Annotated in this window: 49 protein-coding genes and 1 riboswitch (2 of these 50 only partly in view); of the genes, 26 read left to right on the top strand and 23 right to left on the bottom strand. The window is 43.2% G+C overall.

What is annotated here, in order from left to right; genetic code table 11:
• Together mutS and B9A91_RS18175 are read left to right on the top strand one after the other, a co-directional pair.
• A protein-coding gene (mutS, locus tag B9A91_RS18170; protein WP_084240449.1) for a DNA mismatch repair protein MutS crosses the window boundary here: on the top strand, positions 1 to 907 show its final stretch. 1703 nt of this gene lie to the left of the window's left edge; the window shows 907 of its 2610 coding nt (coding positions 1704-2610); its start codon lies off the left edge, out of view; it ends in the stop codon at positions 905 to 907.
• Position 908: 1 nt separating this feature from the next.
• Positions 909 to 1427 (top strand): C40 family peptidase, encoded by a 519-nt coding sequence (locus B9A91_RS18175; protein ID WP_084240450.1) that lies wholly within the window; start codon positions 909 to 911, stop codon positions 1425 to 1427.
• Here B9A91_RS18175 and B9A91_RS18180 read toward each other — a convergent pair.
• Positions 1416 to 3326, bottom strand: a complete 1911-nt coding sequence (locus B9A91_RS18180; protein ID WP_084240451.1) for a DUF3857 domain-containing protein — start codon at positions 3324 to 3326, stop codon at positions 1416 to 1418. The two genes, B9A91_RS18175 and B9A91_RS18180, sit on opposite strands and share 12 nt — an antisense overlap.
• A complete protein-coding gene (locus B9A91_RS18185; RefSeq protein ID WP_084240452.1) occupies positions 3323 to 5293 on the bottom strand; it encodes a DUF3857 domain-containing protein in 1971 nt (656 codons plus the stop codon). Before B9A91_RS18185 ends, B9A91_RS18180 begins: the two co-directional genes overlap by 4 nt.
• Positions 5294 to 5453: 160 nt before the next feature.
• Between B9A91_RS18185 and B9A91_RS18190 the strand changes: the two genes are divergently transcribed.
• Together B9A91_RS18190 and B9A91_RS18195 are read left to right on the top strand one after the other, a co-directional pair.
• Complete coding sequence (locus tag B9A91_RS18190) at positions 5454 to 6404, top strand: 3'-5' exonuclease (RefSeq protein ID WP_084240453.1); 951 nt, start codon at positions 5454 to 5456, stop codon at positions 6402 to 6404.
• 11 nt (positions 6405 to 6415) lie between these two features.
• The gene (locus tag B9A91_RS18195; RefSeq protein ID WP_084240454.1) at positions 6416 to 8275 is read left to right on the top strand and encodes a M1 family metallopeptidase; all 1860 of its coding nucleotides are present in this window, start codon (positions 6416 to 6418) and stop codon (positions 8273 to 8275) included.
• Between the two features lie 13 nt (positions 8276 to 8288).
• Here B9A91_RS18195 and queG read toward each other — a convergent pair whose 3' ends face one another.
• Positions 8289 to 9227: a tRNA epoxyqueuosine(34) reductase QueG gene (gene queG, locus B9A91_RS18200; RefSeq protein ID WP_084240455.1), complete on the bottom strand. Its 939-nt coding sequence runs from the start codon at positions 9225 to 9227 to the stop codon at positions 8289 to 8291.
• A gap of 79 nt (positions 9228 to 9306) precedes the next feature.
• On the opposite strand from queG, the gene B9A91_RS18205 reads away from it, so the two are divergent.
• Positions 9307 to 9525, top strand: a complete 219-nt coding sequence (locus tag B9A91_RS18205; RefSeq protein WP_084240456.1) for a hypothetical protein — start codon at positions 9307 to 9309, stop codon at positions 9523 to 9525.
• Between the two features lie 12 nt (positions 9526 to 9537).
• On the opposite strand, the gene B9A91_RS18210 is transcribed toward B9A91_RS18205, so the two are convergent.
• The 4 genes from B9A91_RS18210 to pdxH are packed head-to-tail and all read right to left on the bottom strand — an operon-like array spanning position 9538 to position 13723.
• Positions 9538 to 11046, bottom strand: a complete 1509-nt coding sequence (locus tag B9A91_RS18210; protein WP_084240457.1) for a carbon-nitrogen hydrolase family protein — start codon at positions 11044 to 11046, stop codon at positions 9538 to 9540.
• A 51-nt stretch (positions 11047 to 11097) separates the two neighbouring features.
• Complete coding sequence (gene ruvB, locus B9A91_RS18215) at positions 11098 to 12120, bottom strand: Holliday junction branch migration DNA helicase RuvB (protein WP_084240458.1); 1023 nt, start codon at positions 12118 to 12120, stop codon at positions 11098 to 11100.
• A gap of 35 nt (positions 12121 to 12155) precedes the next feature.
• On the bottom strand, positions 12156 to 13046 hold the full coding sequence (locus B9A91_RS18220; protein WP_084240459.1) for a 3-hydroxyacyl-CoA dehydrogenase family protein: 891 nt from the start codon (positions 13044 to 13046) through the stop codon (positions 12156 to 12158).
• Positions 13047 to 13072: 26 nt separating this feature from the next.
• Complete coding sequence (gene pdxH, locus B9A91_RS18225) at positions 13073 to 13723, bottom strand: pyridoxamine 5'-phosphate oxidase (RefSeq protein ID WP_084240460.1); 651 nt, start codon at positions 13721 to 13723, stop codon at positions 13073 to 13075.
• A gap of 49 nt (positions 13724 to 13772) precedes the next feature.
• On the opposite strand from pdxH, the gene B9A91_RS18230 reads away from it, so the two are divergent.
• A complete protein-coding gene (locus tag B9A91_RS18230) occupies positions 13773 to 14336 on the top strand; it encodes a YqgE/AlgH family protein (RefSeq protein ID WP_084240461.1) in 564 nt (187 codons plus the stop codon).
• Between the two features lies 1 nt (position 14337).
• Here the strand turns inward: B9A91_RS18230 and purE are convergent, their stop codons facing one another.
• Together purE and B9A91_RS18240 are read right to left on the bottom strand one after the other, a co-directional pair.
• Positions 14338 to 14847 (bottom strand): 5-(carboxyamino)imidazole ribonucleotide mutase, encoded by a 510-nt coding sequence (purE, locus tag B9A91_RS18235; RefSeq protein ID WP_084240462.1) that lies wholly within the window; start codon positions 14845 to 14847, stop codon positions 14338 to 14340.
• A 55-nt stretch (positions 14848 to 14902) separates the two neighbouring features.
• On the bottom strand, positions 14903 to 16042 hold the full coding sequence (locus tag B9A91_RS18240; protein WP_084240463.1) for a 5-(carboxyamino)imidazole ribonucleotide synthase: 1140 nt from the start codon (positions 16040 to 16042) through the stop codon (positions 14903 to 14905).
• A gap of 16 nt (positions 16043 to 16058) precedes the next feature.
• Between B9A91_RS18240 and B9A91_RS18245 the strand changes: the two genes are divergently transcribed.
• Both B9A91_RS18245 and B9A91_RS18250 read left to right on the top strand, forming a co-directional pair.
• Positions 16059 to 17288, top strand: coding sequence for a BaiN/RdsA family NAD(P)/FAD-dependent oxidoreductase (locus tag B9A91_RS18245; protein WP_235012598.1), 1230 nt, complete (start codon positions 16059 to 16061; stop codon positions 17286 to 17288).
• Positions 17289 to 17628: 340 nt separating this feature from the next.
• Positions 17629 to 18876 (top strand): serpin family protein, encoded by a 1248-nt coding sequence (locus tag B9A91_RS18250; RefSeq protein ID WP_084240464.1) that lies wholly within the window; start codon positions 17629 to 17631, stop codon positions 18874 to 18876.
• 14 nt (positions 18877 to 18890) lie between these two features.
• Here the strand turns inward: B9A91_RS18250 and B9A91_RS18255 are convergent, their stop codons facing one another.
• Positions 18891 to 22163 (bottom strand): amidohydrolase family protein, encoded by a 3273-nt coding sequence (locus B9A91_RS18255; RefSeq protein ID WP_084240465.1) that lies wholly within the window; start codon positions 22161 to 22163, stop codon positions 18891 to 18893.
• A gap of 75 nt (positions 22164 to 22238) precedes the next feature.
• Here B9A91_RS18255 and B9A91_RS18260 point away from each other — a divergent pair, with 75 nt between their 5' ends.
• The 8 genes from B9A91_RS18260 (at position 22239) to rplT (ending at position 30105) form a co-directional block, all read left to right on the top strand.
• Positions 22239 to 24131: a RecQ family ATP-dependent DNA helicase gene (locus B9A91_RS18260; protein ID WP_084240466.1), complete on the top strand. Its 1893-nt coding sequence runs from the start codon at positions 22239 to 22241 to the stop codon at positions 24129 to 24131.
• Between the two features lie 4 nt (positions 24132 to 24135).
• Complete coding sequence (locus B9A91_RS18265; protein WP_084240768.1) at positions 24136 to 24846, top strand: head GIN domain-containing protein; 711 nt, start codon at positions 24136 to 24138, stop codon at positions 24844 to 24846.
• Complete coding sequence (locus tag B9A91_RS18270) at positions 24843 to 26135, top strand: MFS transporter (RefSeq protein WP_084240467.1); 1293 nt, start codon at positions 24843 to 24845, stop codon at positions 26133 to 26135. The genes B9A91_RS18265 and B9A91_RS18270 overlap by 4 nt, the downstream gene beginning before the upstream one ends.
• Positions 26132 to 26869: a (Fe-S)-binding protein gene (locus tag B9A91_RS18275; RefSeq protein WP_084240468.1), complete on the top strand. Its 738-nt coding sequence runs from the start codon at positions 26132 to 26134 to the stop codon at positions 26867 to 26869. The genes B9A91_RS18270 and B9A91_RS18275 overlap by 4 nt, the downstream gene beginning before the upstream one ends.
• Positions 26870 to 26949: 80 nt before the next feature.
• Positions 26950 to 28875 (top strand): threonine--tRNA ligase, encoded by a 1926-nt coding sequence (thrS, locus tag B9A91_RS18280; RefSeq protein ID WP_084240469.1) that lies wholly within the window; start codon positions 26950 to 26952, stop codon positions 28873 to 28875.
• Between the two features lie 13 nt (positions 28876 to 28888).
• Complete coding sequence (gene infC / locus B9A91_RS18285) at positions 28889 to 29458, top strand: translation initiation factor IF-3 (RefSeq protein WP_084240470.1); 570 nt, start codon at positions 28889 to 28891, stop codon at positions 29456 to 29458.
• Positions 29459 to 29485: 27 nt separating this feature from the next.
• On the top strand, positions 29486 to 29686 hold the full coding sequence (gene rpmI, locus B9A91_RS18290) for a 50S ribosomal protein L35 (RefSeq protein ID WP_084240471.1): 201 nt from the start codon (positions 29486 to 29488) through the stop codon (positions 29684 to 29686).
• Positions 29687 to 29760: 74 nt separating this feature from the next.
• A complete protein-coding gene (rplT, locus tag B9A91_RS18295; protein WP_015807731.1) occupies positions 29761 to 30105 on the top strand; it encodes a 50S ribosomal protein L20 in 345 nt (114 codons plus the stop codon).
• A 67-nt stretch (positions 30106 to 30172) separates the two neighbouring features.
• Here the strand turns inward: rplT and bioD are convergent, their stop codons facing one another.
• Genes bioD through B9A91_RS18310 form a run of 3 tightly spaced genes read right to left on the bottom strand, consistent with a single transcriptional unit; the run spans position 30173 to position 32687 of the window.
• Positions 30173 to 30784: a dethiobiotin synthase gene (bioD, locus tag B9A91_RS18300; RefSeq protein WP_084240472.1), complete on the bottom strand. Its 612-nt coding sequence runs from the start codon at positions 30782 to 30784 to the stop codon at positions 30173 to 30175.
• A complete protein-coding gene (locus tag B9A91_RS18305) occupies positions 30781 to 31911 on the bottom strand; it encodes an aminotransferase class I/II-fold pyridoxal phosphate-dependent enzyme (RefSeq protein ID WP_084240473.1) in 1131 nt (376 codons plus the stop codon). The genes bioD and B9A91_RS18305 overlap by 4 nt, the downstream gene beginning before the upstream one ends.
• On the bottom strand, positions 31911 to 32687 hold the full coding sequence (locus tag B9A91_RS18310) for an XRE family transcriptional regulator (RefSeq protein ID WP_084240474.1): 777 nt from the start codon (positions 32685 to 32687) through the stop codon (positions 31911 to 31913). The genes B9A91_RS18305 and B9A91_RS18310 overlap by 1 nt, the downstream gene beginning before the upstream one ends.
• Positions 32688 to 32817: 130 nt before the next feature.
• Here B9A91_RS18310 and B9A91_RS18315 point away from each other — a divergent pair, with 130 nt between their 5' ends.
• The gene (locus B9A91_RS18315; RefSeq protein WP_084240475.1) at positions 32818 to 33168 is read left to right on the top strand and encodes a GIY-YIG nuclease family protein; all 351 of its coding nucleotides are present in this window, start codon (positions 32818 to 32820) and stop codon (positions 33166 to 33168) included.
• A 157-nt stretch (positions 33169 to 33325) separates the two neighbouring features.
• Here B9A91_RS18315 and B9A91_RS18320 read toward each other — a convergent pair whose 3' ends face one another.
• Together B9A91_RS18320 and B9A91_RS18325 are read right to left on the bottom strand one after the other, a co-directional pair.
• Positions 33326 to 36508 carry a basic secretory protein-like protein gene (locus tag B9A91_RS18320; protein WP_084240476.1) on the bottom strand — a complete coding sequence of 1061 codons (3183 nt, stop codon included), beginning with the start codon at positions 36506 to 36508 and terminating at the stop codon, positions 33326 to 33328.
• Positions 36509 to 36583: 75 nt separating this feature from the next.
• The gene (locus tag B9A91_RS18325; RefSeq protein WP_084240477.1) at positions 36584 to 39031 is read right to left on the bottom strand and encodes a penicillin-binding protein 1A; all 2448 of its coding nucleotides are present in this window, start codon (positions 39029 to 39031) and stop codon (positions 36584 to 36586) included.
• 168 nt (positions 39032 to 39199) lie between these two features.
• On the opposite strand from B9A91_RS18325, the gene B9A91_RS18330 reads away from it, so the two are divergent.
• The gene (locus tag B9A91_RS18330) at positions 39200 to 40081 is read left to right on the top strand and encodes a polyphosphate kinase 2 family protein (RefSeq protein ID WP_084240478.1); all 882 of its coding nucleotides are present in this window, start codon (positions 39200 to 39202) and stop codon (positions 40079 to 40081) included.
• Between the two features lie 4 nt (positions 40082 to 40085).
• On the opposite strand, the gene B9A91_RS18335 is transcribed toward B9A91_RS18330, so the two are convergent.
• Positions 40086 to 41267 carry a serine hydrolase gene (locus tag B9A91_RS18335; protein WP_084240769.1) on the bottom strand — a complete coding sequence of 394 codons (1182 nt, stop codon included), beginning with the start codon at positions 41265 to 41267 and terminating at the stop codon, positions 40086 to 40088.
• Positions 41268 to 41430: 163 nt separating this feature from the next.
• Positions 41431 to 41628, top strand: a riboswitch (cobalamin riboswitch).
• A gap of 97 nt (positions 41629 to 41725) precedes the next feature.
• On the opposite strand from B9A91_RS18335, the gene B9A91_RS18340 reads away from it, so the two are divergent.
• The 6 genes from B9A91_RS18340 to B9A91_RS18365 all read left to right on the top strand — a co-directional run bounded on the left by B9A91_RS18340 (position 41726) and on the right by B9A91_RS18365 (position 48842).
• Entirely contained in the window at positions 41726 to 43789 is a 2064-nt protein-coding gene (locus tag B9A91_RS18340) for a TonB-dependent receptor (protein ID WP_084240479.1), read from the top strand.
• Positions 43790 to 43794: 5 nt separating this feature from the next.
• Positions 43795 to 44919, top strand: a complete 1125-nt coding sequence (locus B9A91_RS18345) for a YncE family protein (protein WP_084240480.1) — start codon at positions 43795 to 43797, stop codon at positions 44917 to 44919.
• Between the two features lie 18 nt (positions 44920 to 44937).
• Positions 44938 to 45921 carry a PKD domain-containing protein gene (locus tag B9A91_RS18350; RefSeq protein WP_084240481.1) on the top strand — a complete coding sequence of 328 codons (984 nt, stop codon included), beginning with the start codon at positions 44938 to 44940 and terminating at the stop codon, positions 45919 to 45921.
• 69 nt (positions 45922 to 45990) lie between these two features.
• Positions 45991 to 47094 carry a YncE family protein gene (locus B9A91_RS18355; RefSeq protein WP_084240482.1) on the top strand — a complete coding sequence of 368 codons (1104 nt, stop codon included), beginning with the start codon at positions 45991 to 45993 and terminating at the stop codon, positions 47092 to 47094.
• A gap of 21 nt (positions 47095 to 47115) precedes the next feature.
• On the top strand, positions 47116 to 48213 hold the full coding sequence (locus B9A91_RS18360; protein ID WP_084240483.1) for a cell surface protein: 1098 nt from the start codon (positions 47116 to 47118) through the stop codon (positions 48211 to 48213).
• A 59-nt stretch (positions 48214 to 48272) separates the two neighbouring features.
• Positions 48273 to 48842: a DUF6580 family putative transport protein gene (locus B9A91_RS18365; RefSeq protein ID WP_317043342.1), complete on the top strand. Its 570-nt coding sequence runs from the start codon at positions 48273 to 48275 to the stop codon at positions 48840 to 48842.
• 64 nt (positions 48843 to 48906) lie between these two features.
• On the opposite strand, the gene B9A91_RS18370 is transcribed toward B9A91_RS18365, so the two are convergent.
• The 6 genes from B9A91_RS18370 to B9A91_RS18395 are packed head-to-tail and all read right to left on the bottom strand — an operon-like array spanning position 48907 to position 54819.
• Entirely contained in the window at positions 48907 to 50649 is a 1743-nt protein-coding gene (locus B9A91_RS18370; RefSeq protein WP_084240485.1) for a peptidase associated/transthyretin-like domain-containing protein, read from the bottom strand.
• The gene (locus B9A91_RS18375; RefSeq protein WP_084240486.1) at positions 50646 to 51614 is read right to left on the bottom strand and encodes a FecR family protein; all 969 of its coding nucleotides are present in this window, start codon (positions 51612 to 51614) and stop codon (positions 50646 to 50648) included. Before B9A91_RS18375 ends, B9A91_RS18370 begins: the two co-directional genes overlap by 4 nt.
• Positions 51615 to 51621: 7 nt before the next feature.
• Entirely contained in the window at positions 51622 to 52209 is a 588-nt protein-coding gene (locus tag B9A91_RS18380; RefSeq protein ID WP_084240487.1) for an RNA polymerase sigma-70 factor, read from the bottom strand.
• Between the two features lie 29 nt (positions 52210 to 52238).
• Positions 52239 to 52961, bottom strand: coding sequence for a DUF4833 domain-containing protein (locus B9A91_RS18385; protein ID WP_084240488.1), 723 nt, complete (start codon positions 52959 to 52961; stop codon positions 52239 to 52241).
• A gap of 10 nt (positions 52962 to 52971) precedes the next feature.
• Positions 52972 to 53622: a GIN domain-containing protein gene (locus B9A91_RS18390; protein ID WP_084240489.1), complete on the bottom strand. Its 651-nt coding sequence runs from the start codon at positions 53620 to 53622 to the stop codon at positions 52972 to 52974.
• 36 nt (positions 53623 to 53658) lie between these two features.
• Positions 53659 to 54819 carry a hypothetical protein gene (locus B9A91_RS18395; RefSeq protein ID WP_084240490.1) on the bottom strand — a complete coding sequence of 387 codons (1161 nt, stop codon included), beginning with the start codon at positions 54817 to 54819 and terminating at the stop codon, positions 53659 to 53661.
• 271 nt (positions 54820 to 55090) lie between these two features.
• On the opposite strand from B9A91_RS18395, the gene B9A91_RS18400 reads away from it, so the two are divergent.
• Positions 55091 to 55693 (top strand): helix-turn-helix domain-containing protein, encoded by a 603-nt coding sequence (locus tag B9A91_RS18400; RefSeq protein WP_235012600.1) that lies wholly within the window; start codon positions 55091 to 55093, stop codon positions 55691 to 55693.
• Positions 55694 to 55727: 34 nt separating this feature from the next.
• Positions 55728 to 56720 carry a TerC/Alx family metal homeostasis membrane protein gene (locus B9A91_RS18405; protein ID WP_084240492.1) on the top strand — a complete coding sequence of 331 codons (993 nt, stop codon included), beginning with the start codon at positions 55728 to 55730 and terminating at the stop codon, positions 56718 to 56720.
• A 68-nt stretch (positions 56721 to 56788) separates the two neighbouring features.
• On the opposite strand, the gene B9A91_RS18410 is transcribed toward B9A91_RS18405, so the two are convergent.
• On the bottom strand, positions 56789 to 57671 hold the 3' portion of the coding sequence (locus B9A91_RS18410; RefSeq protein ID WP_084240493.1) for an OmpA family protein. The gene runs 446 nt beyond the window's last position; the window shows 883 of its 1329 coding nt (coding positions 447-1329); its start codon lies off the right edge, out of view; the stop codon is at positions 56789 to 56791.

Genomic DNA, 57671 nt, shown 5'->3' on the forward strand with positions numbered 1-57671 from the left:
CGTAAAACCTGAGATCACCAGGGGTAAAGCTTTGGATATCAAAGGCGGAAGGCATCCGGTAATAGAGCAGCGTCTGCCTGTGGGGGAAGAGTACATCACCAATGATGTATTTCTCGACAACGAGAGCCAGCAGATCATCATCATTACTGGTCCCAATATGTCGGGTAAGTCGGCCATACTCCGCCAAACCGGCTTAATTGTTTTAATGGGACAAATGGGATGTTTTGTGCCGGCAAAGGCCGCCACAATCGGATTGGTAGACAAGATATTTACCCGTGTAGGGGCTTCAGACAACCTATCTTCAGGAGAAAGTACCTTTATGGTGGAAATGAATGAAACCGCCAGTATCCTGAACAACATATCAGACAACAGCTTAATCTTGCTTGATGAAATTGGTCGTGGTACCAGTACTTACGATGGAATTTCTATAGCCTGGGCAATTGCGGAGTTTTTACATACACACCCAACGGCAAAGCCTAAAACGCTGTTTGCTACCCATTATCACGAGCTGAACGAACTGGCTACTACGATGAGCCGGATCAAAAACTTTAACGTTTCCATTAAAGAAGTGGGGAATAAAGTGATCTTTTTAAGGAAATTGGTACCGGGCGGCAGCGAGCATAGCTTTGGTATCCACGTGGCCAAAATGGCGGGTATGCCACCTAAGTTGATCAACAGGGCCAATGAGATCTTAAAAAAGCTGGAAATAGACAGAACAGAAGGCCAAAGCATTAAAGACAGCATCAAAAAGGTGCAGAACCAGGCGTATCAGTTGCACATGTTTGCTGTTGATGACCCTATTCTGGTAAAAATAAGGGATATGCTGAACAACCTGGATGTGAATGTACTGACCCCGGTTGAAGCCTTGTTGAAGTTGGATGAAATACAACGTTTAATCAAACAATAATATGGAAGCTTTGAAAAAAATACAGACAAACAGATTTGTTCTCCTTACGCTGCTGATGGCTGCCTTATTTTTTTCAGCATGTAGTTCCAGAAAAAAAACAGTCAGACCCAATGTATCCGCTGTAAAAGCTGCCGATGCCATGGCACACCTGAGGAATAAACAGCTGTACCGCTTCATAACGGATTGGACAGGGGTGCAATACCGTTTGGGCGGATTGGACAAAAGAGGGGTTGATTGCTCCGGTTTTGCATTTCTGCTGCAGAAAGATATTTATGGCAATACCCTGCCCCGAAGGTCCAGGGACCAGGCAAATGTGGTTAGAGAAAAGAATTTAGCGCAGTTGAAAGAGGGCGACCTGGTCTTCTTTTCTTTTGGTGGCGGGGCAGTAGATCATGTCGGCATTTACTTAAACAACAACTGCTTTGTACATGCCTCCACGACCAGAGGGGTAGTCGTCGATGATCTGAGTTTACCGGCCTACCAGCGGGCTCTGGTTAAAGCGGGTTCCTTAAATAATTGATTTAAAAATAACCTTAACCTGATCGGCAGTGCTCACGTCAGTGATGAAATCGGTAAAAGCTGCATACCGTTCTGCAGGGTGGGTCCCGTTATTTAAAACAAATTTCCGGTTATATATCAATTTATTGCCTTCTTTTTTGATGCTGGCCTGATAGGTTCCAAATTCATTTTTTATAAAAGTATCTTTAGGAATATGTTCTATCTCCACCTTGTCTGGCAGGGTGTAAATAAGCTCATCTTCATCAACATAACCTCTATTGATAAAAAGGGGCAGGGTTCTGTTGCTCACTTCCGGAACAGTTCGTTTTCTGTTAAAAGCGTTCGGTACCAGGTAAAAATGGTTATTGGTTCGCGAAGCATAGCGTGGAATACTGAATTCCAGTAGCTCTGTCGTACGTGGTGTTTCCCCTTTATCCTGGATTATTTTGCAGGAACGGAAATCAATATTGCCGATGTCGTATGTGCCTTTTAAAAGTTTCAATTGTTCCTTTAAAGATTGGCCAATCAGTTGATTGCAATTGTCATATTGAGCGCCACTGTAAACAGTGTTCAGGCTGCCTTGGACATTTCCTTCTTCATCAAGACCAAGTTCGGCCCTGCGTTTTTGGATGTTCATTGAGGTAGTTAGTGCAGGAGTCCTTAATATTTTGCCGCCTTCCGGAGTACAGGCCAGTACGGTACGGTCGTCCGTAAAAGTACCCAAAAAGCCAAAAGGAATGGCCTGATTGGTGCATTCCAGCCAGGTGGTGTCATTTTTAAGCGGCAGGCATAAAATGATGTGATTGCCCTGGTTCATGCTGGCAAAATCAGCATCCATATCCTTTTTAAAATTACCTGCGTTTACCACGCAGTAGTAAGACGGGATGTTTATTACATTCAATAAGCTTTGCGTATAATTGACCAGAGCCTTGCAATCTCCATAAGAGAGCTGCTGAACTTCTGATGCCTGCATGGGCATGTGTCCGCCAATACCTATTTGTACACTGATATAACGCGTCTTTCTTTGTACATATTCATAGATCTTTCTGGCTTTGTCCTTATCATTGTCTACACCCTGTACCAGTGTTTTTACAGTTGCAATGGCATCGGCCGGCAGGTTTTGCCTGTTTTTGATCAGTTCCGTATATTCCCACATACCCAATTCTTTCCAGTTCTGGTAGTTGCCCTTATACCCATAATAATTAAAAGCTTCCGGCGCAATTTTTATAGTGGTGCAATAACTTTCCGGATCGGGGGCAAAAGGTTCTGGTTTAAAAGCCGGCACATTTTTAACTGTCCAGGTCATGCTTTTGGATTTGGGGCTTTCTGTTATTTCAGGCTCGCCTTTATAATTGGTGCTTTTGATCCTTATTTTGTCTTCTGGTTTACAGGTGAATGTAAAGCTATTGCTGGCCACTGCAACACCAGGTATGCCACCCGCACGCCATACCGGTATCATCAGATTTTGTTTAAATCTTAATTCATATTCGCAGACCACGGTGTAGGGATAATTCAGAACAGTGGGGGCAAAGTGCTTTAAACGGTCATCTTCAAATAGCGAAATATCACTCACGGCGCTATGGTCTGAAAAATTGCTCAATGTAAATTTTCCCGTTGGTTTTCCAAATGCATCCAGAATAATGCCTTTTGCAGATTTGATGGCTAAATTTTTACTGTACCATAAAGTGAGTTCAGCCTGTTCATCTCCATTTTTATTGAGTACAGTCACCACCTTTTTTACAGTCATGATCACATGGTCATCTGCCTGCATATTTACAGTGGTTTCCATTTTTCTGATCACTGCGGTCGCCCGGGTTTTTAATGCCGGGGCTATCTGATCGGCTGTATAATCTTCCTGCTGTGCAAAGCAGCTAAAGCTGCAGAGCAGCATAAAAAAAGGAATAAGGTTTTTTAAGGTCATTTTACTTTCTTAAGAACAATATCTGTTTTCTGTAACTGGATGATCCTGCTGTAAAGTTCTTTAAGTGCATGGTATTCATCAGAATCGTATACCGCTTTGTTGAACTGGAGCAGCTCGCTGAAAATCAGGACATCCTCTTCCAGGCTGGTGCTGCATACAAAGCGACCGCCATTATCGGCGAGTAGCATATTGGTTTCTTTGGGTTTATCGGCCAAAGTGTAATTGCCAGGTAATTTAAGTGACATGGTAAAACGAATTTCACTTTGGGTACCGAGGTCGACCGGGTAACTGCGCTCATTTAAATTGAAGGGGTTTCTGGAAATACGTTCTACAAAAAAAGGATTAAAGAACAGTGGGTCGTGATTCAGGTCCTGAAAAGCTGACATTTCAATTTCATAGGTTTCAGTAAGGAGGTTTTCCAAACTGTCCAGGTTTTGTATCTGATATTTAAGGATGCGGATGTTTGGCATACTTTCGTCCAGCTGTTCTACGTACTCATCTACGGAACTGGCAGCGGTAATTTTCCTGCGTTTATTGCATCCCGCATATCCTACGGAATAAATGTTCAGAGCCCCTTTTATCTTTCCATCCTTTCCCAGTTCCGCATTCAGGCTGTAACGCGTGGTCTCTTTCTGACTGGCCTTAAGATCGTACCAATAGGATGGCTTCTTCAGGTTGATGACCCTTCCTTGCCCATTAATGCAATGTAAGGGAAGCAATCCAAAAGGCATCAGCGGCTCCGAAGCATCGAGCAGGTATGATTTTCCGTCAATATTTACTTTCGCAACCACATAATTGAAATCGCTGATCACCGGGTACAAACTGTTTACCGTGCCATTAGACCGTGTCGAAAGGATCATTGCCTCGGCATCCAGATCAGCGGCACTCAAGGCAGCTACCAGTGCCAGGTTAATGTCCCCTATGTTTCCCGTGTGGTTTTCCAATGCTTTTTTGATGGTGTTTTCGCTAAAGATTCCGATAAAACCATTTTTTTTAATGTTCCGCTTAATGTAATAAAAAACTGCTTGTGCTTTACTCAGGGGATCAGCGGCGTTTTTAAGGATCTCTGGCAGTAAATCTTTAAATACATCTTTTCTTTTCATTTGTCCCCCAAACGATTTGTCGTCCAGTAACTCATGATCCACGTCTTTCCATTCTTTGGTGACACTTTTTTTTGCGCCGTTCATCATGTAATATTCGGCCAGTTCAAAATTGATGGCCGATCTGAAATTACTGGCAGCTGTCATGTAATCTTCTTCGATCAGTGCCGGAACGTTTTTCATAATATAGGTCATCTTAGAACAATCAATGTTTCTCCCCGCAATTCTGAGGCATTCTTTATGGAGTTCGGCATTTTGTGAGCTCAGTTTTTGCGCGCCGCGAAGGCTTACATTGTAGTTGTATAAAGCCGGGATATTGGCAATGAATTCACTGTGCAGCTTGGGAATGTCCGATTGAAATTCCCAGCTTCTGAAGTTATAGAGGCTGGGCGAGTGGATGCGGTAGCTGTATTCAATAATGCTGCCCTCGCTAAGATTAGGCATGGTGAATTTTGTCAGGTTTACATATTTGTTCTTTTTCTCCCTGAATACTTTTTTCCTGTCCAGTTCTGTCAATACCATCTGGCCATTTACCTCGTTGATGGTTGTTGCTTTAAGGTCATAGATCATATCTTCCTTATCGCCGTAAATCCGCTGCGGAATAACGATGTTGGCATTTTCAAAACCATTTTTGTTAAATATTTTTATGCGTACATGGTATTCAAAATCGATATATAGGTTACCGTAGGCATCGTCAACCCTCACAGCTGCAGTACCGAATTCCCGGAGCACAACTGCATTGGCGTTGCTGTCCAGATCAACCTTCTTTAACAGCAATTCATCTGCGTTGATATTGGCGTAGTCAAAATTTTGTGCAAATGCCGCTCCCGAACAGAAAAAAGCAGCTAAAAAAACAAGACATTTCATAAAAGAGCGTTTATCGCAAAATATAGCACAAGATATATGATGGAATTTAAATAAAAAAATAGATTTTAAACTATTCCAATAGAAATTAATGTGTTATCAAATAAGTTGAGGATTAATGGATGATTTTTACGACTTTTGAAAAGCTACGAAAAAGTTAAAAATGAAATTAAATTTAAAACGCCCACTCGCTTTTTTTGATCTGGAAACCACTGGTGTTAATGTTGGTGCTGATCGTATTGTTGAAATTGCGATATTAAAAGCCATGCCGGATGGATCTGAACTGATCAAAACCATGCGCATCAACCCGGAGATGCCAATTCCATTGCATTCTTCATTGATCCATGGAATTTATGATGAACACGTTGCGAATGAGCCCACATTTAAAACTGTGGCTGCCGAACTTGCCGAATTTATTGGTGATGCAGATCTTGCCGGATACAATTCCAATCGTTTTGACATTCCGGTATTGCTGGAAGAATTTTTAAGGGCAGGCGTTGATCTGGATATGACCGACAGAAAGTTTGTTGATGTACAGAACATATTTCACCAGATGGAGCAGCGTACACTCAGGGCCGCCTACAGGTTTTACTGCGATAAGGATATTGTTAATGCCCATTCGGCAGAAGCAGACATCAAAGCCACATATGAGGTGCTGCTGGCCCAGATTGAACGTTACAAAGATGCTAAATTTGAGGATAAACAAGGCCAGATATCCAGGCCTGTGCAAAATGATGTGGATGCCCTTCACGTATTTACCAATATGAACAAACCGGTTGATTTTGCCGGCAGAATGGTCTTCAACGAGAATGAAGAAGAGATATTCAATTTTGGTAAGCATAAAGGCAAAACTGTGGAACAGGTATTTGATATAGAACCCAGCTATTATGCCTGGATGAAACAAGGAGATTTCCCGCTGTATACCAAGAAAAAGCTCGACGAGATCTGGGCAAGGTGGAGCAAAAAAAAGGAGGCCAATAAAGTTAAACAACCGCAGGCCAAAGCCCAGCAGCAGCATACCAAACCTCAGCAGGCCCAGCTGAAAAAAGATCAGCCTGCCAAAGAGGTGACCAATGATATGCTGGAACAGCTGAAAATGAAATTTGGGAAATAAGCCCTGAACCTATGATCCAACAAATACAACTGGCGGCAATATTTTTGTTGTTGTCTGTGCCGGCTTTTGCCCAGGAAAGTTTGCCTGCACCTGCAAATATACAACAGGCCTATTCAAAAGGTACAAGACATTTTAGTGGTAAACCTGGGACTGGATATTGGCAGAATACTGCCGATTATAGGTTAAAAACGAATTTTGATCCGGCTTCGCGTGTGTTAAAAGGCGAGGTAGAAATCTCTTACCTGAACAACAGCCCTGATACGCTTAAGCAGCTCTGGTTTAAACTCTATCCTAATCTTTATAAAAAGGGGGTAAACGTAAAAGCGAAGATCGCTCCGAAAGATATGGGGGCAGGTGTAGATGTACGATTACTACAGGTAAATGGCAAGATAACCATTCCAGTAATAGAAGGCACCAATATGCATGCTGATATAGCAGCACTTGCACCTGGCAAATCCCTTAAACTAAAAATAGATTACCAGTATATCTTAAATAAAGGCTCGCATATGCGTACTGGCCAGGTGAGCGATAGCGCTCATTTTCTGGCTTATTTTTTTCCAAGAGTGGCAGTTTACGATGACATAGATGGATGGAACAAATACCCATATACCGGTGAAGAGGAATTTTATAACGATTTCTGTAATTTCAGGGCCGACATTACTGTGCCAAAAAATTATGTAGTGTGGGCTACCGGCGACCTGTTAAATGCAAATGAAGTCTTTAAAAAGGAGATTGCAAACCGCTTAAAAAATGCCGAACAGGCCGATGAAGTTGTAGATGTCATTTCTGCTGAAGATTTGAAACGTAAAGCAGTCACCAGTGGCAAGGATTTCAATACCTATACCTTTGAAGCAAAAAATGTGACCGATTTTGCCTTTGCCACCAGTAATCATTACCTGTGGAAGTCGACCAGTGTAATGGTTGATGCTGTGAATAAAAGAAGGACCAGAGTAGATGCTGCTTTTAATCCTGTTCATCGCGACTACTACGAAGTGGTAGATTTTGCAGCGAAAACCGTGCAACTGATGAGCCATGTTTTTCCAAAATGGCCCTTTCCATATGCGCATGAAACTGTTTTCGACGGGCTCGACCAGATGGAATATCCCATGATGGTAAATGATAACCCGGTCGATAAAAGGGAAGACGCCATCACGCTTACCGTTCACGAGATATTTCACACCATGTTCCCTTTTTATATGGGAACCAATGAAACCAAATATGGCTGGATGGATGAGGGCTGGGCAACCATAGGAGAGTGGTTGCTGGCCCCGATGATCGACACCGCAATGGTAGATGATTACGGAGTCGAATCAACCGCCATTTCTTCAGGCAGCAACAACGATGTACCTATTGTTACCTTAACGCCAGAGTTAAAAGGTGTTGGTACGTTTACCAATTCTTATCCTAAACCCGGGCTTGGCTACCTTTATGTTAAAGATTATCTGGGCGATGAACTCTTTATCAAAGCCCTGCATCATTACATCAGCCAGTGGCAGGGCAAACACCCCATGCCCCTCGACTTCTTTTACAGTATGAATGAAGGCTCGGGTAAAAACCTGAACTGGTTCTGGAAGCGCTGGTTCTTTGAGGAAGGTGTTACCGATATGGGAATAAAGGGTGTGGCCAAAACCAGCAAAGGCTATAGCATTCAGGTAGAAAACAAAAGCTTTAAACCTTTGCCTGTAGACCTTAAACTGGAATATGCCGATGGCTCTTCAGAAAATATCCATCATAGCATTGGCGTATGGGAAAAGGGTGATTCGTTGATTCGTATTGAGATAATTTCTAATAAAAGCCTTAAAAAGGTGACCTTGGGGAGCGTACATGTACCGGACAAGGACAAAAGCGACAATGTGTTTCGTGTAAAATAATATAAAGGCCTCTCTAAGAGGTCTTTTTTATGAAATCAATGTTTCTTGTGAGCCCTTTGAACTTGGTGCGTTTAACGGCAGAGTTTTTAAAGATCGTTTTAAAGACATCCTCGGTAATGTCCAGCCAATCTTCTTTTTTCATTTCTAGCAGTTGCGCATTGGGTTTAAATAAAGGTTCCGTATGCGGTACGGCGAATCTGTTCCATGGGCACACATCCTGACATACGTCGCAGCCAAACATCCAGTTGTCCATCTTATCTTTAAAATCCTGATCAATTTCCTCCCTGAGCTCAATTGTGAGGTAAGAAATGCATTTTTTGGCGTCGATAACGAAAGGTGATAAGATGGCCTCAGTTGGGCAGGCATCAATACATTTGGTGCAGGTGCCGCAATGGTCGGTTTCAAAAGGATGGTCGTATTCCAGTTCGAGGTCTACGATCAGTTCCGCTAAAAAGAAGAAGGAGCCACTTTTTTTGTTGATCAGGTTGCTGTTTTTGCCAATCCAGCCGATGCCCGCGCGTTTGGCCCAGGCGCGGTCCAGCACCGGTGCAGAATCCACAAATGCCCGGCCATCAACCTCACCAATTTCCTGGCGGATATAGTTGAGCAGCTGGAACAGTTTATCCTTAATTACCTGGTGGTAATCCATGCCGTAAGCATATTTAGAGATTTTTGGGGCCTCCGGATCCGATTGCTGTTTATCCGGATAATAATTTAAGCTGAGCGAGATCACCGATTTTGAACCTTCAACAAGTAGCCTGGGGTCCAGTCTTTTATCGAAATGGTTTTCCATATAGCCCATCTTTCCGTGATGGTTGTCCTGGAGCCATTTTTCAAGTTTTGGCGCCTCTTCCTCAAGAAAGGTTGCCCTGGCTATGCCGCATTGCATAAAGCCAAGCCTGAAGGCTTCATCCTTGATCATTTTGCTGTATGTCGATGCATTAGCTGCCATTGGACAACAAAGATAAGGCTTTGCTTCGTAAACTTTTTAGGGACTGGCTTGTTGTTAAGTAAACCAAAAACTTAAAGTCATGGAAAATCAGGAGCTGAGACATACGGAAGACCCAAACAAACCGCATAAACCGATAGAACATGATTATGCACACCATCAGGACGATCCGGGACCTTCGCCCCAGGCGGTGAAAGAAAAGGATATCAATGGTGCAGCAATAGTTTTAAGGTGGCTGATCCCGTTGCTGGTGATCGCCCTGCTGATCTATTGGTTCGTTTATAAGGGGGCGCATAGTTAGAAAGTAAGGCTGTTATTTTAACAGCCTTACTTCGTAAAGGTCTTTGCGGCGGTCTTTCAATATTTTTACTGTCCCGAAATGGTGTAGTTCATCCAGCAAATGAAGATCAACATCCACTACCAGCATCATCTCTGTGTTGGGGGTAGTTTCCGCTTTTACAGCATTTGTCGGAAAAGCGAAATCAGATGGGGTAAATACGGCCGATTGCGCAAACTGGATGTCCATGTTATTTACCTTGGGCAAATTGCCCACACAGCCGGCAATAGCCACATAACATTCGTTTTCAATGGCCCGAGCCTGTGCACAATGCCTCACTCTGGTGTATCCGTTCTGGGTATCTGTTAAAAAAGGGACGAAGAGCATTTGCATGCCCTGGTCTGCCAGTATCCTGCTCAGTTCGGGAAATTCTACGTCATAACAGATCAGTATCCCTACTTTACCACAGTCGGTATCAAATACCTGCAGCCGATCACCTCCTACCATGCCATAATATTTCTGTTCGTTTGGCGTGATGTGTATTTTTCTGTATTCGTCGGTTTTGCCGCTTCTATGGCATAAATAAGTGGCGTTGTACAACTTGTTGTTTTCAAGGATGGGCATGCTGCCCGAGATGATATTTACATTATAGGCCAGTGCATATTGCTGGATGCGTTCTACAATTTCAGCAGTATGTTCGGCCAGCTTGCGCATGGCTTCCATCTCAGGTAAATGATTGTAGGGATGGAGCAGCGGAGTATTGAAGAACTCGGGGAACATGATAAAATCAGACTTATAGCCACTCACCGCATCCACAAAAAACTCAACCTGCTCGTAAAAAGCCTCAATATCAGGAAACAAACGCATCTGCCACTGTACCAGGCCTATTCTGATGGTCTTGGCCGAACGTGCCGAAGCGTCTATACCCTGGTAGTAGATGTTGTTCCATTCTATCAGTGTGGCAAATTCTTTGGATTCATGGTCGCCCGGAAGGTAGTTTTTTAACACTTTTCTTACGTGGAAATCGTTCGACAGCTGGAAGGTGAGGGTAGGGTCGTAAATCTCTTTGGCTTTCACCTTATCAATGTATTGCCTTGGGCTCAGCTGGTCTGCAAACTCATGATAACCGGGGATACGCCCTCCGGCGATAATGCTTTTCAGGTTCAGGCTTTCACAGAGTTCTTTCCGGGCCTCATAGAGCCTGCGCCCCAGGCGTAGCCCCCGAAATTCGGGGGAAACAAAGATCTCAATTCCGTATAAGGTATCCCCGTTGGGGTCATGGGTAGAGAAAGTATAAGCTCCGGTTATCATCTGATAGGTATGTTTATCGCCATACTCATCATAGTCTACAATAATAGAGAGGGAACAGGCCACTACCTTATCATCAACTGCAATACACAATTGTCCTTCAGGAAACAGCTTTAAAAGTTTGGAAATGGTTGCCTTGCCCCAGATCTGGCCGCCAAGTGTATCATAGGCCTGAAGCATAGATTCTTTAAGGTCATCATAATCTTCTAAAGTCAGTTTTCTTGTTTCTATATTCATATCCGCTAAATTTAAGGAATAGGAAACAGAAATTAGCTTAAATTCTGGAGTTTAAAACAATCGGCCACTTTGTCCGGGGAAATTTCTTTTCAGGTGCTTATACGCGGCTTCAGTGGCTTCACGGCCTCTTGAGGTCCGCATCAGGAAGCCTTCCTGGATGAGGAACGGCTCATACACTTCCTCTATGGTACCTTCGTCATCGCCGACGGCTGTGGCAATGGTCTTCAGTCCCACAGGGCCACCTTTAAACTTATCAATGATGGTGGTCAGGATCTTGTTGTCCATTTCGTCCAATCCGTGTTCATCAACGTTCAGCGCATTCAATGCATAACGGGCAATTTCCGTATCTATCTGTCCTGTACCTTTAATTTGTGCAAAATCCCGGGTCCTGCGCAATAGCGCATTGGCAATACGGGGGGTACCTCGGCTACGGCGCGCAATTTCATAGGCACCTTCATCGGTAATTGGTGTTTTTAAGATTTCAGACGACCTTAAAACAATTGTAGTCAGTAATTTTGCATCGTAATAGGCCAGCCTGGAATTGATGCCAAACCTGGCCCTGAGCGGGGCGGTAAGTAAACCCGATCGGGTGGTAGCGCCTACCAGGGTGAAAGGGTTTAACGAAATCTGTACCGAGCGGGCATTGGGTCCACTCTCCAGCATAATGTCTATTTTAAAGTCCTCCATTGCAGAATAGAGGTATTCTTCAACCAAAGGACTTAAACGGTGGATTTCATCTATAAAAAGGATGTCACCTTCATCCAGGCCGGTTAAAAGTCCGGCCAGGTCGCCAGGCTTATCCAATACCGGGCCGGAGGTCACCTTTATGCCCACATTCATTTCATTGGCAATGATGAGCGACAGGGTGGTTTTTCCCAGTCCGGGAGGGCCATGCAGCAGAACGTGATCTAAGGGTTCGCCACGTAATTTGGCAGCCTTCACAAAGATCTTCAGGTTCTCCATCACCTTTTCCTGCCCCGTAAAATCTTCAAAAGCCTGCGGCCGCAATACTTTTTCTATATCGCGTTCAACAGGTGAAAGATTTTCTGCAGATGGATCAAGATTTTCGTTCATGCGGTAAAGTTAAATAAATGCCTTGGATTTATCCGCTATCGGGCAAATTTGGCAGCAACAACTGCTTCTTTTACACCATTTGCATAGTTGTAAAAACCCTCGCCCGATTTGATTCCCTTGTTACCGGCCATGACCATATTTACCAATAAAGGGCATGGTGCATATTTAGGGTTGCCAAAGCCGTCCTGCAATACACGTAATATGGCCAGGCAAACATCCAGTCCAATAAAATCTGCCAGTTGCAAAGGCCCCATAGGGTGGGCCATACCGAGTTTCATTACGGTATCAATTTCTTCTACACCTGCAACATTTTCGTACAGGGAACAAATGGCCTCATTGATCATAGGCATTAATATCCTGTTGGCGATAAAGCCAGGGTAATCGTTTACCTCTACCGGAACTTTGGCCAGTTTTTTGGAAAGCTCCATCACTGTTTCTGTCGTTGCATCGCTGGTAGCATAACCCCTGATCACTTCCACCAGCTTCATTACCGGTACCGGGTTCATAAAATGCATCCCGATGACTTTATCGCCGCGACCGGTTACCGATGCGATCTGGGTGATAGAAATGGAGGAGGTGTTGCTGGCCAGGATGGCTCCCGGTTTGGCAAATGCATCCAGGTCCCTAAATATTTTAAGCTTAAGCTCCAGGTTTTCTGTAGCGGCTTCGACAATAAGATCTGACTGGGCCACGCCGGTTTTCATATCTGTTAGCGTGGTAATGTTGGCCAGTGTAGCTGATTTTTCTGCCTCGCTAAGCGTTCCTTTGTTCAGCTGCCTGTCCAGGTTTTTTTCAATCGTGCTGAGTGCCTTTTTCAGCGCTTCATCGTTAATGTCGATTAAATTTACCTGGTAGCCAAATTGCGCAAAAGTATGCGCAATGCCATTGCCCATGGTGCCTGAGCCAATTACTGCGATGTTCTTCATTTATTTTTTATGATGTTAGTTCATGTTTATGGTGCTAATCTATTTATAATCCACGAACCATCCACCAGATCATATACAATTCTGTCGTGCAGCCTGCTCGGACGGCCTTGCCAGAACTCCAGGTGGCTGGGCTCAATAAGGTACCCTCCCCAATGCAGGGGATGCGGGATTTCCTGCCCCGCATAGGTTTTGCTGAGCTCTTCTACTTTGTCTTCCAGCAATTGACGATTTTCCAGTACCCTGCTTTGTGCTGAGGCCATGGCACCAATCTGACTGCCGACCGGCCTTGAATGAAAATAATCGGCCGAGGTTTGGGTATCGACCTTGCTTACCAGGCCTTCAATACGCACCTGGCGCTCCAGCTCGGGCCAGAAAAATACCAGTGCAGCTTGTGGGTTTTCCAGCAGGTCCTGACCTTTTTTACTCTCATAATTGGTATAAAAAACAAAACCATTTTCATCATAACCTTTCAGCAGCACAATTCTTGCTGTAGGCTTTCCAAACCTGTCGGCTGTTGCCAGCGTCATTACATTCGGTTCATACAACAGCGCATCTACAGCAGCATTAAACCACTTTCCAAATTGTGCCATTGGGTTTTGATCAACATCCTGTTCTGTAAGCCGGGCAGAACGGTATTCCTGCCTCAGGTCGTGTAAATTGTTTTTGTTAAGCTCCATGCACAAAAATAGGTTTTAGTTTATTTAATTTTATCCTTAAATTTCCAAAATGATAAGCAGATTACAGCCCGCTTTGGGCAGGTTATTAATTTCTGAACCATTTTTAATGGACCCTAACTTCAAGCGTGCCGTTGTGCTCATTACAGACCACCAGGATGAAGGTACGGTAGGCTTTATCCTGAACCAGTGCAGTACATTATTGCTTAAGGATGTGGTACCTGAACTTGAGGAAGCCAGCTTTCCTGTTTACTTTGGCGGACCGGTAGAAACGGACACCATACATTTCATCCACAGGTGTTACGATAAGATTGGTGATGGGCAGGAGGTAGCCAAAGGGATATACTGGGGCGGTAATTTTGAAACCTTAAAGGCACTCATCCGAAACGACAGCATCAGCGAAGACGAGATCAAATTTTTTATTGGTTATTCAGGCTGGGGAAATGATCAGCTCAAAAGGGAAATGAAAGAAAACACCTGGATCGTGTCAGACGATTTCCATCCCGATGTAGTTTTCTCCGGTAACGAAGAAAACCTTTGGCGTGAGGTGATCATTAACCTGGGGCCTAAATATGCCCATGTGAGCAATTTTCCCCAGGATCCAAATCTCAATTGAGCTATTTTTCCATTTCAGCCGCACTCTCTTCTACTTTTTTGCGCAACTCATCTTTATAAGCCTGCATTTTTTCAGCAAGTGAAGTATCGGCAGTGGAAAGGATTTGTACTGCGAGTAAACCAGCATTTTTTGCTGCATTTAAAGCTACGGTGGCCACAGGGATCCCATTTGGCATTTGCAGAATGGAAAGTATAGAGTCCCAGCCATCAATAGAATTTGAAGATTTAACCGGCACACCTATTACAGGTAAAGTGGTAATGGAAGCTACCATTCCAGGCAAATGGGCTGCACCACCGGCTCCGGCAATAATTACCTTTAAACCACGCGAAGCAGCATTTTTAGCATATTCAAACATCCTTTCTGGTGTGCGGTGTGCAGAGACCACGGTTATCTCAAATTCAACACCAAATTCCCTGAATATATCTGCAGCATCGTTCATCACAGGAAGATCTGATTTACTGCCCATGATGATACCTGCTTTGATGTGCTTTTGCTCGTTCTTATCGTTCATAATGCTCTCTTTAATGCTTATAATGCTCTCTTTATAACGCGCTATAACGCGCCTTTTATGAAATAACTTTTAGTGTGTTTTTAACGTAGTTGGCCTTTTGTATTGCACTGTCTCGATTTTGGTCTACTACGGTAATGTGACCCATTTTACGGAAAGGCTTAGTGTATTTTTTACCATAAAGGTGTACGTAAACCCCGTCTATCGCCATGATTTTTTCCAGTCCCTGGTATTTGGCCACTCCGTTGTGGTTTTTTTCGCCCAGGAGGTTGATCATTACTGCATTGCTGATGGAACGTGTATCACCTAGGGGCAGGTTAAAAATCGCTCTCAAATGTTGATTAAACTGTGAAACATAGTTGCCCTCGATGGTTTGGTGGCCGCTGTTATGGGGTCTTGGGGCCAGCTCATTTACCAGGAGCTCACCATCTCGGGTGACAAACATCTCCACGGCCAGCAGGCCAGTAATATTGAGTGGGGAGGCGATGTTTCTGGCAATTACTTCGGCCTTGTTTTGCAGCGACTCAGGATAGGTAGATGGTGAGATGAGGAACTCCACCAGGTTGGCCTCAGGGTTAAATTCCATTTCCACCATCGGAAAAGTCTTCATGTCGCCATTTGGGTTCCTGCACACAATCACCGCCACTTCCTTCTCAAAATCAATCATTTCCTCGATCAGGCAGGGGGCATCGAATGACTGCTCTATTTCGGCCACATTGCTGATCTTCATCACACCTTTGCCATCATAGCCGTCCCTGCGCTGTTTCAGGATGTAAGGGAAGGCAAAATTGCTGTTGCGGATGTCGTCCCGGGTGTTTACCAGCTGGAAAGGTGCCGTAGGTATATTGTTTTCTTTAAAAAACTGTTTCTGTATGCCTTTGTCCTGGATCAGGCGGATCACCCTTGACTGTGGAAAAACCTGTTTTCCTTCTTTTTCTAATTGTTCCAGTGCTTCAATATTAACCTTTTCTATTTCGATGGTAATGATGTCTGCTTTTTTGCCGAAATTGTATACCGTATCGAAATCGGTAATAGAGCCGCATTCAAAGTAATTTGCAAGATGTTTACAGGGAGCATCGGTATCCGGATCCAAAACCAGGGTTGTAAGGTTGTAATTGACGCCTTCCTGTATCAGCATTCTGCCGAGTTGTCCGCCACCAAGTATCCCCAATTTTAAATCACTTATTTGTTTTGCCATATCTATTGAAAAAGTTATGCTTATTTTGCACAAAAATAACAATATAAACGGATTGATGGATGCAGATGCTATAATTATTGGTGCAGGGGCTTGTGGTTTGATGTGTGCAGTGCAGGCAGGTTATCTTGGTAAAAAGGTGATACTGTTGGAAAAAAACGACCAGCCAGGGGCTAAAATCCTGATTTCGGGTGGTGGCAGGTGCAATTATACCAATATCTTTGCCGGCGATGAGCAGTTCATATCGGCCAATAAACATTTTGTTAAGTCGGCATTTACACAATGGACAGTAGCCGATACCATCAGTTTTTTTGAAACTTATGGCATCTATGGGAAAGAGAAAACCCTGGGGCAGCTTTTTCCGGATGGGAAAAATGCAAAGGATGTAGTAGCCGTATTTACTTCACTTTGTGCCGATTTTGGACAGCGATTGATTTGCGGTGCGCAGGTAATGGACATTATTGTAGATGAAGGTTCTTTTACAGTGAAATATGAAATTGGCGGTAAAACAAAAACACTGAAAGCACCTAAACTCGTTATGGCCAGTGGCGGTCTGCCCATTCCTAAAATGGGGGCGACCGATTTTGCCTTGCGTTTTGCGCGGGGCCTGGGACTTAACATTGTAGAAACGGCCCCTGCTCTTGTGCCGCTTACCATAACCGGAAAGGATGAGGACTGGTATGCCCGGCTGTCGGGGAACAGCGTTTTTTGCCGTGTAAGTAATGATCGTATTGCTTTTGAAGAAAACATCCTTTTTACCCATTGGGGCTTAAGTGGTCCGGCCATTTTGCAGATCTCATCGTACTGGAAAAGAGGAGAGGTATTCAACATAGACCTGCTGCCCGGTCAGCAGATGGGTTCGCTGATTGAAGCGGAGCGTAAACAAAACGGAAAAACGCTGCTGTCTACTTTGTTTAACCGCCATTTTACACGGAAATTTACCGATGCTCTTGCTAAATTTCTACCCGTTGAAAAGCAGGTGGCAGTTTTAACAAAGGCTGAACTGGAAAACATTGAACAAATTATACATGAGTTCAAGGTGAAACCTGCGGGAGATAAGGGCTACGATAAGGCAGAGGTGATGAGAGGGGGGGTAGATACAGCGGAATTGTCCTCAAAGACATTGGAATGCCGGAGAATTCCGGGTTTGTTTTTTGGCGGGGAATGTCTGGACGTGACCGGCTGGCTTGGGGGCTACAACTTTCAATGGGCCTGGGCAAGTGGGTTCGTTATTGCCCAGAATTTATAAGCTGAATAAACTGAATTTTTCTTTTTTAAGAGATGTCTGCTTAATGTGCGTTGGGGATGCATTTGGACTGCGTTCGGGATGCGCCCTAATTTGAACAGGTATTAAGCAAGTGTTAGGTATGGGTTGATTATGGCCTTGGGTATGTCAACCCCTAATCAACCCTTACTCAAGACCTAACCAAGGGTTAACGAACCTAAGGCGCATCTCTAACGTGCCCCGTTATTATTATAGCTGCATCTGCATACGAGGTGCTCTCTGGAGAGAAATTAGTCTTTTATTTTAGATAACTGTAGCGAAATTAGTGTTTTACACGTATAATGATTAAACCAAATTTAAACAGATGAAAAAGAATTCGACCTTATTTTTAATTATTGCTGTTTTAATGTTAAATGCAACTTCGTGTAAAAAGAATAACAAGCCATCTGCTGAGGGCAAAGAGCTGATATTGACCGAAAGAGAGCAGCAAAAGGCAGAAGCTGATAATGCTTTTACCTTTAAGTTATTTAAAGAAACGCTGTCTAAACCTTTGGCTGGTAAAAACCTGATGTTGTCACCTTTAAGTGTAAGTATGGCCCTGGGTATGACCAGTAACGGAAGTAACGGTACAACCTTGGAGTCCATCAGAAATACCATGGAATTTAAGGGTTTTACGGAGACGGAACTGAACAGCTATTACCATAAAATAATCACTGAATTGCCTCAGCTCGATCCTAAAGCTTCGTTGAAAATTGCCAATTCCATCTGGTGTAGAAATACGTTTAGCCCGTTACCCGCTTTTCTTAAAGTGAATGCAGATAATTATAATGCAGCAGTTGAGGGACTTGACTTTTCAAATCCAGCTGCAAAAGACAAAATTAATAATTGGGTAAACACCAGCACGAACGGAAAAATCCCGACTATAATTGAGTCCATCGGGCCTAGTATCGTGATGTACCTGATCAATGCAGTTTATTTTAAAAGCGAGTGGAAATATAAGTTTGATAAGAACCGTACTGCAAAATCTGATTTTAGTCTGGGCGATGGCAGTAAGATTCAGACCGACTTTATGGTGGCAAAGGCCGATGTTAATTATTTAAGCTCTGCAGATGCAGTTCTTTATGAACTTCCTTATGGGAATGAAAAATACAGCATGGTAATTGCCCTGCCCGCCGCCAATACCGGTATAAATGAACTCGCAATCTCAATTACAACAACAAAATGGAAGAACTGGATGACGGGTTTAAGAAAAATCGGTGCGGAAATAAAGATGCCAAAATTTAAATTTAGCTATGAATCTAAATTAAATGATCCATTGATAAACCTGGGCATGGGGATAGCTTTTGGTAAAAACGGTTCTGCAGATTTCAGCAGAATTAGTGCTGGGGGAGGTCTGCAAATAGACGAGGTGAAACATAAAACCTTTATTGAAGTTAATGAAAGCGGGACAGAAGCTGCTGCCGTTACTTCTGTAGGTATTGAACTTACTTCGGCACCAGGAGTAGCAACTCCGATCCTTATCGACCGCCCATTTGTATTTGCCATCCGCGAAATGAAAACAGGTCTGATCTTATTTACCGGTATCATCAATAACCCCTTATTAGATAAATAAGGGGTTATTGATTTTTATTCGCAGTTGGGAATGCTGTAGGTCCAGGTTTCAGCAATGCCCGTTGGGAAGGTATAGACCATACCTTTGCCGGTTTCGAACCAAAGTTTACCCCGCACTTTTTCGCGGTTACCGATCTCGTTCATGGACAAGCTGTCAAAAATACGACCGTTGATCATCACATATTTGATTTTTTCTGAGTTTCTAATGTCATCCAACGGGTTACTGTCCATCACCACAAGGTCGGCCAGCTTTCCGACCTCCAGTGAGCCGATTTCTTTGTCCATGCCCAGGTAGGCTGCTCCGTTCAGGGTGGCACAGCGAATGGCCTGCAGGGGTGTCATTCCACCCTGTACCAGCATCCACAGTTCCCAGTGTGCACCCAGCCCCTGTATTTGCCCGTGTGCGCCTAAATTCACTTTTGTACCACCGTCAGCTATTTGTTTTACCGTTTTGGCTACTTCTATGTGGCCGTAATCGCCATATTCGGAGGTGGTCCTTCTTCTGGCGCGGGGATCTACGATAGAGCGGGGAGTAAAAGCCATTAAACGCTCATTTTCCCATACGTTGGTACGGTCGTACCAATAATTTTCCCCCCATTGACTACCGTAACTGACAATAAGTGTAGGGGTGTAAGCTACTTCAGATTTATTCCAAAGGGTGGTTACATCCTTAAAAACTGGCGCTACGGGTATGCTGTGTTCAATGCCGGTATGGCCATCGGCCACCATGTTCATGTTGGTGTAAAAGGTAGATCCTCCTTCGGGTACCACCAGCATTTTCAGTTGTCTTGCGGCCTCAAGGATCTGCTGGCGCTGATCCCGGCGGGGTTGATTGTAAGATTTAACAGAAAAAGCACCTACGGCTTTTAACCTACGCAAGTGCGACAAGGCGTCATCAAGACTATTGATGACCACTTTGAAATCGCCATCAGCACCATAGAGTATGGAACCGGTGGAATATAAACGCGGACCTGTAAGCCGGCCAGCCCTGATCATTTCCGATTGGCTGAACACCATTTCGGTATTGCTGGACGGGTCGTGTGCAGTAGTTACCCCAAAGGCCAGGTTGGCCAGGTACGACCAGTCCTGTTGTGGGCTGATGCCATCCGGACTGGTACGCAGATGTGCATGCACATCTATCATTCCGGGCATAATGGTTTTACCGGCGACATCAATTATCCTGGTATTTGCCGGAATGGGAAGGTTTTTGCCGATAGATACAATTTTATTGTTTTCTATCAGGATATCTCCATTCTCTATTACTTCATCGCCTTTCATGCTAATGATGCGGGCACCGGTAAGGGCAGTAAGTCCGCTTGGGACATCAGTTTTTAATTTTAAACCTATGGACAGGCCTGTACTGTCGGGCTGCTGAATGCCTTGCGCTGATCCATCCGTAAAGTTAAAAGCAGTTTTGATGTCCCTGCTGAAATACTGCTCGCCCAGGGTCCAGAACAGTTTGTTACTATCTTGGCTCCAGTGGATATAGGTCCCGGCATCTTTGGTGATGCGGGTAAGCGGAATGGCCTTATTGGTTGATGAAAGCTCCAATGCGGCTCCAGCAGTAACCATTGGTGTTACATAAACATTAAATAATTCGGTAAAGGCCATCCATTTGCCATCAGGGCTAGGTGCAAACTGGGTGGCGTAGGTTGAGGTGTAATGGGTACGTTCGTTGGCCCCGTTCAGGTCTATACTTTTGAATGCTTTTTTTGCACCTTCAGAAGACTGAAAATAGATCCGGGTATCATCAGTGTTGAATTCCGGCCTGATGCCGCTTTCGGAAATCAGTGTTTTTGGCCCGCCGTTAACCGGCATAGTAAAAATACCCGTTCCCCGGCCATAGGCATAGCCTAGTACATCGTTTCCAATGCCTTTGCGGAATACGATCTTGTCGCCCTTGTTTGAAAATGAAGGTGAATAATAAAAGCCCTTTTCTTCAGTAAGTGTTACTGTTTTTCCCGATTTGAGGTCGGTCTTTTTTATTGCACCCTTGAACTCATCACTCCATGTGGCGTAAATTATCGATTTTCCGTCGTTGCTGATGGCCGGCTCAAACTCAAAATCAATCCCCTTGCTGATTCTTTCAGGCATACCATTTGGCAGGTCTTTTTTGTAAAGGAAGCCTGCGGCATTAAAGACCACAAATTTACCGTCAGCAGAAGTGGTCAGCTGGCGGATCATTTTTACGGTAAAATCGGTGTTAAATACTTGCTGCGGGAAATGCAGTGCCTGTTGTATGGTTTGCAGGCTGGTTACATGAAAAGGGATGTTATTGGTGAAAAGCGAATTCAGGTCGATTTTTTTGATCTTTCCACGTGCGTAAAAGACAATGCTTTTGCCATCGGGTGTCCATGCAAAATTGGGGTATACCCCAAAGATGGCCCAGGTTTCCTGCTGGTCGTGCGAGAGGTCTTCATATATAGGCCATTCCTCTGCGGTTTGCAGGTTTTGTAGTACCAGAACCGACTTTAAGCGGATGCGCTTTACATAAGCCATCATTTTACCATCGGGCGATACCTGTGGCCTTACCGCACCCCCGGGCTGGGCGATAAGGCTGATAGTTTTTCCGGTAATCAGATCGAGCTGCCTGATGGCATAGATCATTCCGTTGGGATCTTTGCTGTATTCAAAATTAGGGCCCGGCGACATGTCCTCGCTATAATAAAGGTACCTGCCGTTTGGCGAAACATTTGGTTCGCCTGCATCCTGCTGGTCATTTTTTCGTTTGGTCAGTTGTACACCTTCGCCCCCATAAATGCTGTACATCCACATTTCTCCGGCACCAAGAGAACGGGTGCCGGTAAAGTGTTTACGGGCAATCAGGTATTCGCTGTTTGGCATCCATGTGGCATTGTTCAGCAGTCGGAAGGTCTCTTTGGTCACCTGCCTTTTGCCCGAACCATCGCGGTTCATGATCCAGATGTTATCTGCGCCGCTTTTATCGCTGGTATAGGAAATGTATTTGCCATTCGGGCTAAAACGGGGTTGTATGTCCCAGGCAATTCCGCCACTTAACAGCACTGCGGCACCCCCGGTAATGGGCATGGTATAGATATCGCCCAGCAGGTCGAATACAATATCCTTTCCATCTGAACTTACATCCAGGTTCATCCAGGTGCCTTCATCCGTATTTAAGGTAAAGGATTTGGTATTTCCATGGTATTTCTCAATATCCCATTTTGGGGTCATACCGTTTGTCTGTGCTGCCGGGGCCGTTGTGCGCGTTTGTGCAAAAGAAGATTGAAGTATGAATAAAAGAACTGTTAGTAAAGATAGTGTTCTCATATAGCCTGTATTGGAATTTAGGTCGCAATTTAGTAATATCAGTTCATTTTTATAGTTTTGAGCTGCAACCTTTTTATGAACGAGACGGAGATATTAAAACGTTACTGGGGATATGATGGCTTCAGGCCCTTGCAGGATGAGATCATCAGATCGGTTTTAAACGGGAACGATACATTGGCGCTTTTGCCCACCGGGGGAGGGAAGTCCATCTGCTTTCAGGTGCCAGCATTGGTTAAAGAGGGGATATGCATTGTGATATCACCCCTGGTGGCTTTGATGAAAGACCAGGTGGAGGGACTGAAGGCAAAAGGTATTGAAGCCGTAGCTATTTACGCCGGGATGGGCAAGCGCGAGATTGACATATTGCTGGACAATTGCATTTATGGCAAGATCAAATTCCTCTACCTCTCGCCGGAGAGGTTATTGTCGGAGCTGGTGCGCGTGCGCATTTCTTACATGAATGTGAGCCTGATTGCGGTGGATGAGGCGCATTGTATTTCGCAATGGGGCTATGATTTCAGGCCCCCTTACCTGAAAGTAAGTGAGATCAGGGAAATCCATCCGGATGTGCCTGTTCTGGCCCTTACTGCTACGGCCACCCATTTTGTGCGGGAAGATATAGTAGAGAAACTGAAATTTAAAACACCTCAGGTATTTGTTCAGAGTTTTGCCCGTAAAAACCTGAGCTATGTGGTGTTGGATGATGAAGATAAATACAAAAGGCTGATCAGTGTAGCAACCAATGTAAAAGGAAGTGGTCTTGTGTATGTACGAAACCGGAGAGAAACGGCAGAAGTTGCAGCCTTTTTAAACAGGAACCGGATTGCTGCCGATTTTTATCATGCAGGCCTGGAAAAAGAAGAACGGTTTAGAAAGCAGGAAGACTGGAAACGTAACCGGATAAGGGTAATGGTAGCCACCAATGCATTTGGGATGGGCATAGATAAACCCGATGTACGTTTTGTGGTACACCTGGATTTACCTGAGAGTCTGGAAGCCTACTACCAGGAAGCCGGAAGGGCCGGCCGGGATGAAAAACGTTCGTATACTATATTACTGGCCAACAAATCGGATGAACTTTCACTGAAAGCAAGGTATGCCGACAGTTTTCCTGATGTGGAGGAGATCAAAAAGGTATACCATTACCTGGGCAATTATTTCCAGCTGGCTTATGGTGCGGGCGAAGGTTTGAGTTTTAGCTTCGATCTGGCCGATTTTTGTAAGCGTTTTAATAGCGGGGTGATGAAGAGCATGGCTGCGTTGAAGTTTTTAGAGCACGATGGTTACCTGACTTTATCGGAGAATATATTCCTGCCTTCCCGGCTGATGTTCATTGTTGGCAATGAAGATGTTTATCGTTTCCAGATCGAAAATGCGGGGTATGATCCCCTAATCAAGACTATATTAAGGTCGTACGGTGGATCTTTCGACCAATACGTAAAGATCAGCGAAACTGAGATTGCCGGGAAGCTGAGAATATCTTATAACGATGTGATCAGGATGCTGAATAACCTGCAGGAGCAGGGCATGTTGTCTTATTTACCGCAATCAGATCAGCCCCAGCTGCAATATATCCGTCCGCGCCTCGATTTTACACATATGGACATCGACATAAAATACATCGCACAGCGCAAACAGATCCAGCAGGACCAGATCAGTGCCGTGCTGGCTTATGCCGGTAAAAAGATATGCAGGAGCATTCAGCTGCTGGCCTATTTTGATGAACCCGGAGCAGATAAGTGTGGGATTTGTGATGTTTGCCTGGCTGAAAAAAAAGCCGATGATGCCGAGGTGCTGGATGATAAAATAGATTTTGAAATTGTAACACTTTTGCAAAGTGAGCCGCAGGTATTGGATGTGTTGGTGACGACCATAAGTGCCGGCACAGAAAACGAAAGACTGGAACGCATCCGCATCCTGCTGGATGCAGGGAAAATTAAAACAGATGGCAAAAATTATTACCTTTAAACCCATGAAAAGAACATCCATTATCGCCCTTTTTATCCCGTTTTTATTTATGGGATGCGAAAACAAATGTATTGAAGACTCTGGTAACCATGTAAGCAGGGCAATAACCCTGAAAAACTTTGATAAAATAAAGGTGGAGGGGGCCATTAAACTGGTCATGACACAAGACAGCAGTTATAAAGTGCAGGTCGAGGCCGATTCAAATATCATTACCTACGTTAAAGCCGATGTTTCTGGTGCTGAATTGAGGTTGAAGTTGGATTACGACCGGTATTGCGGAACGGACTCTATAATTATACATGCCGGTATAGGGGAACTGAAAGGTTTGCAGCTGGACGGTGCAGTTAAAGTAATGGGCGAAGGCCGGATTTATGCCGCTGATGTAGATCTTTCTTTTTCCGGAGCATCTGATGTACGACTGGATTTAAGTGCAGCTAAAGTAACGACAAAAGTAGATGGAGTTGGTAAAATTGCTTTGAGCGGACAAGCGGGAACGCATGACCTGAAAATTAAAGGTACCGCAAAGGTGAATGCCTTTGATTTTATTGTGGGCGTTTACAATATTGACACCGAGGGTACAGGGAAAGCAGAAATCAATGTGCTGAATGAACTTAAGGTGAAAACTTCAGGATCAAGCGAGATCTATTATAAAGGAAATCCTAAGAAGGTGGATGAGAAAAAATCAGGTGCAACCAAACTGGAAAAAGTAAATTGAAACTAAAGAACGACAAAAAGGTCATCCGGTCGTGGGCATTTTTCGACTGGGCCAACTCTGCTTACAACTTAGTCATCACCTCAACCATTTTTCCGGCTTATTATACCATCATTACAACTACCCAGGAGCATGGGGATAAGGTTAGTTTTTTCGGACGGACATTTACCAATACCGCATTATCTAATTATGCGCTTTCGGTGGCCTATCTCATTATGGTTATTTTACTGCCCATACTTTCATCGATAGCCGATTACAGGGGCAATAAGAAGATCTTTATGAAGCTGTTTACCTATATGGGCGGGCTGGCCTGTATAGGACTGTATTTTTTTAAACTGAACACCCTGGAATTCGGGATAATCTGTTTTGCCATAGCAGCGATGGGCTATGTTGGTGGGGTAATGTTCAATAACTCTTATTTACCTGAAATTGCTACCCCAGATCAGCAGGATACGGTAAGTGCGAAGGGCTATGCTTATGGCTACGTGGGGAGCGTACTTTTGCAGATCATTTGTTTTGTGTTTGTATTGAGACCCGAACTTTTCGGAATTACAGATCTTTCTTTTCCGCCAAGGTTGTCATTTTTACTGGTAGGCTTATGGTGGATCGGTTTTGCGCAAATCCCTTTCAGAAAGCTGCCGGCTGGCAGTCCCAATTATGCTACTATCAATAAGAAAGTGATCAATAGCGGTTTTCAGGAACTTGCCAAAGTTTGGAAACAATTAAAGCACATGAAGTTCCTTAAAAGGTTCTTACCTGCCTTCTTTTTCTATTCAATGGGTGTACAAACCATTATGCTGGCTGCTGCCGGTTTTGGCGAGAAGACACTGCACCTGGGCACGGCAAAACTGATTGCCGTGATCCTCATTATACAGCTGGTGGCTATAGCCGGGGCTGTACTGATGTCGCGGTTTGCAAAAAAGAAGGGAAATGTAAGGGTATTGATCTTTGTGGTGTTCATCTGGATTGGAACGTGTATATGTGCTTATTTTGTAACCAATGAGTACCAGTTTTTTGGCCTGGCCGCAGTTGTAGGCTTAATTATGGGAGGGATACAGTCGCTTTCCCGCTCTACTTATTCGAAATATCTGCCGGAGAATACACCGGATACTGCTTCTTATTTCAGCTTTTACGATGTGACCGAGAAACTGGCCATAGTAATAGGGCTGTTCAGTTTTGCCTATATAGAAGAGGCGACCGGCAGCATGCGCAACTCAATTATTGCTTTGGCATCATTTTTCGTGATAGGTTTGGTATTTTTGCTGCCGCTTAGAAAGGTTGAATCGAAATGAAGATAGAATTATTTGTGCCGTGTTTTGTTGATCAGCTATATCCCGAAACTGCATTCAATACCGTTAAATTACTGGAAAAGGCAGGATGTGAAGTGTTTTACAATACTGCGCAGACCTGCTGCGGACAGCCTGCTTATAATGCAGGATACTGGGAGCAGGCCAAAGAAACAGGTATCAAGTTTTTAAACGATTTCTCTGAGACAGATTATATTGTAGCCCCTTCTGCTTCCTGTGTAGGAATGGTGAAAGGGGGCTTTAACGATCTGTTTACCAATACCATTGTTCACAATAAATGCAGGAATATCCAGGCAAACATATTTGAGCTTTCAGATTTTTTGGTGAACGTGCTGAAGAAGGATTATTTTGGTGCTGAGTTGGATGGTAAGGCTGTTTACCACGATTCCTGCAGCGGTTTGCGTGAATGTAAGATCAAAGAGGAGCCCCGGCTGCTGCTTTCCAAAGTTCATGGACTGGAAATGGTAGAGATGAAAGATACAGATATGTGCTGTGGTTTTGGCGGGACTTTCGCTGTGAAGTTTGATGCCATCTCCTCAGCTATGGCGCAGCAAAAGGTGAACAATGCCCTTGAACAGGGGGCTGAGTACGTTATTTCGACGGATCTTTCCTGCCTGATGCACCTGCAGGGATATATTGACAAAAATAATATCCCTTTAAAAACCATGCATTTAGCCGATGTTTTGGCCAATGGCTGGCTTGAAAGTACAGAATATTAATTATCTTTGCATCCGAAAATAAAATCACATTGTAAGTGATTGTTTTATAATTTTTTATTAAACTTAAATCATAGTTGTAGATGATTAACATTACACTCCCTGACGGATCCGTTCGCCAGTATGAAAAGGGCACAACCGCCCACCAGATTGCCTTATCTATTTCAGAGGGCCTCGCAAGAAATGTTTTAGCTGCCGAAGTAAACGGCGAAGTATGGGATTCTTCAAGACCTATTGAGACTGATGCTGCGGTAAAATTGCTGACCTGGAACGATCAGGCCGGTAAATCTACCTTTTGGCATTCCTCCGCACACATTATGGCTGAAGCCCTGGAAGTTTTGTATCCCGGAACAAAATTCGGGATAGGCCCCGCTATTGAAACCGGTTTCTACTACGATGTTGATTTTGGCGACAGGGAATTTTCTTCGGATGATTTTAAGGCCATTGAAAACAAGATGTTTGAACTGGCCAAACAAAAAGAAGTCTTTGAGCGTAAGGCCATCAGTAAGGCCGATGCCATTAAATATTTTGAAGAAAAAGGTGACGAGTACAAGCTTGACCTTTTGGAAGGCCTGGAGGATGGAAAGATCACCTTTTATACACAAGGTGAGTTTACAGATCTTTGTCGCGGTCCGCATATACCGAATACTGGCTTTGTGAAGGCTGTAAAGCTGATGAATGTAGCAGGTGCTTATTGGCGCGGTGATGAGACCAGGAAACAGCTGACACGTATTTATGGGGTTACTTTCCCTAAAGCCAGTGAGCTGACTGAGTATCTTCACATGATTGAGGAGGCAAAGAAAAGGGATCACCGTAAGCTGGGTAAAGAGCTGGAACTGTTCGCTTTTTCGGAAAAAGTTGGTATGGGCCTGCCATTGTGGCTGCCCAAAGGCGCTGCCTTGCGCGAGCGTCTGGTCCAGTTTTTAACCAAGGCACAGGCTAAAGCCGGCTATGAGCAGGTAGTTACCCCGCATATCGGGCATAAAAACTTATACATCACTTCCGGCCATTACGAGAAATATGGCAAGGATGCATTCCAGCCGATAAAGACACCACAGGAAGGAGAGGAGTTTTTCCTGAAGCCAATGAATTGTCCGCATCATTGTGAGATCTATAAAACCAAGCCGCGGTCTTATAAAGACCTGCCTTTGCGTTTTGCTGAATTTGGTACAGTTTACCGTTATGAGCAAAGCGGGGAATTGCACGGTTTAACACGGGTAAGGGGCTTTACTCAGGATGATGCACATTTGTTCTGCAGACCGGACCAGGTGAAGGAAGAATTCAAAAAGGTGATAGATTTGGTGCTGTATGTATTTAAATCGCTTGGATTTGAAGATTATGTGGCTCAGGTCTCATTGAGAGATCCTGAAAACAAAGCCAAATACATAGGCAGCGACGAGAACTGGAGACTTGCTGAGTCAGCAATTATAGAAGCTGCTGATGAAAAAGGATTGCCTACTGTTGTGGAATATGGTGAGGCTGCATTTTACGGGCCTAAGTTGGATTTCATGGTAAAAGATGCTTTGGGCAGAAAATGGCAGCTGGGGACTATTCAGGTAGATTACAATTTGCCTGAGCGTTTTGAGCTGGAATATACCGGAAGTGATAACCAGAAACACAGACCGGTGATGATTCACCGTGCTCCCTTTGGCTCACTGGAGCGTTTTATTGCTGTGCTGATTGAACATTGTGCCGGAAACTTCCCTTTATGGCTTTCTCCTGAACAGTTCATCATTCTTCCGATCTCGGAAAAGTATGAAGATTATGCAAAAAAAGTTTCAGATGAATTAAATAATTCCGATATTCGCGGGCTGATTGACTTCCGGGATGAGAAGATTGGAAGAAAAATCAGAGATGCAGAGGTTAAAAAAATACCTTATATGCTGATTATTGGAGAGAAAGAGATGGCAGAAGGTAAGGCCTCAGTAAGAAAGCATGGTGAAGGTGATTTAGGTGAAATGACCCTGCAGGAATTTAGCGAATTATTAATTAAAGAAATAACAGTTTAAATAAGATACAAATTTGGCATTAGGCAGACCAGGATTTAACAGGGGACCACGTCCTCCTTTTAAGAAAAAAGAAGCAGAACATAATATTAATCAGTTTATCAGGGCACAAGAGGTGAGATTAGCTGGGGATAATGTTGAACCGGGGATCTATCCTTTGGCAAAAGCTTTGGCCATTGCTGACGAACTGGAACTGGATCTTGTAGAGATCTCTCCAAATGCAGTGCCACCGGTTTGTAGGATTATTGATTACAGTAAGTTTGTTTACGAGCAGAAGAAAAAGCAGAAGGAGATCAAAGCAAATGCGAAGCAGACTGTAATTAAGGAGATTCGTTTCGGACCTAACACCAATGATCATGATTTTCAGTTTAAACTGAAACATGCCATTAGTTTCCTGGAGAATGGAGAAAAGGTTAGGGCTTATGTTCACTTTAAAGGCCGTGCGATTGTTTACAAGGAGCAAGGAGAAATCCTGTTGCTGAAGTTTGCACAGGCATTGGAAGATTACGGTAAAGTGGAACTGTTACCTAAGCTGGAAGGTAAGCGTATGTTTTTAACGCTGGCTCCAAAAGTTGCTAAGAAATAATATAAATTACATAAATAAAAACAGGTTATGCCAAAAATGAAAACCAATTCCAGTGCTAAAAAGCGTTTTTCGCTTACTGGAACAGGTAAAATCGCAAGGAAGAATGCCTACAAAAGCCACATCTTGACAAAGATGTCGACTAAACGTAAGCGTAACTTAGGACACACTTCAATGGTGTCAGACGCTGATATGGGCAACGTTAAACGTATGCTTTGCATCGGTAAATAATTAATTTTTTAACCAGGTATCCGGTAGTAAGTTTGCTGTAATACGCAACACCGTTTATCAAAAACAACAAAAACATGCCACGTTCGGTAAACGCAGTAGCTTCGAGAAGAAGAAGGAAAAAGGTCTTAAATTTAGCCAAAGGCTATTGGGGATCAAGAAGCAAGGTTTTCACCATTGCTAAAAATACGGTAGAAAAAGGTTTGCAGTATGCATACCGCGACCGTAAAGTTAAGAAAAGAGAATTCCGCGGATTGTGGATTCAGCGTATCAATGCTGGTGCACGTCAGCACGGTATATCTTACTCTCAGTTAATTGGTAAGTTAGCCGCCAAAAACATTGGTTTGAACCGTAAGGTTCTGGCGGATTTAGCGATGAACCATCCAGAAGCTTTTAAAGCTGTAATTGATACAGTAAAATAGATATAACGGATTGTATAAAAGAAAAAAGGAGCTATTGCTCCTTTTTTTTTGCCTTTATATTTTTTGCTCAGATGCTGATGTGTTGTCCTGCTTTGAGGATACTTTCTTTGTCAACAATGCTCATTTTAGGGATTTTTCCCAATATTTTTGCTTTGCTGTACTGACTGATGTAGGCTTCGCTTTCCGGATTTGCCGTGCCGTTAAAGATCAGGCCCTCAACCGGGATGTGGTTCGTTTTTAGGACTTCCAGGGTAAGCAGGGTATGGTTGATACTGCCAAGGTAGTTTTGCGATACAACGATCACCTTAGCTTCGAGGCTTTTAATTAAGTCGAGTATCAACCCGGTGTCGTTAAGCGGGACCATCAGCCCCCCTGCTCCTTCGATAATCAGGCTATTGCTGGTTATGGGTTTCTGCAGGGCATTGATGTCAATTTCTACCCCGTCTAAGCGTGCAGACAAATGGGGGGAGAGCGGTTGTCCAAGCCGATATTTCTCAGGATGAACAATAGTCTTTGTATTACTGACGAGATGTTTGATGAACAGGCTGTCGCTGATCTCGAGATCACCGGATTGTATAGGTTTCCAGTAGTCTGCTTGTAGTTTTTCCGTCAGCACTGCGCTAACAACTGTTTTGCCGATGCCAGTGCCAATGCCGGTTACGAAATAGGTATTGCTCATGCGTTGTATGTTTTTATAAGTTCTTTGACCAGGGTTTGTATTTCTGTTTCTGTATTAAAGGCATGCAGACAGATCCTTAACCTTTCTTTTCCTTCTGCCACCGTAGGACTTAAGATGGCCCTCACATCGAGCCCCTTTTCCTGAAGCGTTGCTGCCGCTTTTTTTGCACTATTGCTATCGGGATAAATTACGGTATGTATGGCACTTGTGCTGGGAGTTTTATTCATTGCCACCTCACTGATCAGGTTTTGGTAGCAGGCTATTTTTTCTTTTATCAATGGGGTATAATCTGTTTGTTCCAGTAGTTGGTATGCCGATTTGATATTGGCTATGGCATGGAGGGGTGCAGCGGTAGTGTAGATAAATGACCGTGCAAAATTGATAAGGTAAGTCCTTAGGTTTTTGCTGCCCAAAACGACTGCCCCATGGCAGCCGAGTGCCTTTCCAAAGGTGATTACGCGTGCAAATACTTCATTTTCCAGACCGAGCTGTTGTACCAGTCCGGCACCATGTTTCCCGTATATACCCAATGCATGAGCTTCATCTACGATCAGGTTGGCCTGGTAGGTTTTGCAGAGTTTACTGATTTCAGCAAGAGGCGCGGTATCGCCGTCCATAGAAAATACACTTTCTGTAACTACATAGCTGTTGCCCTTTGCAAGCTTTAACTTGCTCTGGAGGCTATCCATGTCGTTATGTTTAAAAGTATAGCGGTTTGCATTACTGAGCCGGGCGCCGTCTATCAGGCTGGCATGTATGAGCTCGTCAGCAATGATGGCATCTCCACGCTGTGCCAGGCTTGAAAGCAGGCCAAGGTTAGCATCATAACCAGAATTGAAGAGGAGCGCCGCCGGAGCCAGGTGAAAAGCGGCAATGTGTTGTTCGGTTTCCTCTGTAAACCAGTGATTTCCGCTGAGCAGGCGCGAGCCTGCAGAACCGTTTTGGTATGCAGGAATCAGGTCCAGGGCCTGTTCCGTTTTTATCTTTAATTCGGCTGATCTGGCAAAGCCTAGGTAGTCGTTAGAGGAGAAATCAGACTGGAATATTGCTGAAGAGAGTTTCCTCAAAATGCCTTTTTCAGCCCTTTGCTGTAATTTATCCTTTATGAATTCCTCTGCCTTGTTCATTAATTTTTGTTAAGCTGCGAGATGGATTTCTGCATCTGGGCCATCATGGCGCTTAATGTTTCTATAGTTGGCTCTGGGGTTGGTTCTGGCAGTGCTGTTGAGATATAGGCTTTGGCTTTCCAGATTTCAAGGATATCATCGGCCGAAACGGTGTATGGATCGTAGACTTTATTATCAGAAATCAGTTTCAGTTCTTTGTTTTCCTTAAAGCGGTTGCCAGCCCTTTTGTAAACAACACCTTCGGCGCGACTGATGATGATATAGGTTTCGCCTGTTTTTACATCGTTCCAGTTGTCGAGGTACTCTGCTACAATGATGCTTCCCGGCTGAATCGGCAGCATAGAATCACCCACGATTTCGAACGCCCTGAAGGTACCTTGCTTTAAAAAGGGCAGGGGCAGCTGAAATTTAGGCAGATCCTTGATGTACTGAGGATCTGAAAAGCCATTGAGGTAACCCGCGCTTGCTTTCACCGGTACCATTTCAATGTTCTCATTGTCATCTTTGTCAACCGATATACTTAAAATCCGCAGGTTTGAGCCTTGGCTTTTAGGTTTTGGTTTCCAGTTGTCATTGATGTTTTCGTTTAGAAATTCATCTATGGTGAGGTCAAAATATTCTGCTATTCTTTTTAGTAATTCGTACTTAGGCTCGGCACGATCTTCCTCGTAGGCTCCGATTAAAGAACGCTTAATCTGCATAGCATCAGCAAATTGCTGTTGGGTTTGCCCTCTTTTCTTTCTTAGGTACTTAAGGTTGGATGAAATATTTGACATAAAAAAAGTTTAAAATAAATTTGTTTTTGCTAATATTGTTAGTATTATTGTGCCAATAATGTTAGTTATATTATTCTTTATACAAATATATACTAATTTATTTAGTTATAAACAATTTTAAAAGATAGTCATGAAAAAATTTGTGTACATCGTAACCGACAGAAACCGTACAAGTTTACATGTAGGGATGAGTTCTAATCTGATTAAGACCCTGGAATTCTATAAGCAAATGCCTTGTTTGTTTTTTGACAGCGGGCAGCAGCTGACGAGACTTGTTTATTTCGAGGAGCTGAAAACAGAGGCTCAGGCTTTGAGCAGATTTAAGCTAATCAGTAGGTTTACGCGTATGCAAAAGGAGCGGCTGGTAAGGTCCTGCAATCCTGACTGGGTAGATTTAACGATAGGTTTGGATTTTGAGCACATCACTTCGGGGAAGAAGATGATCAATCAGGTAAACATTTCGTTTAACATGCTTTCTTAAAATAACAACACCTGTATAAGTTTGCTTTATACAGGTGTTAAAAGATATGCTCTCAATTCTCAGTGTGGTTAACGCTCTCTGCGCTCTCAAGCCGCCATTAACGCTCTCAGTTTTTAGTTTTTTTAGCAAAGCTCTCCGCTCTCAACGGAGGGCTTTTTTACCATCCAGGTGCAAACGTAAGGCCGAACACGCCTGCTGATACATCTGTGCGCTGGAATGGAATGGCGTAATAAGGTTCAAGCACAAAATATCCGAATACGTTTACCCTTAAAGAAATACCTACACTCATTGCCGGTACACGTTCGTTCGTTCCGGTGTAAATGAAATTTCCGTTTATGTCTTTCACGGGTAATCCGTCTGAACCCAGCTGAGGATTTATGTTGTTGGTAGGTTGATTCTTGAATACCACTTTAGAGCCTTCGTTCCAGGCTAAACCAGCGTCAAAGAACAGGTTCAGATCTGTAAACAGAAATTTTGAAGGAATTGCGGATAATTTTTTAGGGCCGGTAAAAGGAAGACGAAGTTCAAAATTGAATACGGCTATTTTATTTCCGGACAATTGATTGATGTCAAATCCATTGGATGAATTGTTTCTGGTATTGTACAGTGAGTTCGCCTCATACCCTCTGATCAGATAAGGGTAACCTACGTATAATGGGTAAAGATTTTCTCCGTCTTTACCAATTCTCTGATAGTTATAGCTTCTTGCAGCAATGGTGATGGGTTTTAGGCGCCAGTACTTTCTAAGGTCGACTGTAACCGCAGAGAATTGGTAATCACCAAAGTACTGTTCCACGCCGACCCTATACCGGAAACCATCAAGCGGGGAGGTGATGCCATTTATAGAATTGTCGCCTACAAAAGAAGCATTGGCCTGGAAGATGCTAAAGCTTTTTAGTGGAACGCCTATATCATTAGTAGCCTCACTTAAAGGGACTTTTCTCTTGTCGGAAGTGATGTAATAACCAGGATAGCCATTGCCCAGGTCTTCATAATAATTGCTGATGCGATCTACCCTATAGCTGTAGCGCGAAACTGCTCCACCCATTTCAAACCGGTGTACCTTATTAAAAGGATAAGCCCCAAATACCTGGGCCTGATCTTCAAAAGTTCTGATCAGGTTGGTACGGTCATTAATTACATTAATTTCCGTGTCGCCATTTTTTAACTTATCCGGAACGATCTCCCTGTACCCGGTAAGGTAAGGAATGTGTGAAAGCGCTACACCCCAGTTGATTCTTTGCTGCTGGTTGATGTAACCTACCATACCTCCGAAGTCATAGATTTCGCCGTTTACAGAAAGGTTGGCGATGATCTGGTTACGCCCAAGAATATCACTGAACATTCCAACGATACCGCCCTGTACGCCTGTACCAAATCTGCTGGTAGAAACTCCCACACCACTATTGGCCAGGTAATCGAGTTTAAATTTCGGGCGATAAGGGACCAGGCGCATGGAATCGGTAGTGGTTTTTTCAAAACGCTCAAAGTTGCCCAGGTTGGAGTTTACAATGTCGACGCCCATGGATTCCATTGGCGGCAATATGGCTGCGTCAAAATTTACGGCATTGGCATCAACAGGTTTAGAACGGAAACTGCTGATCGGGGAATTGTAAAGCGTATATCGCTGTGATCGGTAATAGCTGTAAACGATATCATCGTTTCTGGACACAGAGATTGCCGGAGAAAATTCAGTAATGCCACTGATACCGGTAAAATAATCTGTGAGCTGTCTTACACTATTGTCGCCCAGATTATATTCATATAAATTCCTGAAGCCATCGCGGTTAGAGAGGAAGAAGAGGCGCTTGCTGTCGCCTGAGAACTGTGCATTCAGGTTATTGGCACCAGGAAATACCGGAATGTCTGTTAAAGATTTGCTTTCTATGTCGTATATGCTCAGATTTAAGGCATGGACGGCCATGTTGTTGTTTTTGACCATAGATGCCCTATCGGACGAGAATGCTATTTTCCTGCCATCCTGTGAATAAGCAGGTGCATAATCGGAATAGGAATCATTGGTGATCTGAGTAACTTTCCTGGTTTTTAGGTTATAGGAGAAGATATCGCTCTGACCTTGTACCATACCGGAGAAAGCAATGTCTTCGCCGTTTGGCGACCAGGTTAAATTTCCAAGTTGGGCAACTTCACCCATTTCTGCACGCAGGGCAACACTGCCATTGTCGACATTGATGATCATCAGTTGATTTTTGCCTTTACTGAAAATACTAAAGGCAAACTGTTTACCGTCGGGCGACCAGGCGCCGGCAGATTCGAGAAAGTTAAAATCATCTATATGAGAATTGGAAACCTGACTGCTCAGTTTTCTGATAATCTTTCCTGTTTTGGCGTCTGCCAGAAAGAGGTCTATTCCGAACAGGTCTTTTTCGGATAGGAATGCCAGATATTTACCATCCGGACTAATGGATGGGGCAACGTTCATGTTACCTGCATTTTTATTGTCGATGATTTTCGTTCCGGTAATTCTGATCTGGGAGCTGTCGGCCTTCAGCATTGGCCGGTAATGCGCTTCAATGGCATTTTTCCATAAGCCTGAAAGGGTCCGGTCATCGTAACCAAAAGTATATCTCAGGCCATTTTCATATCCGTATTTTGCAGTTGCCTTAAATAGGGGAACTATGGTGGTATCGCCATATACCGAACCTACGAAGGTCCAGAAGGCCTGTCCGTACCGATAGGGAAAATACTTATTGGAGTTGGTCAGGTCTTTTAAAGAAGGAATATCCCTGTTGAGCAGGGCGTCGCGCATCCACATGGAGGTAAAGGCATCTGTTTTTCCTACAGAGAGGTATTCTGCCATCCCTTCAATCATCCAGAGCGGAATCTGGCTGATGTTTTCCAGACCTATGGTATCTTTTTCCAATAACAGGTGGTATTGGAAGGCATGGACCAGCTCATGACCCAGCACGTGCCTGGTTTGGTTGTTCAGTTCCATGACAGGCATGATTACCCGGTTTTTGAAAGCCTCGGTTACACCACCTGTTCCGATACCCACTTCGCCTTGCAGGGCAGTGGTTTGCTGGAAATCTGGGTGATTATTATAAAGAATAATCGGGTTTTTCTTTAAAAAAGTATCCCTGAAAATTTCCTGATGCATTTTGTACCAGGTTTCTGCGTCCTGCGCAAATTTCTGAATCATTTTTTCATTTTTCAGGTAATAGTAAATTTCAAAATGCGGTGTTTGCAGGACTTTGAACTTTTCATTGTTGTAGCGCACCCGGTTTTGTCCGAAGTATTGGGCATAGATAAACTGGGATGAAACAATAAGGATAAACAGAACGGGGAGAAGTCTTTTAAGAAAGGTATAGCTTTTATTCATAACGCATATATTTCATTTAAATTTACGCAAAAAAGTAATAGCTAGTTTGCGGTAATTATATAGGGATAATTGGTATCACTGATTGTTTTTCTTTCTTTCTCTTTCTTCCTGACGTTGTTTTTTTCTCAGTTCCCTTTCTTCTTTCCTGGTTAAGGGTACTTCAGGAGCGGGTTGCTTTACCGGATCAACCGGTTTCTTTTCTTCTGTTTTTTGCACTACAGGTTCTGTGGTAGCCGGTGACTGTGGTTCTTCTATTTTAGGAACATCAAAATTGGTGGAATCCACAGCCAGACTATCATTGGAAGTAGTATCCACTTCATATCTTGGGGTAGGGCAATTGATCTCACGGGTTATTTTTACTTTGGCTTTAGGAAAAGGGCCCATGGTGTAACCTGTGCTGGGATCTTTATATACTTTTTCCATGAATTTAGCAAAAACAGGGAGTGCTGTTCTGGAACCTTCACCGGTTTCGCCGTTTTTAAAATGGGCGGTGCGTTCGTCGCAGCCTACCCATACACCTGTTACAAGGTCTTTGGTAATGCCCATGTACCAGGCATCTACATAGTCATTTGAGGTGCCTGTTTTTCCGCCGATCTGGTTGCCTTTTTTCCAAAGGTCCCATTCCCACAAAGCCTGCGAAGTACCGCCTGGCTCTTCCATTCCACCCCTGAACATGTAGAGCATCAGCCAGGATATTTCCTCGCTCAGTACACGTTTGGTTTTGGCTTTAAATTCTTCAATGATGTTGTTGTCAAGGTCAGTAATCTTTTCAACCAGGATTGGATCGGTTTTAAAACCACCGTTCAGGAAGGTCCCATAGGCTTTTACCATTTCGAATACAGAAACATCGTTGGTGCCCAAACTCACGGAAGGCACCGATTCAAGGTGGCTGTCGATACCGCAATCGTGTGCCCATTTGACTACATTTTCCCAGCCCACTTTTTCGGTAACCTGTGCGGTTATCGTGTTTACAGATTTACCCATTGCCCAGCGCAGTGACATTTCGCGGTAGCTTACGCTCCAGTCGGCATTTTTAGGCTCCCAGTATTCCGTTTTCCCTTTTTCCTGATAGGCAATCCTGACCGGTTTGTCGGTAAACTTATCACATGGACTCATGCCACTTTCCAGTGCGGCCAGGTAAGCAAAGGGTTTAAATGTTGATCCTGCCTGTCTTTTAGACTGGTTTACGTGGTCATATTTAAAGTATTTATGATCCAGTCCGCCCACCCATACCTTAATTTTGCCATTAAAAGGATCGAGGGTCATCATCCCGGTATTCATGATTTTTCCGTAGTAACGGATCGAATCCATGGTAGAGAACAGGGTATCACGATCACCTTTCCAGGTAAAGATCTTCATCTTCTTTTTCCTGTTCAAATAGGCGCTTATGGAGTCTGGCGTAGTGGGGTATTTTTTTTCAAGTTGTTTATAGATGGGCAAATTGCGCATGGCACGGTCCGGATAATCTACTTTCTTTCCTTCCGAGTCTTCCCATGGGTCTTCATTTCCCCAAACACTGTAAAACCGTCGCTGTACAACTTTCATTTGCTCTGCAACAGCTTCTTCGGCATATTTCTGGAGTTTGGAATCTATGGTGGTGTATATTTTCAATCCATCTTCATAGAGGTCGTAATTGTTGTCTTTACACCATTTTTCCAGGTACTTGTCTACTGCAGCCCTCAGATAGGAATCGCCATCACTGCCTTCATCAACCCTGCCTTCTTTTAATTTTATGGGCATATTTTTATAGGTACTCAGTTCGGCTGCCGAGATGTAATTGTATTTGTTCATCTGTGCCAGGGCAACATTACGGCGTTCCAATGCTTTTTCCGGATTTTTTACCGGGTTATAAAGACTGGTACCTTTCAGCATACCTACCAGCAGGGCCGATTCAGGAACATCAAGTTCGTTGGCTTCTTTGTCGAAATAGATGCGTGATGCGGTTTTGATACCATAAGCATTGTTACCAAAAGATACCGTATTGAGGTACATCGTGATGATATCGTTTTTGGAGTAGTTGGATTCCAGTTTTACAGCGGTAAGCCATTCTTTGAGTTTGGCCACTATGGTGCGTACCAGGGGAATGCGGCTGAGCAGACCCTGCGATTTGTTGTAACGGGTACGGTAGAGGTTTTTGGCCAGCTGCTGGGTAATGGTACTTGCCCCGCGTTTGTCGCCCGTAGCCGTAGAAATGCCGCTGGAAAGCAGTGAGCGGAAATCGATGCCCATGTGCTTGTAAAAACGGACGTCCTCTGTAGCCACTAATGCTTTAACCACACTCGGTGATATTTCATTGAAGCTAACAGGTGTACGGTTTTCTTTATAATAGCGGCCTATTAATTTGCCATCTGAGGTATAGAGTTCTGAGCCTACACGAAGGGTAGGGGTCTTGATGTCCTCATAGGATGGGGAATACCCAAATAACCATAAGAAATTGAGTTGCAGTGCACAGAAGAAGACAATGATACAAAAAAGGAATATGCTAGAATAACGGAGGTACTTATTGCGAATTTCTTTAAACATGCGGGTAAAGATCAAAAAAACGTAAAACAGTTTGTGTTAAATAGTGTTAAAAGTTGCAGTGCAAATTAACATATTTAATTTACTTAAATTTTCATGTAAAGTTACAAAGGTTTTAAAAAGATCTATGCTTAGCTTTACGGGTATTGTTAATACAATTTGCAGGAACCTATGAATAAAGAGATTGAACAATTTTTAGCTGTTCCGGGGAAGAAAGTTTCGCTGGATGATTTTTCGACCACCTATAAAGGCGAAAACAATAAGGAAAAGGGAATTCAGGAGATGGAAGAGATCAAAACCAGGCTGAGCGCCCTTCAGGAAACTTTGTATGCCGCCGATTCTCATTCTGTTTTGATCCTGTTCCAGGCGATGGATGCAGCCGGAAAGGATAGTGCAATACAACATGTGATGTCGGGCTTAAACCCCCAGGGCTGCCAGGTGTACAGTTTTAAGACCCCTACATCGGAAGAATATGACCACGATTTTTTATGGCGGCACTATAAGGCTTTGCCAGAGCGTGGCCGGATTGGTATCCATAACCGCTCACACTACGAAAACGTTTTGGTTTGTAAGGTACACCCCGAATATGTTTTAAACGAAAAACTGCCCGGATATGATAGTGTTCAAAAAATTGATAAAACCTTCTGGAAACGCAGGTACGAGAGCATTAGGAATTTTGAAAAGCACCTTAGCGATAACGGGACAGTTATTGTGAAGATCTTTTTGCATGTTTCAAAAGAGGAGCAAAAGCAGCGCTTCCTGGATAGGATTGAGGACAGGGCAAAGAACTGGAAATTTTCTTCCGCAGACATCAGCGAAAGAGGTTTGTGGAAGGATTACATGAAAGCCTATGAAGAGGCTATTGAAGAAACCTCGACAGCGCAGGCACCATGGTATATTGTGCCGGCCGACAAGAAATGGTACGCCAGGCTAACCATAAGCCATATCCTGGAAGATGTATTTAAAAAGATGGACCTGAAGTTTCCGGTACTGGCCAGTGCAGAACTGGAGAAACTGGATGAGATCAGAAAACAGCTAATGAAAGAGCAATAAGGGCTTATTTCTTTTTGGCTTTTCTTTGCAGTTCGTAGTCAAAAATTACCCGACCTATGTTCTTCATAAAAGGGAAGCATACCTGATCGTAATCGTATTTGTTGTCATTATAGATTCCATCTTCGTTGGACTGGACTACGGCTGTTAAAAAGAACTCGACCTTGTTTTTGCTGTCTTTGAAGTAAGCATTATCTATGATGAAGCCGTATGAATCGCCATATTTATTGTATATTTTCAGATTGGGATTGATGGTAGCATCCTTTTCCCGGCCATAATAGAGCATTTTAGCATAAGTTGGCCAGAATTCTTTAGGATTGTAGGCCGGGTAGTCGCTGTCTGTGGGGAGTTTACTCATATAAGTATAGATGAGTTGGTAATCTTCGGGTGTCAGGTTAAATCTTTCGTTTTCGGGAAAGGCTTGCGGGTAGATGAGCCTTTTCATCAATGACTGCTGGTCTGAAATGCTGAACGCATTTTTATTGATCAGGCTAAAAGGTTTGTTGACCAGCTTTTCGGCGCTGTCTATATATCCAACGCCCATAACCGTATTGGTTAAGACAAGAGGGTATTCTTTAGGATCGTATTGGGCGGGCTGACTGTAAACCAGCTTCGATCCATCGTAAAATCTAATCGGATTGGTGTGTTTGGAAGTTTCACCAGCATCGCCAATAGCCAGCCTGTTCAGGATGCGGCTATCGTTAAGGCCGTATTTTTTTAGTTTCTGGTTGATCTCTGCACGGCCAATGAATTCAAACAGGCGGTTAAATGCATCGTTATCACTGGTGAGCAGTATTTTTTTGACGTAGTGTGCTATAGAAGGGAGCCCGTTTCTGGCGCTGGTATCCGTAGTTACTTTGGTTTGTTTGGCATAGGCACTATCTGTAATCATGGTGCTGGCCGCAGTAAGTTTCTTAACCTTCAGGTCGTTTGCCCCAATTTCATTGATCTTTTCCAGTGCAAAAATTACGGCAGCCAGTTTCACCGTACTGGCCGGGTAAAAATAGCGGTGGTTATCCAGATTATAACTAAATGATTTAAAGCTGATCTGCTTTTTGGTATTGCGGTTAACCTGAGTGTAAAGTACCTGCACCTGGTTTTTTTGCGGATGATTTAAAACACCGTTAAAAAGATCGGGATGCTGACGCATCAATTGTTCAATGAGCAGGGTGTCGGTTTTTTGCGCCATGGTATTCAAGCTAATCAGAAGCAGGAAAGAGAATATTATAAAGCGAGTTATAGAGGACATTATGGAGAAAGCTGTTTTTTTCATTTCAATGGAATATTGAGTTTAAATATAGGTATTAAAAAATATATCAAAAACGCCTGTTGCTCATGGCCGGATTATTAAGTACCTTTGCCTCGCTTTTGGTTCCCGGTCGCACTGGCCGGGATTAAAAGGGAATACGGTGTAATTCCGTAACTGTCCCGCAGCTGTAAGCTCTGTAACGGTGTTCAAATCGGGCCACTTTTTATCTGAGGAAAAGATAATTGGGAAGGCAGAATATCCGGGAGCAAGTCAGAAGACCTGCCAAAAGTGGTAATATTTCATAGCTTTCGGGGATTGAAGCTTGGAGTGAGTGCTTGTTTATTGTATTTCATTTCCTTGATCTAACTGTTTGCTGTGGGTAAAAGCTCACATCAAAAATGATAAGAAAATCAAATGCCTTTTATGGCATGAATTCTCGTTTATCTGTTTTTTTTAAAGCCACATTATGGCTGGGGCTTTTTACACCTGTAACTTTATTTGCCCAGCAGGATGCTGCCAAAGCAAAAAAAGCCGATTCTATTGATAAAGTGAATCAGCTTAAGGAAGTTCAGATCAGGACTTTAAAGATCAGCCGTCGGCAAACTTCATCTACACCTTTACAAATCTTATCGGGGGAGGAACTCCAAAAACTGAACAGCTTATCTGTTGCAGATGCCGTTCGCTTTTTCTCAGGTGTGCAGTTAAAAGATTACGGTGGCATTGGCGGTTTAAAAACCATCAATGTGCGCAGTATGGGGACCAATCATACTGCAGTGTTTTATGATGGCGTACAGATAGGCAATGCACAGAACGGGCAAGTGGACCTGGGTAAATTTTCGCTGGACAACATTGAGGAGATAGAGCTGTACAACGGGCAAAAGAGTTCTATTTTTCAGTCGGCCAAAGGTTTTGCTTCAGGAAGTTCCCTGTATCTCAAATCTAAACAGCCTGATTTTTCTGATGGGAGGACACAAAAAGTCCGTGCAGCTTTAAAAGGCGGATCGTTTGGGTTGGTCAATCCTTCTCTACTATGGCAAAGCAAAATCAGCAATAGCATTTACAGCTCGCTTAGTGCAGAATATAAAAATGCACATGGGCGGTACAAATTCAGGTCTACCAATGGGGTATACGATACTACCGCGGTAAGGACAGATGGGGATATAGAAGCGATGCGTTTAGAGCTTGGCTTAAACGGGATATTGCCAGACAGCAGCAAATGGCGGGTAAAACTGTATGGTTACAAGGATAAACAGGGTTTGCCTGGTGCGATAGTAAACAATGTATTTTCATTTCCGCAAAGGATGTGGAACAGGAACGCTTTTGTACAATCCTCGTACGAAAAAAATACAGGTAAATACAGCCTGCTCGCAACGGTAAAATACGCAAATGATTACCAGCATTATCTGAACCCAGAGAGAATCACTACTAATGGATTTGAAGAGAATAAGTATCATCAGCAGGAAGTGTATCTGTCTTTTGTCAATAAACTTGAAATGACGAAATATTGGGATATTGTGTTATCGGCAGATTACCAGTGGAACAAGCTGGATGCGGATCTCTACCGCTTTGCTTACCCAATAAGAAATACGGTGCTTACTGCGCTGGCTACCCAGTTTAAGTTAGACCGGTTTGATATCCAGGCTAATTTATTAAGTACGCTTAAATATGACCAAACCAGGGAAGGGCCGGGAGATCCGGACAGAAAAGAATTGACACCTACAGTAATGGTTTCATGGCAGCCTTTTAACCAAAAGGAATTCAGGGTACGTTCGTTTTATAAAAGCATTTTCAGAATGCCGACATTTAATGACCTGTATTATACCTTCTATGGGTTTGTCGTATTGAAACCTGAGTATACTAAACAGTATGACCTGGGCTTTACCTATCTTAAGGCCTTTGAAAATAAACTACTGAGCCAGTTTTCTATACAGGGCGACGCCTATTATAACAGGGTGAAGGACAAGATTGCCGCGGTGCCCGCCAATAACCTGGCAAGATGGAGTATGGAAAACCTGGGGCTTGTAGAAATCAGGGGACTGGACGTAAATGTACAATCGGCATGGCAGCTGACTACTGATCTAAGCCTTACGGCCGGTCTTACCTATACCTATCAGGAAGCTATCGATGCCGCGCCCATTTCGCCTAACTATAAAAATCAGATCCCTTATGTTCCGGTACATAGCGGATCATTTATGAGCAGCGCTACCTATAAACAGTTCTCTGTAAATTATAGTTTCATTTATACTGGTGAACGATATAACCAAAGTGCAAATATCATGGAAAACTATGTAATGCCCTGGTATACTCATGATGCGGCGGTCCATTATAATACCCGCTTTAATAAAAGAGAAATACGCATTACTGCAGAAATTAATAACCTGCTGAACCAGGATTATGCGGTAATAGAGAACTTCCCTATGCCGGGGCGTAACTACCGTTTTGGATTAACCTATAATTATTAATCGTAATGAAAAACTTATTAGTCCTGATCGCTTTTTTCATACTTATGGTATCCTGTCGTAAAGACCTTAAGCCAATTCCTGAAACGCAGCAACAGGTTTTGCCACCTGATCCGTTAAGCACCATTAAGGGTTTTTATGTGGTAAATGAAGGCAATATGAACATGAACAAAGCTTCGCTGGATTATATGGACTACACTACTGGCATTTACAGGAAAAATATTTACAACCAGGCCAATCCTGCAGTAGTAAAGGGGCTGGGCGATGTGGCGAACGACATTGGGGTGTATGGTTCTAAGTTATATGTGGTGGTCAATGTTTCCAATAAAGTGGAAGTTTTGGATGTGAAAACAGGAAAACGCATTACGCAGATTAACATTACCAATTGCAGGTACATCACTTTTAACAATGGAAAGGCCTATGTGAGCGCATACCTTGGTAAGGTGGGCGATCCTAACGCACCCAATGGGATTGTAGCGCAGATAGATACCAGCTCGTTGAAGGAGGTGAAGCGCATCGATGTTGGCCGGCAGCCTGAAGAAATGGCCATAGTAGGCCAAAAGCTATATGTGGCCAATTCAGGTGGGTATAGTCCGGCTGCCTACGAAAGAACCGTTTCCGTAATTGACCTGAATTCTTTTGCAGTAATTAAAAATATTGATGTCGCAGTCAACCTGCACAGGTTGAAGGCCGATCGATATGGTGATTTGTATGTAACCTCAAGAGGGGATTATTATGACATCCCCTCTAAAATGTTTGTCATAGACACCAAGACGGACCAGGTAAAAAAAACATTTGATATTGCCGTGAGTAATCTGGCAATAGATGGGGATATCGCCTATTATTACGGGTCAGAATGGAGTTATGATGAGGCTAAGTTTACGATAACGTATGGGATGCTGAATGTGAAGGATGAAACCCTCATGGATCGGCAGTTCATTACGGATGGAACGGAAAAGTCCATCACCATTCCCTATGGTATTGCTGTTCATCCTGTAACAAAGGAGGTATTCGTAACGGATGCCAAAAATTATGTGTCGCCGGGCAAACTGTACTGCTTTAATGCAGCCGGACAAAAGAAATGGACGGCCACAACCGGGGACATCCCTGCTCACTTTGCTTTTATCTATTAAACCCTATATATCTTAAAAATGACTTTTAACAAAAACAAACGAACCCACTTAAAACCGGCATTGATCATGATTGCCGCTCTTCAATTGTGCCTTATTGCCTGTGAAAAAAAGGAACGTGCCGAAGAAGATCACTATGAACCCAGGCCTGTAAGCCCTACAAGTTCTAAATTTATCAGCAAAATATATGAATACATGCCTGCACCCGGACAGTTCATCAATTCCGGGCTTGGAGAGCTGAAAGCCGCGGAAGCACTGGTTGGCAAAGCGCGGGAAGGGTTGGTTTCTTTAGGCGGGTTTGGTGGGTACCTTATCTTTGGTTTTGACCATTCTATAGCGAACAAAGAAGGGGCCGATATCGGTATTTACGGAAATCCGCTTACCGGTGAAGGAATGGAATGGTCGGAGCCCGGAATTGTAATGGTCATGCAGGATTTGAATGGGAACGGGTTACCTGATGACGGAGAATGGTTTGAACTTGCCGGTAGCGAATACAATAAAGCAGAAACCATTAAAAATTATACAATTACGTATTATAACCCTAAAAACAAGACCGATGACATCAAATGGAAGGACAATCAGGGGAAAGAGGGGTATGTCTTACGCAATGCCTTTCACAGCAATGCTTATTATCCCGAATGGATCAAGGACCAGGACCAGCTGAGCTTTACCGGTACTTTGCTCAGGAACACTTTAGCCGCAGGTAACATCATTACTAACCAGCCATTGGAATGGGGATATACCGATAACGGTTCTGCGGACTATAAAGGCCTGATGGAAAATACCGGAGCAGGCTACAATTCTTTTGACATTTCCTGGGCGGTGAATGCGCAGGGCAAAACCGTACAACTTACACATATTGATTTTGTAAAGATCTATACCGGGCAAAATTCCAACGGAAACCCCTTTGAACCTGACAGGAACAATCCGCGGGCAAGGTTCCTGGGAGAGGTTTCCACAGAAGTAGGGGGAGCTATAGACATCAGTTTGCACTTAAAGAAATAACAGATAAACAGATAATAAAAACCAAAGGGCAGAGTTACTTTATTTAGCTTTGCCTTGCCAAAAACAAGTATGATGAACAAACTAAAATTATTTGCATTTGCAGGAGCTCTGCTAACGTTTAGCGCCTGTAAAAAAGAAAAATTACCAGCAATTGATCCGCAGCCAAATGCCACAACAGGGGTCTATGTGTTATGCGAGGGCCTTTATTCTGTAACAACCGGAAGTAGCGCAAGTTCTATCACTTATTTTGATATGTCGACCTCCATCCCTCAAACAGACTATTTTAAAAAGCAAAATGGGATAGAACTTGGTGTCAATGCAAATGACTTAAAACAATATGGCAGTAAGATGTATTGTGTGATCACAGGTACCAAGCCTGAAGATAAAAACTCATATGTTGAAGTGATGAGTATTGCAACGGGGAAATCGCTAAAAAGAATACCTTTTTCGGACGGCTCCAAAGGCTTCTTACCACGTACTGTAACTTTTTATAAAAATAAGGCTTATGTAGTTGGATTTGATGGTTACGTGAGTAAAATTGATACGGCAGGCCTTACCATTGAGTCGAGGATTGCAGTGGGGGGGGCGCTGGATGGGTCTACCATTGTAAATGGTAAATTGTATGCAGCTAATTCCAATCATCCATATTATCCTAATCCAAACAATTCATCAGTTTCTGTAGTAGATTTAAGTACTTTCACAAAATTGGGCGATATAGCCGTTGGCTTTAATCCAACCAGAGTTGCGGCAACGGCCAGTGGCGATATTTATGTACTGACAAAGGGAAATTATGTGGATATTCCTGCCTCGCTGGATAAAATAAGCAGCGTGACAGATAAAAAGATCGGTTCTAATCCTGTAAGTCTCGAGTACCTGAATGTTACCGGAACAAAGGGATTTGTAATAGGCGATTACCTTGATCCGTATTTTAAGACACTTAACATTACAACAGGTGCAATCGAAACTAATTTTGTTACAGACCCAACGGCCGTGGTTAGCACTCCTTATGGCGTTACTGTAAATGGTCTGGACAATAATGTTTTTGTAGCTGATGCCAATAACTATGGAACAGAAGGTAAGTTGTTTTGTTTCAGCCTGGATGGCAAAAAGAGATTCTGGTTTGCAACTGGCGCTTTGCCTCAAAGTGCAGTGTTCAAATACAGCTATAAATAAATAATATAAAATACATAAACCATGAAAGCTAAGCATTACCTGGTATTATCTGCGCTCTTTTTAACGCTGTTTACCGCCTGTAAAAAGGATAAAGAGACCTTAGAAGCACCTGCGGTACAGATGACCGTTGAAGGGACAGTACTGAATATCAAGGTAAATGAGACGATTGCTTTCTCGGCTTTAAACGTAAATGGGAAAGCCTATCAGCAGGAGTGGAAACTGGACGGGGAAATACAGGGCAATGGTTCTGACTATGAGTTTAGCCCTATACAGTCCGGGATTTATACGATAGAATACCAGGCAAAGAATAGTGGGGGAGAGTTTGTGTGGAGCTATACGGTAAACGTTGGACTGCCCAATATCCCGGTAACACCTGGCAGCAGTGCTTACGTTAAAAAGGTTTTTGAGTATTTGCCGGGGCCGGGGCAGTTTATTAACCGGGCTTCAGGCACCCTTACTGCCGCGAAAAGCCTGGAGGGAAAATCGGGACTGGTATCATTAGGTGCCTGGGGAGGCTATATCGTATTGGGTTTCGACCATACGGTAATTAACGAAAGCGGTAAGGACGACCTGGTTATTTTTGGTAATCCACTCGCCGATTTCGCCGAGCCGGGAATTGTATGGGTAATGAAAGATGTGAACGGAAATGGTTTGCCGGATGATACCTGGTACGAAATAAAAGGCAGTGAATACGACCTGTCAGGCTATGTCCGCGATTATGAAGTGACCTATACCAGACCTGCTGCCGGTGGCGGACCGGTTGCCCGGAGAGACAACAAAGGAAACAGCGGTACGGTAAATATGGGCACTAAGGTTCAGGGCTATCCATCATGGGTCTCCGCAAACGAATATACGCTGAAAGGTTCACTGTTGCCATCCACAAACATCAAGCCCGGGAACCGTATTACCAGTATACCTTTTGCTTTTGGTTATGCGGACAACCTGTCCGATGGCGATAAAATCGACATCGCAAATGCTGTAGATGCTACAGGGAAACCGGTAGCCCTGGCTGGCATTGATTTTATCAAAATCCAGACCGGGGTACAGGCCAATATGGGCATTTTAGGCGAATTTTCTACCGAACTGCTGGGGATAATAGACCTGGGCATGATCAAATAAAGCGGATTGTTTTATTATCCATGGAAATAACATAACTTTGTTGTATAATTTAAATGAACATGTCTGGATCTAAATTTAACCCGAGTACCTTGATATTATTACTTGTTGTGGTACTTGTAAGCATTTTTCGTGTCGCGGCACCCAATTCTGATAACTTCAAGGAAATTGCCAATTTTTCGGCTGTAGGAGCTATTGCCATGTTTGGCGCTGCTTATTTCAGCAATCCTTTGAAAGCGTTTGGCTTTCCCTTGATGGTGTTGCTGCTGAGCGATCTGTTTATCGCCAGAACATCAGGCTATGGCTTCTTTTACCCGGGCTGGTATTGGACCTATATTGCATTTGTGCTGATGGTACTGGCCAGCAGGTTCATCCTTAAAAAGGTAAATGTGCAAAATCTGGTACTTTCTACGGTGGTAATCACATTGATCCATTGGATCGTTTCAGATATCAGTCCAATGTACGTACCTGGCCTATATCCACCAACATTGGCTGGCTACTGGACTTGCCTGATTGCTGCAATTCCTTACGAACTGAAGTTTTTGCTGGGGACTGTTATTTACGGTACAGTAATGTTTGGTGTAAAAGCATGGTACCCTTATTGGGGTGTGAATAAAAGCGTAAGTATTTGATGCGTTTTAGGATGAATATATAAAGGGCTACCGGAAAAGGCGGCCCTTTTTTTATGGATAGAATTTACATAAAGGTGATGCCTGCATTAAAGCCCAGCCAGCCTTTAGTATTCCTGCCGAAACTGTGGTGATGTGAAGGAACAATATTTTGTTTATATCCTGCAGCACTTGGCGTGCCGGAGTTATCCATACTATAAACAGAATAGGCAGGGCCGGCAAATAAAGTGATGCCCTTAACCAGCTGAACCTGGAAATTGGCTTGGAAGCGGTTAAGTGTAGTGGCACCGTCCCAGTCACCCAGGTATACCAGCTGACTGCTGAACTCTGCGCTGGCCGACAGGCGGTTATTGAATATAAAATCATGCCCGAGCCCTAATCCGGCAGTATATATTTTTTCATGCTTTGATAGGTTTGCCCCTGCCAGCAATATGGTATAGAGTTTGGCATTACCTGTTTTTACAGCAAGATTGGTGTTTACGGTTTCAGTACTATATAAACTGATTTTGTGGTAGCCATGTTTTACAAGGTTCAATAAGCCCAGACTGTAACCCGAGGAGGTATCGGAAACATTAACAATCCCCAACTGGAAACCACTCATTTTTTTTGCATAGTTGAACAGGCCCGCAATCTGAACTCCTTTAAGATGCCTGGTAGTAATGTTGCCCAGTCCTGCTAATTGCAGGCCACCTGCATTTTTACTGGCTATATTGGCAAGCCCTGCGATCTGTACCCCCTTTACATTTCCTGAGACGAGGTTGCAAAGTCCCGCGACCTGGCTTCCACCTGCAGTTCCTCTCACGTGGTTCAATAATCCTGCTGCCTGAAAGCCCTGTTTATCGCCCCTCACATCATTCATCAGGCCTGCAAACTGTAAGCCGTTTAACGAGCCTCCGGCTTCATTAAACAAGCCAGCAAACTGCAGCTTTTTTACATCGCCTTTGGTGATGTTAAACAAACCGGCGATCTCGAAGCCATTGGTGCCTGCAGTATAGCCACCCAATACATTTAAGGAGAACTTATTGATCACCTGAGCGCTCATGAGTCCGTGCGAGCTTAGCCCCGGCGTCAATGAGGCCTGAAATGCACTGTTTGCAAAGAAATTGGGAATGTTTAAGCTCTGGATCCTTTGTTTGGAAGAAATGAAGAACCTTCCAATTCCGGAACGTTCTACGTCTGCAAAAACACCGGCAGCCGCATCGTTATTTGGATCACTGTAACCTTCAGGTTTTACTTTAATGTCTGATAGAAAAATAAGGGTAGTATCCCTGTAATTTTCTTTACTGGCTGTAAGGGCTACCTGGCTGTGCTCGCCTTTAAATTTTAAGCTGAAATAACCATTGTTATCTGTTAATGTAGAGGGTATTAACTTTTTTTCGTAAACACTGGCCTGTTTAATTTTTTTGCCGGTTTCGATATCCACAACATACCCGCTAATAATGTAAAGCTTTTCGGCTGTAGTAATGTTCTCGGGTTCAATGGTCAGCCGGTAGGCCGCGTAACGTAGAATGATGTATTCTCCATTTTCCTTATAGTCGACTTTGTTCTTAAACAGCTGATCTAAAATTTCCCTTACAGGCGCATCTTTAACATCCATGTTAACCAGGCTGTCCTGACTGAAAAGCGAACCACTATAGGAAAAATAGAAATCTCCGGCCCGGCTAATGCGGTTGAGTATATCAGAGATTGGGGCTTTTTTTATAGTGATACTCACTCTTTTTTCCAGATTATGCCTGGAAGGCGTAAGCGGCATTTGTGCTTTTGCAAACCCGATCAGGAAGAGGAACACCAAGGTGATTTTTAATTTCATTTTGTTTGTTTAGACAACAGGATCTGCTGTTCGTTACGGACAAATTTAAGATCCAGTGTGCTGCAGATGGTCTTTAAATTGGCTTCCAGTGTGGTATCTGCCTTTAAAGTGGTAAAGATGGTCTCTTTTTTAATTGAAGGGTCGTGAATGATGATCTGCGCATGATAAGCCTCATTCAATATTTCAACTGCCCTTGGCAACGTGGTACCGTTCAAAACAAATTTGTTAGTCCGGTAGTAATTGTAAAGCTCATCCTGGTTTTGTTCTTTGATCAGCTCATCGTTTCCATTTCTGATCAGCACTTTTTCCCCTTTACGAAGGGTTATTTCTTCGCTGCCCCTGCTAACCTTTACAATTCCGGTCTCTACAATTACCTCAGTCAGGTCTGTCAGGTGCTTTATATTGAAAGATGTACCTACCACCAATACAGCAATTTTATCTATTTCGATTACAAAAGGCCTGCTTTTATCGTGTGCCACACTGAAAAAGACTTCGCCTTTCTGGAAATGTATATTTCTGTTTCTTTTGAAATTAGAGGCGTAACTGAGCCGTGCATTTTTATTGAGGGTAAGTTCAGAACCATCCGGAAGGATTTCCCTGGTTACTGCATTCCCTGCGCTTAACGGCTTGTAGGAAACCGGTGAAAGCAGGTTATAGGCCGACCATGCTGCGGCTATTAAAACCAGTACTGCAGCTATTCTGAGCCATTTGTAAGCTGGCTTTAAAGGTCTTACTATGGGTTGGTTAATGGTTTGCTGTGCTGCTCTTTGTTTAAACCTTCCCCATGCCTCGTTTTCATCAACGCTGCTATTTGCAGACAGCTTTTTGCTACTGTTCCATATTTTTTCAAACTGCTCAAAATAGCTTTTATTGGAAGCTGAGGCATCTAACCAGGTTTGCACGGTGATGCTTTCCTCTTCACTTGTTTCATTTAATAGAAACTTTATCAATAATTCATCAGTCATGCGCTTTCTAATTAAAAAAATCCTTGTAATACATCAGGCCTGCTAAAATGAGCGAAAGGAAGTCAGCCAGCTTCAAACGCATAATTTTGAGTGCCTTGCCCATTTGGTTTTCTATGGTTTTTACAGACAGACCCAGCTGATCTGCAATTTCCCGGTATTTTAATTCCTCAAACCTGCTCATCTGAAATATGGTGCGGCATTGCTCGGGCAATTCGTTTAATGCCAGTCCAATCTGCCGTTCCAGTTCACTGGTTTCTACTTTTGATGAGGCGGGTTCATTGTGGCTGTTCATGGTATAAGTGGCAAAATCCTGATACTTTGTTTTAATTTTTTCATGCTTTAAAAGGTTAAGGCTGTCGTGATATACACATTTGTACAGGTAGGCTTTCACAGATGTCTGAATGTTCAGCAATTCCCGTTTCTCCCAAAACTTTAAAAACATATTCTGTACCACTTCTTCTGCGATATCTTCATCTCTGAGTATGGCAATGGCATAGGCGTGCAGTGCTTTGAAATGCATTTTGAACAAATGCTCAAAAGCCTCATCGTCGTCCTGCAGGTTTGTATTTTCTGAAATGTGATTGGCTGGCTTCAAGTAATTAAATCTTATTCAAATATATCAGTTCAGGTTCTTATTCTCTTTAAAATTTCCATTCCGGTTGCACTATTTGTGGTAATCAGGTCGATATATTGCACCTTTGGGAACCAGAAACTCCCACCGTTAACCCTTACAAATACCCGTTTCAGCAGTAAGTTCTTACCCTCATCTTTAATGTAGATGCGATACTTATGATCAGTTTCAGATCTCAGGAGATACATGGGCATTTTTTTGTAGGCTACTAACCTGATTTCGTATTCATCGGTACCAATTGGTTTACTTTGTACACCATAGGCAAACTTTTTTTCAATAGTGGTCAGCTCTTTAAACTTCTGATCTTCTTCATACCTGATCCATGAACCCTTTATAGGATTGTTGGTTTGTAAAGTGCCATCGCTGTTATAATTTAACTCATACACGACGGTGTTTGCGTCAGGATCACGTTGCAGAAAAAATAATAAGTTACAGCCTTTGGGAGTTGGCAGACTGGCTTGCTCTACTTGTTTCTGTGCGTATGAAACCTGACTTAGCAAAATAAGCATGACAGTGATGATTAAAATGCTCCTCAATAATCTTTTTGCCAAGGGGGCAGGTGCTTTCCGGGACACCCGCATTTTCGACGCTTTATATTGATCTACCATGACAGGACTGGCAAAGATGAAAAAGAGCAGTTCTTCTAGGCCATCGCTTTGTTTGATGTCGTGCTGCATGTCCTTGCACTCATGGAAATGGAATTGAACCGATGTCATTACTGTAAATTTAAAATTTAACGACTTTGCCTGACCCGCTTACATCCGCATCTACTTCCGGACTTCCGGTATAATAAACCTTGCCGCTGCCGCTGATCCTGGCTTTTAATTTATGCTGAACTTTAACCCTGGCGTCGCCGCTACCGGAGATATCTACATCTGCCTTTTCAGCGCTGATTTGCTGAAGATCTGCCTTTCCGGAACCCGAAATGTTGATCAGAACCTGATCAGTATCAAAAGCATCCTGGGCAACAATGCCCCCCGAACCGCTAATTGATATCTTCAATTCATCTGATTCGGGAAAAGCACCTTGTATGGTTATTTTTCCACTTCCACTAAGAGATGCTTTCCTGATGTCGGGAAGGGTAATGTAAGCTTCAACATCATCGTGCTGAATACTGGCATTCTCATAGCCCAGGTACAGTGTTTTATTGATGACATTGGTTTTGAAGTAGGGGATCAGGTTGTTGGAACCCCTTAGTTCTACTTTAAATTCCGTACCGTATGTAATATAGATTATATTTGACCCGCTGGTGTTTATTCCTGTAAATTCTCCAGGTGAGCGCGTTTCTGTGGTTTTATCGCCACTGGCAGTAAGCCTGTCTTTTGAACATCCGATAAACAGAAAGCCCATTAATGTAAGTGTTGCTATGTATTTCATAATGATCGTATTATATAATTGAATGTTTGTGTGATTTTAGAATAAGTATTGTATACCACCTCCGTAACCTACATATAATGCCTGGAAGTTGTTGCCCCATTTGTTCTCCCATGAAGTGATATAGCTTTTGTTCAGACCGCGGCCCTCAATGGTATTGGTGTTGAGGTAATTGAATGCAGGCCCCCCAGATATTTCCAGTTTCGGCGTGATTTTGAAGGCAGGCATGAGTTTAAATGAAGTTTTGAAGTATTCACCTGCTTTGAAGCTTTCGAGTCCTGTTCCGACGATCTCAGCATTTAAACGGAACCTGTTGGACTGGAAGAAATGTGCTCCAATTCCGGCCTCGAATGCATAGACCTCTTTTTTGTTTTTAAAGTTATAACCGAGCCCTATGATTCCATAAAGTATTTTTCCGCCCGACCTGAAGGAAAGCATTGTAGTAAGCGTTTCATCGGTGCTGACCCCCAGGCTTTTTCCGCCGTTTTTTACAATGTTGATGATGCCTATAGGATAGTCACTGCTGTCGGCCACATTGATAAATCCTGCCAGCTGTGCACCTTTTACCTTTCCTGCTATGTTGATAAAACCAGCAAGCTGAGAACCTTTAATGTCTTTTGCTTTATTCATGAAACCAGCAAACTGGACACCTGCATCCTTCTTGGACAGGTTCATAAAACCGGCAAACTGCGGGCCCTTTACCTGACTGGCAATATTTGCAAAGCCTGCAAACTGTACCCCTGTCACTTCTTTTGCGATGTTAGTGAAACCGGCAAACTGTGCGCCCTTAACATTACCTGAAGCGAAGTTGGCAAAGCCGGCAACAGCAAATGCTTCACCACCACCATAGGTATTTAAAAGCCCCGCAAACAATCCTCCGTTGGCCTGTTTGCCGATGTGATTAGAAAGACCGGCAAACTGGAAGCCTTCTGTATCGTTACGTACTATATTGGACAAACCTGCAAAAGAAGCACCCTGTTCTGATGCAGAAACACCCGCAAGGAGGTGTATAGAAAGGTTATTTGTATCTAACGGCGCATGTGTACCATTGGTACTTAAAGGATACACAAAGCCAAAATGTATTTTTCCCGGTATCTTGTTCTGGCCGAAAGCAGTAAATCCTGTTGCAGATAAACACAGACATATCAGGGTTTTTAGGGTCTGCATCTGCACGTTTGTTTTGTAAATTCTGAAGTTCATTTTTTGTCTCATTTTGAATTAGGACAAGGAGATGAACTTTTACCCCTACGCGGGAAGAAAATAAATTTAAAGCTACTAACTAGGTTAGTAAGCAAAGCTATCCATAGCATCACTATAGCCAGTTCATAACAGGTTTATTTCTGATTTTAATTGAGTTTAGCCGAGGCAAACCCGAAATAAACCCGGTATGCATTACTGGGTGCAGCTATCTTTAGGCCTGCAAAGAGTAAACGATTAATGACTTAAACAGAACAAATATTGCCTTATATTTGTGAAGAACGTACAGTTTAAAATATCAGGTTTGCCTATGTTGTTATATGTGAAGAATATGGTTTGCGACCGCTGCATTATGATTGTAAGGCAGCAGTTGGAAAATTTTGGCTTTAAGGTTGACGAAATTTCCCTTGGAAAAATTGAGGTTGAACCTAACCCGGATGCAAACCAGTTAAAAAGTATTGGAGATGCATTGGGCGGCCTGGGCTTTGAATTGATTGACAAGGAAAAGGATCAGCTTGTTGAGCAAATCAAGACACAAATCATCAACCTGATCCACTATTCCGACCTTAACGGTATTCACCAGAGCTTAACACAATTGATAGCTGACAAATTAAATAAGGATTATGCCTATTTGAGCAGGCAGTTTTCAGATACCGAGGGAATTACCATAGAAAAATACATTATTCAACAAAAGATTGAAAAGGTAAAAGAACTGCTGGAATATGGTGAATTGAACCTGAATGAGATCGCTTTTAAAATGGACTACAGCAGCAGTGCCCATTTGTCGGCCCAGTTTAAATCGCTAACCGGGCTTACACCAAGTAAATATAAAGCAGCCACTTTAAACGACAGAAAGCCCTTAGATAAGGTCAGGTAAATAGTAAACGTAAAAACAAATTATAAGTTAAGGAATGGACAAAATGATTAACCATCCCGGTGTAATTATCGGGTTTGCAGTTGTAGTGATCGTAATGCTGCTTTTAGATCTGGGGGTTTTTAATAAGAAGGTACATGCCGTTAGCAGTAAAGAAGCAGCGATATGGTCGGTAGTTTGGATCGGTTTGTCTATGGTCTTTAGCCTGGTGGTATGGCATACCTCAGGCTTTGAAAAATTCACACAGTTTCAATCTGCGTACTGGATAGAAAAGGCACTTTCTGTGGATAATCTTTTTGTTTTTATCCTGGTTTTTGGTTTTTTTAATGTGCCGAAGGAATTGCACCATAAGGTATTGTTTTGGGGCATTATTGGCGCATTGCTCTTCCGGGCTATTTTCATTTTTGCGGGGGTAGAGTTGATAAACCTAACCTATTTGCCAGAGATGTTGGTATTTGGGCAGCTGGTAAAGATCAATGTTGTACTACTGATTTTTGGTTTGTTCCTGGTATATGCAGGCATTAAATCCGGACTTGCCAAAGAAGATGATGATGGAGAAAAGGATTTTAGTAAAAGTCCAGGTGCACGTGTGATCTATAAACTTTTTAAAGTAAGCAAGGAATTTGACGGGGCTAAGTTTTTTACGGTTCAGAACGGGGTAAAATTAGCGACCCCTTTACTGGTTGTTGTGGCAGTAATAGAATTTACCGATCTGTTGTTTGCTGTGGATTCTATACCGGCAATTTTTGCCATTGCACCTGATGATCCCTTCATTCTTTATACTTCAAATATATTTGCCATACTAGGTTTAAGGGCGCTATATTTTCTGCTGGCCAACTTTATCCATATGTTTAGTTTATTGAAATACGGACTGGCCATTATTTTATCGTTTATTGGGTTGAAAATGGTGATTGGGCCTTTTTATCATATTTCATCCCCTGTATCATTGTCAATAGTAGGAGGGGTATTGGTTTTATCAGTTATTGCCTCAATTATCTTTGCACCAAAGAAAACCAGTGCTGCTGATTAAAAATAAATTGAATTAAAAAAGGCCATGGTATGATTACCATGGCCTTTTTTAATTCAATTTATCTGAGCTTAATATAAGGTAAACTCAACGCGACGGTTTTTCTGACGGCCATCGGCAGTTTTGTTGGATGCGATAGGCTGGTTTGGACCATAACCTGTTGCCTCAATACGTGAAGCATTTGCACCTTGTGATACCAGGTAAGCTTTGATAGACTCTGCTCTTTCTTTAGATAAACGTAAGTTTAATGCCATTGAACCAGTGTTGTCTGTATGACCAGCTAATTTCAGGCTAAAGTTTTTCTCGATCAGCAGTGCAGCTACTTTATTTAAAGTTGCATAAGATTTAGCTCTGATAGTAGCTTTACCTAAATCGAACTCTAAGTTTTTGATGGCCTCATCCACTACCTTACGGTCGGCTTCGGTTACCACAACCTTAGTTTCTTTAATGATTTCACGTTGTACTTTAATAGGGCAACCTGAACCATCTACAACTGTACCAGAAGGGGTACCAGGGCATTTATCAAATTTGTTGGCTACACCATCATTATCATCATCACCCATATCTTTTGCATATTGTTCCCTGTCTCTTGCAGCGTTTTGCTCAGCAGTGGAAAGTGCTCTTCTTAACTCATCTGACTCTTCTTTGGTTTGTGCGCGAAGATTAGCCAGTGAGCTGTAGTTTTGTAACTGAGGTTTTTCTTTGCTTCCCAGTGCAAATTCTAATCCGATATGACCGTAAGAGAATTTGTCGTTTCTACCACCATAGTTAAAGCCATCAAATTTGTCTGATTTCACAAAGTTAACGTCGTACCCCATATCTAAATTGATGCCTTTTGCAACCCCTAGTTTAAAACCAGCTCCAACCGGTACAAACCACCTTTCTTTATAGCTTTCATTTGCCGATAAAGGAACGTTCGTAGTTGATGCACCTGCAGACATGTATCCGGCACCA

Origin of the sequence: Pedobacter africanus (assembly GCF_900176535.1) — a bacterium.
Lineage (GTDB): Bacteria > Bacteroidota > Bacteroidia > Sphingobacteriales > Sphingobacteriaceae > Pedobacter > Pedobacter africanus.

Bases quoted from the DNA above. Each gene is read 5' to 3' on its own strand.
- B9A91_RS18175 (WP_084240450.1), top strand. From the start codon at position 909: ATGGAAGCTTTGAAAAAAATACAGACAAACAGATTTGTTCTCCTTACG.
- B9A91_RS18180 (WP_084240451.1), bottom strand. From the start codon at position 3,326: ATGACCTTAAAAAACCTTATTCCTTTTTTTATGCTGCTCTGCAGCTTT.
- B9A91_RS18185 (WP_084240452.1), bottom strand. From the start codon at position 5,293: ATGAAATGTCTTGTTTTTTTAGCTGCTTTTTTCTGTTCGGGAGCGGCA.
- B9A91_RS18190 (WP_084240453.1), top strand. From the start codon at position 5,454: ATGAAATTAAATTTAAAACGCCCACTCGCTTTTTTTGATCTGGAAACC.
- B9A91_RS18195 (WP_084240454.1), top strand. From the start codon at position 6,416: ATGATCCAACAAATACAACTGGCGGCAATATTTTTGTTGTTGTCTGTG.
- queG (WP_084240455.1), bottom strand. From the start codon at position 9,227: ATGGCAGCTAATGCATCGACATACAGCAAAATGATCAAGGATGAAGCC.
- B9A91_RS18205 (WP_084240456.1), top strand. From the start codon at position 9,307: ATGGAAAATCAGGAGCTGAGACATACGGAAGACCCAAACAAACCGCAT.
- B9A91_RS18210 (WP_084240457.1), bottom strand. From the start codon at position 11,046: ATGAATATAGAAACAAGAAAACTGACTTTAGAAGATTATGATGACCTT.
- ruvB (WP_084240458.1), bottom strand. From the start codon at position 12,120: ATGAACGAAAATCTTGATCCATCTGCAGAAAATCTTTCACCTGTTGAA.
- B9A91_RS18220 (WP_084240459.1), bottom strand. From the start codon at position 13,046: ATGAAGAACATCGCAGTAATTGGCTCAGGCACCATGGGCAATGGCATT.
- pdxH (WP_084240460.1), bottom strand. From the start codon at position 13,723: ATGGAGCTTAACAAAAACAATTTACACGACCTGAGGCAGGAATACCGT.
- B9A91_RS18230 (WP_084240461.1), top strand. From the start codon at position 13,773: ATGATAAGCAGATTACAGCCCGCTTTGGGCAGGTTATTAATTTCTGAA.
- purE (WP_084240462.1), bottom strand. From the start codon at position 14,847: ATGAACGATAAGAACGAGCAAAAGCACATCAAAGCAGGTATCATCATG.
- B9A91_RS18240 (WP_084240463.1), bottom strand. From the start codon at position 16,042: ATGGCAAAACAAATAAGTGATTTAAAATTGGGGATACTTGGTGGCGGA.
- B9A91_RS18245 (WP_235012598.1), top strand. From the start codon at position 16,059: ATGCTTATTTTGCACAAAAATAACAATATAAACGGATTGATGGATGCA.
- B9A91_RS18250 (WP_084240464.1), top strand. From the start codon at position 17,629: ATGAAAAAGAATTCGACCTTATTTTTAATTATTGCTGTTTTAATGTTA.
- B9A91_RS18255 (WP_084240465.1), bottom strand. From the start codon at position 22,163: ATGAGAACACTATCTTTACTAACAGTTCTTTTATTCATACTTCAATCT.
- B9A91_RS18260 (WP_084240466.1), top strand. From the start codon at position 22,239: ATGAACGAGACGGAGATATTAAAACGTTACTGGGGATATGATGGCTTC.
- B9A91_RS18265 (WP_084240768.1), top strand. From the start codon at position 24,136: ATGAAAAGAACATCCATTATCGCCCTTTTTATCCCGTTTTTATTTATG.
- B9A91_RS18275 (WP_084240468.1), top strand. From the start codon at position 26,132: ATGAAGATAGAATTATTTGTGCCGTGTTTTGTTGATCAGCTATATCCC.
- thrS (WP_084240469.1), top strand. From the start codon at position 26,950: ATGATTAACATTACACTCCCTGACGGATCCGTTCGCCAGTATGAAAAG.
- rpmI (WP_084240471.1), top strand. From the start codon at position 29,486: ATGCCAAAAATGAAAACCAATTCCAGTGCTAAAAAGCGTTTTTCGCTT.
- rplT (WP_015807731.1), top strand. From the start codon at position 29,761: ATGCCACGTTCGGTAAACGCAGTAGCTTCGAGAAGAAGAAGGAAAAAG.
- bioD (WP_084240472.1), bottom strand. From the start codon at position 30,784: ATGAGCAATACCTATTTCGTAACCGGCATTGGCACTGGCATCGGCAAA.
- B9A91_RS18305 (WP_084240473.1), bottom strand. From the start codon at position 31,911: ATGAACAAGGCAGAGGAATTCATAAAGGATAAATTACAGCAAAGGGCT.
- B9A91_RS18310 (WP_084240474.1), bottom strand. From the start codon at position 32,687: ATGTCAAATATTTCATCCAACCTTAAGTACCTAAGAAAGAAAAGAGGG.
- B9A91_RS18315 (WP_084240475.1), top strand. From the start codon at position 32,818: ATGAAAAAATTTGTGTACATCGTAACCGACAGAAACCGTACAAGTTTA.
- B9A91_RS18320 (WP_084240476.1), bottom strand. From the start codon at position 36,508: ATGAATAAAAGCTATACCTTTCTTAAAAGACTTCTCCCCGTTCTGTTT.
- B9A91_RS18325 (WP_084240477.1), bottom strand. From the start codon at position 39,031: ATGTTTAAAGAAATTCGCAATAAGTACCTCCGTTATTCTAGCATATTC.
- B9A91_RS18330 (WP_084240478.1), top strand. From the start codon at position 39,200: ATGAATAAAGAGATTGAACAATTTTTAGCTGTTCCGGGGAAGAAAGTT.
- B9A91_RS18335 (WP_084240769.1), bottom strand. From the start codon at position 41,267: ATGGCGCAAAAAACCGACACCCTGCTCATTGAACAATTGATGCGTCAG.
- B9A91_RS18340 (WP_084240479.1), top strand. From the start codon at position 41,726: ATGATAAGAAAATCAAATGCCTTTTATGGCATGAATTCTCGTTTATCT.
- B9A91_RS18345 (WP_084240480.1), top strand. From the start codon at position 43,795: ATGAAAAACTTATTAGTCCTGATCGCTTTTTTCATACTTATGGTATCC.
- B9A91_RS18350 (WP_084240481.1), top strand. From the start codon at position 44,938: ATGACTTTTAACAAAAACAAACGAACCCACTTAAAACCGGCATTGATC.
- B9A91_RS18355 (WP_084240482.1), top strand. From the start codon at position 45,991: ATGATGAACAAACTAAAATTATTTGCATTTGCAGGAGCTCTGCTAACG.
- B9A91_RS18360 (WP_084240483.1), top strand. From the start codon at position 47,116: ATGAAAGCTAAGCATTACCTGGTATTATCTGCGCTCTTTTTAACGCTG.
- B9A91_RS18365 (WP_317043342.1), top strand. From the start codon at position 48,273: ATGTCTGGATCTAAATTTAACCCGAGTACCTTGATATTATTACTTGTT.
- B9A91_RS18370 (WP_084240485.1), bottom strand. From the start codon at position 50,649: ATGAAATTAAAAATCACCTTGGTGTTCCTCTTCCTGATCGGGTTTGCA.
- B9A91_RS18375 (WP_084240486.1), bottom strand. From the start codon at position 51,614: ATGACTGATGAATTATTGATAAAGTTTCTATTAAATGAAACAAGTGAA.
- B9A91_RS18385 (WP_084240488.1), bottom strand. From the start codon at position 52,961: ATGACATCGGTTCAATTCCATTTCCATGAGTGCAAGGACATGCAGCAC.
- B9A91_RS18390 (WP_084240489.1), bottom strand. From the start codon at position 53,622: ATGAAATACATAGCAACACTTACATTAATGGGCTTTCTGTTTATCGGA.
- B9A91_RS18395 (WP_084240490.1), bottom strand. From the start codon at position 54,819: ATGAACTTCAGAATTTACAAAACAAACGTGCAGATGCAGACCCTAAAA.
- B9A91_RS18405 (WP_084240492.1), top strand. From the start codon at position 55,728: ATGGACAAAATGATTAACCATCCCGGTGTAATTATCGGGTTTGCAGTT.